27 protein-coding genes are annotated in these 42185 nt (G+C 66.5%); 19 read left to right on the top strand and 8 right to left on the bottom strand.

The features are described 5' to 3' along the window. On the top strand, nt 1–86 hold an 86-nt coding region (locus WT24_RS35735), incomplete at its 5' end, for a DUF3400 domain-containing protein (RefSeq protein WP_124557562.1). Nucleotides 87–136: 50 nt separating this feature from the next. Here the strand turns inward: WT24_RS35735 and WT24_RS07830 are convergent. Beyond that, entirely contained in the window at nt 137–1096 is a 960-nt protein-coding gene (locus WT24_RS07830) for a thioesterase II family protein (RefSeq protein ID WP_156441770.1), read from the bottom strand. A 96-nt stretch (nt 1097–1192) separates the two neighbouring features. On the opposite strand from WT24_RS07830, the gene WT24_RS07825 reads away from it, so the two are divergent. The 7 genes from WT24_RS07825 to WT24_RS07795 all read left to right on the top strand — a co-directional run bounded on the left by WT24_RS07825 (nt 1193) and on the right by WT24_RS07795 (nt 7611). Then, nucleotides 1193–1903 (top strand): ABC transporter ATP-binding protein, encoded by a 711-nt coding sequence (locus WT24_RS07825; RefSeq protein WP_060032408.1) that lies wholly within the window; start codon nt 1193–1195, stop codon nt 1901–1903. After that, complete coding sequence (locus WT24_RS07820) at nt 1900–3291, top strand: ABC transporter permease (protein WP_060032405.1); 1392 nt, start codon at nt 1900–1902, stop codon at nt 3289–3291. The genes WT24_RS07825 and WT24_RS07820 overlap by 4 nt, the downstream gene beginning before the upstream one ends. A gap of 91 nt (nt 3292–3382) precedes the next feature. Continuing rightward, complete coding sequence (locus WT24_RS07815) at nt 3383–3787, top strand: FixH family protein (protein WP_257127445.1); 405 nt, start codon at nt 3383–3385, stop codon at nt 3785–3787. 59 nt (nt 3788–3846) lie between these two features. Next, nucleotides 3847–4989 carry a DJ-1/PfpI family protein gene (locus tag WT24_RS07810; protein ID WP_060032400.1) on the top strand — a complete coding sequence of 381 codons (1143 nt, stop codon included), beginning with the start codon at nt 3847–3849 and terminating at the stop codon, nt 4987–4989. 111 nt (nt 4990–5100) lie between these two features. Next, on the top strand, nt 5101–5883 hold the full coding sequence (locus WT24_RS07805; protein ID WP_034208804.1) for an outer membrane lipoprotein-sorting protein: 783 nt from the start codon (nt 5101–5103) through the stop codon (nt 5881–5883). Beyond that, nucleotides 5880–7151 carry a hypothetical protein gene (locus WT24_RS07800; RefSeq protein WP_060032397.1) on the top strand — a complete coding sequence of 424 codons (1272 nt, stop codon included), beginning with the start codon at nt 5880–5882 and terminating at the stop codon, nt 7149–7151. The genes WT24_RS07805 and WT24_RS07800 overlap by 4 nt, the downstream gene beginning before the upstream one ends. 67 nt (nt 7152–7218) lie before the next feature. After that, nucleotides 7219–7611, top strand: a complete 393-nt coding sequence (locus WT24_RS07795) for a RidA family protein (RefSeq protein WP_034209439.1) — start codon at nt 7219–7221, stop codon at nt 7609–7611. Between the two features lie 19 nt (nt 7612–7630). Here WT24_RS07795 and WT24_RS07790 read toward each other — a convergent pair whose 3' ends face one another. The 6 genes from WT24_RS07790 to WT24_RS07765 form a co-directional block, all read right to left on the bottom strand. Continuing rightward, nucleotides 7631–8854 carry a cytochrome-c peroxidase gene (locus WT24_RS07790; protein ID WP_257127444.1) on the bottom strand — a complete coding sequence of 408 codons (1224 nt, stop codon included), beginning with the start codon at nt 8852–8854 and terminating at the stop codon, nt 7631–7633. A gap of 58 nt (nt 8855–8912) precedes the next feature. Beyond that, nucleotides 8913–9875 carry an amidohydrolase family protein gene (locus tag WT24_RS07785; RefSeq protein WP_060032391.1) on the bottom strand — a complete coding sequence of 321 codons (963 nt, stop codon included), beginning with the start codon at nt 9873–9875 and terminating at the stop codon, nt 8913–8915. Continuing rightward, nucleotides 9872–10537, bottom strand: coding sequence for a GNAT family N-acetyltransferase (locus WT24_RS07780; RefSeq protein WP_060032388.1), 666 nt, complete (start codon nt 10535–10537; stop codon nt 9872–9874). Before WT24_RS07780 ends, WT24_RS07785 begins: the two co-directional genes overlap by 4 nt. Nucleotides 10538–10550: 13 nt before the next feature. Continuing rightward, entirely contained in the window at nt 10551–11576 is a 1026-nt protein-coding gene (locus WT24_RS07775) for a PLP-dependent cysteine synthase family protein (protein ID WP_060032385.1), read from the bottom strand. 159 nt (nt 11577–11735) lie between these two features. Beyond that, nucleotides 11736–13262, bottom strand: coding sequence for an alpha/beta hydrolase (locus WT24_RS07770; RefSeq protein WP_156441769.1), 1527 nt, complete (start codon nt 13260–13262; stop codon nt 11736–11738). Nucleotides 13263–13602: 340 nt separating this feature from the next. Beyond that, nucleotides 13603–13869, bottom strand: a complete 267-nt coding sequence (locus tag WT24_RS07765) for an acyl carrier protein (RefSeq protein WP_059793166.1) — start codon at nt 13867–13869, stop codon at nt 13603–13605. A gap of 173 nt (nt 13870–14042) precedes the next feature. Here WT24_RS07765 and WT24_RS07760 point away from each other — a divergent pair, with 173 nt between their 5' ends. The 11 genes from WT24_RS07760 (at nt 14043) to WT24_RS07705 (ending at nt 41183) form a co-directional block, all read left to right on the top strand. Next, nucleotides 14043–14789 (top strand): TenA family transcriptional regulator, encoded by a 747-nt coding sequence (locus WT24_RS07760; RefSeq protein ID WP_034208799.1) that lies wholly within the window; start codon nt 14043–14045, stop codon nt 14787–14789. 13 nt (nt 14790–14802) lie between these two features. Then, nucleotides 14803–16311: an AMP-binding protein gene (locus WT24_RS07755; protein ID WP_060032379.1), complete on the top strand. Its 1509-nt coding sequence runs from the start codon at nt 14803–14805 to the stop codon at nt 16309–16311. Between the two features lie 67 nt (nt 16312–16378). After that, nucleotides 16379–18640: an AMP-binding protein gene (locus tag WT24_RS07750; protein ID WP_060032376.1), complete on the top strand. Its 2262-nt coding sequence runs from the start codon at nt 16379–16381 to the stop codon at nt 18638–18640. Nucleotides 18641–18686: 46 nt separating this feature from the next. Beyond that, on the top strand, nt 18687–24296 hold the full coding sequence (locus tag WT24_RS07745) for a type I polyketide synthase (RefSeq protein ID WP_082742123.1): 5610 nt from the start codon (nt 18687–18689) through the stop codon (nt 24294–24296). Next, nucleotides 24293–28960 carry a condensation domain-containing protein gene (locus WT24_RS07740; RefSeq protein WP_060032370.1) on the top strand — a complete coding sequence of 1556 codons (4668 nt, stop codon included), beginning with the start codon at nt 24293–24295 and terminating at the stop codon, nt 28958–28960. Before WT24_RS07745 ends, WT24_RS07740 begins: the two co-directional genes overlap by 4 nt. Before the next feature lie 57 nt (nt 28961–29017). After that, nucleotides 29018–33379, top strand: coding sequence for a thioester reductase domain-containing protein (locus tag WT24_RS07735; protein ID WP_082742122.1), 4362 nt, complete (start codon nt 29018–29020; stop codon nt 33377–33379). A gap of 532 nt (nt 33380–33911) precedes the next feature. Further along, on the top strand, nt 33912–34682 hold the full coding sequence (locus WT24_RS07730) for a hypothetical protein (protein WP_060032364.1): 771 nt from the start codon (nt 33912–33914) through the stop codon (nt 34680–34682). Between the two features lie 429 nt (nt 34683–35111). Further along, entirely contained in the window at nt 35112–36362 is a 1251-nt protein-coding gene (locus tag WT24_RS07720; RefSeq protein WP_059793180.1) for a DNA repair exonuclease, read from the top strand. Nucleotides 36363–36365: 3 nt separating this feature from the next. Then, on the top strand, nt 36366–39836 hold the full coding sequence (locus WT24_RS07715) for a YhaN family protein (RefSeq protein WP_060032358.1): 3471 nt from the start codon (nt 36366–36368) through the stop codon (nt 39834–39836). A 135-nt stretch (nt 39837–39971) separates the two neighbouring features. Further along, nucleotides 39972–40496 carry an HD domain-containing protein gene (locus WT24_RS07710; protein WP_060032355.1) on the top strand — a complete coding sequence of 175 codons (525 nt, stop codon included), beginning with the start codon at nt 39972–39974 and terminating at the stop codon, nt 40494–40496. Nucleotides 40497–40505: 9 nt separating this feature from the next. Continuing rightward, on the top strand, nt 40506–41183 hold the full coding sequence (locus WT24_RS07705; protein WP_059503468.1) for a DUF429 domain-containing protein: 678 nt from the start codon (nt 40506–40508) through the stop codon (nt 41181–41183). A 152-nt stretch (nt 41184–41335) separates the two neighbouring features. Here the strand turns inward: WT24_RS07705 and WT24_RS07700 are convergent, their stop codons facing one another. Continuing rightward, complete coding sequence (locus WT24_RS07700; protein ID WP_257127443.1) at nt 41336–41773, bottom strand: ATPase; 438 nt, start codon at nt 41771–41773, stop codon at nt 41336–41338. Nucleotides 41774–42185: the final 412 nt, after the last annotated feature.

Here is a 42185-nt window from a genome sequence, read left to right as displayed (position 1 = left end):
TCGCGCGCCAGGTGCTCGGCGAGAACTGGATGGCCGATTATGTCGCACGGGCGAACCATGGCGGGATCGAGCGCGTGATGCTGTGAGGAAACGGCCTCGCAAGCCATGCGGGCGCGACGGGGCCCCTGTATCGGAACTATGCGCGTGCGGCCAGCGTCGCGACAACGTGATCCTGGAGTTCGCGCTCCCTGGCATGGATAAAGAAATGATCGCCGTCGAAACGATGAAGCGAGAACGGCCCGTCGCTGTAGCGGCGCCATTCGCGCAACGCGTCGATATCGACATGCGGATCGTGCAAGCCGCCAAATACGGTCAGCCCGCAGCGCAACGCGAAAGGCGTATCGGCGCAATATCCTTCGGCCAGCGCCAGATCGGCTCGCAGCGCGCGCAGGAAATGCCGAAGCCAGTCCGGCTCCGACAGCAGCGCATCCGGTGTGCCGCCCATCGTCTTCAGCCAGTCGATGAGCTCCGGTTCCGACAACCGATGAATCGATAACGGACGAGGGGCAACATGCGGCGCGCGGTGCGCTGCGCAGAATGCGTGAATGGGCCCGCGAAGCCGTCGTCGATCGAGTTCCCTCAGCCATTCGATACCGACGACACTGCCGAAGCTGTATCCGAAGATGCCGAACGGCTTGTCGAGGAGCCCGTTCGTGGCGGTGGCCAACGCATCCGTCATCGCATCCAGCGATGTGGGCGGCGCTTCCGAGAAGCGCGTCTGGCGTCCCGGCAGTTCGACCGCAACGACTTCGATCCAGTCGGGCAGATCGAGCGCCCAGCGCCGATAGAGCAGCGAGCCGGCGCCGGCGTACGGGAAGCAGAACAGCCGGTGCGTGGCCGCGGGTCGCGGGCGATGCAGGATGAACCAGGGCGTTATTTTGACGGGCATGCCGATTGAGAGCGGAAGTCGTGACGCGTCGCGGCCGCGATCCGGTCCGGGGCGGCGCGCCGATGACGGTGCAGCGTAATGGCAAGGGCCGGCGACGGGTGCCGTCCGACGGTACAGGTTGACGATCCGTCCCGGCCGTGATTGTTCGCGAATGCGGGGCGCGACATGCCATCCCGGTAGCGGATGCGCGCCCGGATGCTGCCCCAACGAACAGGTTTTTCCCTACACGCAAGTTGGTATTCTGCGCTGCGCGATCGTCCTGCACCGTGCCGTCGCGGCCTGCCAACTTCGTATATCGAAACCATGAACGCCGTAATACTCGAAGCCGTTGAAAAGTCGTATCTGATGGGTTCCGTCAACGTGACCGCGTTGCGCGACGTCACGCTCGACATTCGCGACGGAAAACTGACCGTCGTTGCCGGTGCTTCCGGCAGCGGGAAGTCGACGTTGCTGAATCTCGTCGGATGCGTGGACCGGCCCGACCGCGGCCGCATCGTCGTGGCGGGCGAAGAGGTCGGTCGTTTGTCGGACGACGCGCTGTCCGATTTTCGTGCTCGACGGCTCGGTTTCGTTTTCCAGAACTTCAATCTGCTACCGGTGCTCACGGCGCACGAAAACGTCGAGTATCCGCTGCTTCTCGCGGGCACGAGATTGACGGAGTCCGAACGCGCGCTGAGGGTGCGGGACATGCTCGATGCAGTCGGCCTCGCGGACAAAGCGCATCATCGTCCGGGACAGATGTCGGGCGGGCAGCGGCAACGCGTCGCGATCGCGCGCGCACTCGTCGCGTCGCCTAACCTCGTGCTGGCGGACGAGCCGACCGCCAATCTGGACAGCAAGACCGGCCAGCAGATCATCGCGCTGATGCGGCGGTTGCAACGGGAGCGGCGCGTGTCGTTCGTGATTTCGTCGCACGATCCGCAGGTCATCGCGGCAGGCGACGATGTCGTGCACATTGCCGACGGGATCGTGTCCGGCGTGACGCGCACCGACGACCAGGAGGCGTTCGCATGAAGACCTTTTTGCTCGCGCTCCGAAATCTGCTGCGCAACCGTCGCCGCTCGATCACGACCTTGCTCGCGATGATCGTCGGCGCGCACGCGGTGCTGCTGTTCGGCGGCTATACGCGCAACATCACGTATGGCCTGCAAACCGATTACGTGAAGTACGGCGGCCATCTGCAGATCGAACGCAAGGGGTTCTACGAGTTCGGCAGCGGTAATCCTTCCGAGTACGGGATCGACAACTACGAGGCGATCATCGATGCGGTGAAGGCCGATCCGGAACTGGCGAAGATGGTGCTCGTCGCGACGCCCACGCTGCAGTTGCAGGGTATCGCGGGCAACTTCGACGCGGGGTTGTCGCGTACCGCGCTCGCGCTCGGCGTGCGCGTCGACGACCAGAACCGGATGCGCGCCTGGAACGACTACCACTTCCCCGTGACGATCCCGCCGATGGCGCTGACCGGCACGACCGGCGACGCAGCCGTGATCGGGACGGGCCTCGCGCGCGTGCTCGAACTGTGCGGGCCGCTCAAGGTACCCGACTGCAACCCGCCCAGGAAGTCCGCGGACACCACGCCCGCTTCGCCGCTTCCGGACGATATCGCGGCCCTTGCCGAGGGTACGCGCGTGGCGCCGGCTGCCGGGACGGGCGGCCGGCGGATCGAACTGCTTGCGGCGACCGCGCGCGGTGCGCCGAACGTGGTGGAACTGCAGGTCGTGAAGGCGGAGCGACAAGGCATCAAGGAATACGACGACATGTACGTCGGCCTGCATCTCGCGCAAGCGCAACGACTCGTCTACGGCACCGAGCGGCCGAAGGCGACGGCGATCGTCGTCCAGTTGTGCCATACGTCCGATTTGCCGGCCGCGAAGGCCAGGATCGAGACGCTGCTGAAAACGAAATTCGCGGGTACCGATACGGAAGTCGTCGATTACACGGTGCTGAACCCGTTCTATGGCCAAGCGCTTGCAATGTTCGCGACGCTGTTCGGTTTCGTTGCGCTACTGATCGCAGCGATCGTGTTGTTCACTGTCGGCAACACAATGAGTACGGCGGTGTTCGAACGCACGGTCGAAATCGGTACGCTGCGCGCAATGGGATTGCGCCGGGCGGGCGTACGTCGCCTGTTCCTGTGCGAAGGGTTGCTGCTCGGCGTGATCGGCGCGGTGCTCGGCGTTGCCAGCGCGGCGTTGCTCGCCGGCATCATCAACGTCAGCGGCCTGACGTGGACGCCGCCGGGCCGCTCGCCGGTGCCGCTGATCATTCGTGTGTGGGGCGAGAACGACCTGATCGTCGGTACCGCGATCGGCCTGCTCGTCGTGGCGATGCTTTCCGCGTTGCTGCCCGCGCGCCGCGCGTCGCGAATGGAGATCGTCGATGCGCTTCGCTATGCGTGATCGAACGATCGGATCGGGTGTCGATGAAATGTCGATGAAATGCATTCGTCGGCTGATTGTCATGTTAGCCTTCGCCGGGAGTTGCATCGTCATGCTCGGCGCATGTGGCGCACCGGCCGAGCAGCCGGCGCCCGCGGGTCTGGATCTGTCGCTGACGCAAACGACGGCGTCGGGCGCTTACGTCGTGACGCTCGAACCGCCGACGACACCGCCGCCGCTGAACCGGATCCACACGTGGACCGTTACCGTGAAGCGTGCTTCGGGGGAGCCGGTGCGCGGTGCGCGCATCGATGTCGGCGGCGGGATGCCTCAGCACGGGCACGGTCTGCCGACGCGCCCTCGCGTGGTCGACGGCAACGGAAACGGGACGTATCGGCTGCAAGGGATGAAGTTCAGCATGCCGGGCTGGTGGACGATCACGCTGAAGGTCCGGGACGCGCAGCGCGACGACGACGTGACGTTCAACGTCGTGCTGCCGCCGGCGGTGGCGTCATGACGGTCGACACGGGCGCCATGCCTGATTACTGGATGAGTTCCATACACGGAGAGGCTTCAATGCAAAAAGTCATGCTGTACTGGATGCTGTTGCTGCTCGCGCCGTTCGCATCGGGTATCGCGAACCTTGCCCATGCGGGGCCGGCGAGCGAGGCGTCGGCGCCGGCCGCCGCAGCGCCCGCGGCGGCACGCGCGGACCGGCTGCCCGCCTATCAGCCACGCTTCGGGCGCACGCGCCCGATCGTCGCCGTCGTTGGCGAAAACTACTACACCGAGCTGACCGATTACGTCGTTCCCTACGGCATCGTGGCCGAATCGGGCGCGGCGGATCTCGTCGCGCTTGCGACGAAACCGGGCCCCATCCGGATGTTTCCGGCGCCGATGAACGTCATTCCGGACGAAACCACCGCCCAGTTCGATCAGCGCGTGCCCGAAGGCGCCGACTACGTGATCGTGCCGGCGGTGCATCGCGATAGCGATCCGGCGCTGCTGGCATGGGTGACCGAGCAGGCGAAGAAGGGTGCGACGATCATCGGCGTGTGCGATGGCGTATGGGTGGTCGCCCGTGCGGGGTTGCTGGAAGGCCGCCGTGCAACGGGGCACTGGTATTCGATGAACGATCTCCGCAAGAAGTTTGCCGATACGCGCTGGGTCGACGGCAAGCGTTACGTTGCCGATGGCAAGGTCGTCACGACGACCGGCGTCACGGCGACGATTCCGGTATCGCTTGCGCTCGTCGAGGCGCTCGCCGGGCGCGAACGTGCGCTGCAGGTCGGCGAGCGGCTCGGACGCCCTGCATGGTCGTCCGAGATCGCGAGCGACCGCTTCAGCCTCGGTTTGCCGGCGATGGCGACGATTGCAACCAACTATGTGTCGTTCTGGTCGCACGAGGATTTCGGTATCCCGATCGCGCCGGGTGTCGACGAAATCGCGCTCGTGCTCGAGGCCGACGCCTACTCCACGACGTTCCGCTCGACCGCCTACACGGTGGCCGCGAACCGCGAACCCGTGCGCACCCGCCGCGGGTTGACGATCGTTCCCGACCGCGTGGCCGGCGTCGACGCGCCGGCGCGGATGTTGTCCCCGCCGATCATGCGCTATCCGTTGCATGCGCTCGACGCATCGCTGAATGCGATTTCGTCCGAGTTCGGCAAGCGCACGGCCGCATGGGTCGCACTGCAGATGCAGTATCCGGGCTACTGAGCTGCACCCGCAGCGTCGCCCCGTTTCTCCCCAAACTTGCCGGTTCTCCACCCGTTTTCGGGTGGGAGCCGAACTCGTCCCTGTCATTCCGTATTTGCCCCGGAGATTCCGATGCAGACGCATTCGATGGCGCGCCTGTGCGCCGCCGCGATCCTCGCACTCGCCTGCTGTACCGCACACGCCGCGCCAGATCCGCAACGCATCCTCGCCGCGAGCGACGCCGTTCGCAACCCGAGCGAGCCGTTTACGCTGAACGTCACGCTGACCCAATACACCGATGGCAAGCAAACGGATTCGAACGCACTGACCGCTTATTCGCGGATCAACCCGACGAGCGGTCAGTTTCGCAGCCTGATTCGATTCGCCGCGCCGGCTCGCGATGCGAACAAGCTGATGCTCAAGAGCGGCAACGATCTGTGGTTCTTCGATCCGGCGAGCAAGGCGACGATCCGCATTTCGCCGCAGCAACGGCTGCTCGGGCAGGCGTCGAACGGCGATGTGGTCACCGTCAATTTCGCCCAGGGGTATCGTGCCCAGGTCGAGGCGGAAGAGGACGTGCAGGACGGCGAGCGCCAGATGCGCCGTGCCTACCGGTTGAAGCTGGTCCAGAGCGTATCCGACATGACGTATCACTCGATCGAAATGTGGATCGACACGACGGACTCGCGCCCCGTGAAGGCACGTTTCTTCAGCGAGAGCGGCAAGCTTCTCAAGACGGCATTCTATCGACGCTTTCAACAGCAGCTCGGTGCGTTGCGGCCCACCGAGATCGTGATCATCGACGGGCTCAATCCGAATCTCGTGACCGTGATGCGATATGCGGACTACGTGGCGCGGGAGATTCCGGATGCCTGGTTCCAGTCCGATTTCATGGCGCGTTTTCAGCCCGAATGACGGCGCGCATCGGCATCGCCTGTATCGCGTTGGCCAGCATGGCGGGCGTATGCCATGCCAACGACGCGGAAGAGGCCGGGCTGGCGCTGGCCGACGCGACGCCGGCGCAGAAGGTCGACGACGGCAAGTACCAGTTCAGTCTGGAACCGGGTCTGCGTTTCGCCACCTTGCGCCCGGGCGGGACGCGAACGGCCACGCGCCTGTCGCTCGACCTCACTGCGCGTCATGCATTCTCGAACGGCTGGGGCATCAGTCTTGCAGACCGGCTCGACCTGAACGGTCCGTGGCGCTTCGATGGCGACTCGGGCGCGATCAACACGCTGAAGGAACTGTATGTGGACGGCCGCGTAGGCGGCGGCAGCACGCTGCTGCAGGCCGGCCGCGTCAATGTGCGGCTCGGCGTCGCGACCGGCTACAACCCCACCGACTTTTTCCGCGACAACGCGGTCCGTTCCGTGACCTCGGTGGATCCCGCGAGCCTGCGCGAGAACCGGCTCGGTACGGTGATGCTGCGCGGCCAGCAATTGTGGGCCGACGGTTCCGTCAGCGTGCTCATCGCCCCACGGATTGCGGATCGCGCGACCGACGCATCGTTCTCGCCGGACTTCGGCGCAACGAATCAGCGCACGCGCTGGATGCTTCAGTTCAGCCAGCGCGTCATCTCGGATCTGTCGCCGCAGATCGTGATCTACGATGACGGGAAGCCCGGCAGTTCGCCGCAATTCGGCGTCAACCTGGTCCATCTCGTCAACAACGCGTGCGTCGGATACGTCGAGTGGTCGGGTGGCCGAGGGCCGTCGACGCTCGCGCGTGCGCTTGGGCAGCCGTACAGCGATGTCGCGTTCCGTTGGAAACTCGCAACCGGCGCGACTTGCACGACGTCGCGCAATCTTTCCTTCACGCTGGAGTATGACCGGGACGGCGCCGCGCTCGATCGTGCGGGATGGCAGGCGCTGCGCAATGGGCCGCCGGCCGGTTATGCCGCGTATCGAACGCTGTCGGCCGCCCAGCAGGATCCCACGACCCGCGACGGGATCTTCGCGATGGTCAGGTGGCAGGACGCCTGGATCCAGCGACTGGATCTCTCCGGTTTCGTCAGGTTGAACCTCGCCGATCGCAGCCGGCTCACCTGGCTCGAGGCGCGTTATCGCTTCGCCAGAACCGATGTCGCGCTGCAATGGCAGATCAATGCGGGCGCGTCTGGGACCGAATACGGCGCGCTGCCACAGTCGAATCTCTTTCAGTTGCTCGTCAAGCACTATTTGTAACGCGGGAACGGATGCCGATCCGTTACGCGTGACGGGCTGCGTCACCTGCGTCAAGGAGAAGAACCGCATGAAACACTTTGTGACCTCGGGCAACGAATTGCCGCAGTGGCCGTCGCCGATCAGCCACGCAGTGGTCGCGAACGACACCTGCTATCTCAGCGGCCAGCTTTCGCTGGATGCCGACGGCCGCTATGTGCCCGGTACGCCGGCCGAAGAAGCGCGGCGCGCATTCGCGAACCTGTTCCGTGCGATCGAAGCCGCGGGATTCACCCCACGGGATCTCGTGTTCGTCGACATCGCGTTTTCCGACATCGGTGCGCTCGCGGAGGTGAACGGTGTTTATGCCGACCTGTTTCCCGCGGATCGCCGGCCTGCGCGAACCGTCTATCAGGCGGCTGCGTTGCCGTTCGGCGGCCAGGTCAAGGTGATGGGCGTCGCCGTTCGCGACGCGTCGCGTTGACGAACGACGGCGCGGACGCTCAGCGCTCGACGACGGGGCCGGAAAACGCACCGAGCAGCGCGGCGAGCTGCCGTTGCTCCTCGTCCGACAACGCGATCCGCTTCAGTTCGCTATGCCCGATCGCGGCCGCGGGCGCGTCCGCGTAGTGGCGCATCACGGCGTCCAGCGACGCGAATTGCCCCGCGTGCATGTACGGCGGCCGCAGCGCTACGTTGCGCAGGCTCGGCGTCTTGAACGCACCGAGCATTTGCGGGTCGTCGGTCGAGATGAATTGCAACTCCTCGCACTGTTCGGGCTTCGCGTCGCTGAACGGTCCCATGCAGTTGAATTCGTCGTGCAACACCTTGGCGACCGCCGCCGCGCGGCCGGGATCGGCAGCCGTCCCGCTGCGCGGCGGTACGCCGATGTTGTGGAACTGCCGGTCGCTCAGCATGGGCCCGGTGTGGCACGTCACGCATTGCCCTTTGCTCACGAACAGGTGAAGCCCCGCTTTTTCGGTCGGCGTCAGCGCGGCGAGCTTGACCGGGTCGCCGGTCCGGACGCCGTCGACATAGGTATCGAAGCGCGACGGCCCGTACTGCAGCGTCGCTTCGTACGCCGCGATCGCCTTGCCGAGATTCGCGAACACGCGCGACACATCGGCGCGGGTGCGTTCGTCGAGCCTCTGCCAGACAGTCCTCTCCGCGTCCGTGCCGAGCGGACCCCCGTCACGGGGCAGCGCGCTCAGGTCGGGCAGCGGCCCGAACAGCGGCTCGTAAGCATCGCGGTAGTGCTCGGCAAGCACATGGGCGACGCGCAGCCGGGTGCCGCCGTGTTCGTTGTGATCCTCGATCGGCCCGATCGCCTGCGACCATACACTGTCCTTGCGGCCGTCCCAGAACAGCCACGGCGCATCGGTCGTGGCGACGACGGGCATCGTGCGACGCACGCCGATGCCCAGGCCGATCGCCAGCGGTCGTCCGTCTTCGAACTGGCGATCGGGCGTGTGGCAGCTCGCACAGGCGATCGCGCCGTTTCGGCTGAACCGCGGATCGGAGAACAGACGCTTGCCGAGCTGAGCCGCCGCTGCGGACGCGGCCACGCGATTCGACGGATCGACTTTGACGACGTTCGCGGGCAGGCGCATCGATTCGAGCTGCGCCCATTCGTCGGCGCGCCAGTGGTCCGCTGCGTCGGCGGTTTCCGCCATCGCGTCGGCCCGATGCCCCGGCCATGCGGTCCAGACGAGCAGGGCGCCGATCATCGACGCAGCCGCGAGCCCGCAGTGCGTGCGTGACGGCCGTCGCACGCGACGGCCGGCATCACGCGATCGCATCGATCTTGCGCGATGCCGGCAGCAGCGCGCGCGTATTGCCCGACATCAACCATTTTCGTTGCAGCGGCGCGACCGCGGCGAGCGGGCCATCGGCGGCGAGGAACTGCTCCATGACCTTGCGGTGGCCGCCCGAGTTGCGAAAGACCGGCCAGTCGGTGCCGAACAGTATCTTGTGATTGATGTTCATGCGGAACAGCTCCGCGAGCGCGACCGACCACCCCTGCGGATGCTGGGAGCCGAGAAACGCGCTGACGTCGAGATACAAGTTGGGCCGATACGCGCACTGTCTCGCGCAAGCGTCGACGTGATGCACGGCGCCGTGCGCGAGGATGAAGTTGACGTCGGGAAAATCGAATGCCGCGCGGTCGAGCAGATCGGGGTGCGAGTACGCGAACTCGAGCGCCGGGCTGGTCGGTCCCACGTGCAGCAGAACCGGTAACCGGTGGGCGCGACAGATTTCGTACAGCGGGTACAGGCGCTTGTCGCTCGGGCTGTAACCGCACGGCGGATAGAGTTTCAATCCGGAGAAGCCGTACTCGACGACGCCTTTCTCGAACAACGCGACACCATCGGCGCCCCAGCGCGGATCCATGCCGCCGAAGACGTGAAAGCGCTCGCCGTGACGCTGCAGAATCGCGTGATGCTCGGCATACATCTCGGCGATCGTGAGATCGCTTTTCATCACATACGTGAAATCGGGCAGCAATACCACGGCCTGTTCGATGCCGGCCGACGTCATGTCGGCCACCAGTGCATCGCCGAAGTGGTCCTGGCTTTGCGCGAGGTAGGTATCGAGCAGTTCCGATCGCGATTTCCGTACGCCATTGGCGACGAGGCGGACATGAACGTTGGCGCAGAATCCCTCGAGGAACGCAGTGGGGATGAAGCGCGTCGACGCGATGTGGCAGTGCGAGTCGATGATCGGCCCGTCGTAGATGGCGTGGCTCATACCGATGCTTCGACGGGGGCGGTGCGGCCGGCGTCGCGACCCATCAGCATGGCGAGCGCACGTTCCTTGAGATCCGCCACGCGCTGCATCATGAAGTGGCCGGCATGTATCTTCCCGTTCGCGCGGGCGTAGTCCGGCAACGTGCCCCACGTCTGAAAGCCGTAGTGTTCCCATACGCGGTGAGCGGGCGTGCCGTCTCGCACATCGAGCGTCAACAGTTCGACGTTGTCCCGATCGCATTGCAGCGCGATCTCGACGAACGCGGCAGGCAGCACGCCGCCGCCGCGACAGGCGTCGTGGATCATGCCTTTCGCGAGATCGGTGATATGGCGATTGTTGGGGTTCAGGTTGCGGCGCAACGTGCACAGGCCGATCAATTGCCCGGTGTTCGCGAAGATCGTCAGCAGGCGAACCTTTTCCCCGGCGAGATTCGAGCGCAGTTCCTCGAGATAGCGGCTCGCTTCCGCGTCCGTGATCGTTTCGGCGAAGCCGATGATCGGCGCGCTTTCGCTCGTGCGCCGCATCAGTTCGACGATCTGCGCGCCCAACGCGTCGTCGACGCCGTTCGTCCAGCGATAGGTGACGTGCGTGACGTTGGCTTTCGGCAACGCGATCGGATACTGCGCGCCGTCGGCAAGCAAGGTACGGATGGAGTCGTTCATGGGTGTCCCTGGATCACGTGGTTTCGAGGGCCACGGCGCTTTCGGCGCGTGGCGGGGTCGGGGAGGAGCACAGGTCGTCGAGCACGGCCTGGAGGCCATGATCGACCAGCCACTGATCGTCGTAGATCGTGTCGAGATACTTGGTGCCGCTGTCGGGCAGCACGAGCACGATGTTGGCCGGGCCTTGCAAGGTGGCGACGTAGCGGCGTGCGGCTTGCGCGATGGCACCGGACGAACCGCCGAGCAGCAACCCTTCGTCGAGCGCGAGACGACGGCAGCCGGCGAATGCGTCGCGATCGACGATGCGCATCGTTTCGTCGACGAGATGAATCAGGATGTTTCCGGGCTGAAAACTGAGCCCCGCGCCATTCTGCAGATGCGGCCGGTACGTGCCGCCGAACACGACCGAGCCGTCGGGCTCGACACCGATCACGCGGGTGGCCGGATCGCGCTCCTTCACATAGCGTGCGATTCCGCTCAGATGGCTGCCCGTGCTGGCGGACACGATCACGGCGTCGAGCCGATCGGCGAGCTGGGAGACGATTTCGGGCCCGGTGGAGTAATAGTGGGCGTCGATCGCGGCCGGATTGTTGTATTGATCGAGGTTCACGCAATTCGGCACGCTCGCGGCGATCGCTTTCGCGACCGCAATGCGCTTGCGCTGATAGCTGCCCGTCTCGTCGGGGTGTTCGACCATCTCGACTTCGCCGCCGAATGCCCGCACGAGATTGGCATTCGTCTTCGGTGTCTTCGGATCGAGCACGCAAATGAAGCGATAGCCGCGCGTGGCGCACAGCATCGCGAGCGCGTGCCCCATGTTGCCGGACGTCGATTCGACGATCGACCAGCCCGGCTTGAGGCCATGGTCGCGCTCGGCCTGGCGGAGCAACTGAAGCGCGCTCCGGTCCTTGACGCTGTTGCCGGGGTTGTAGCACTCGAGCTTTCCATACACGCGGATTCGCCTGTGTTCGTTCGACAGGCTTTTCAGATACAGCAGCGGCGTATCGCCGATCAGTTCGACAAGGCTGTTTGCGTACATTCGAAATCTCCGACCAGCGGGTTGGCGTTGGCTTGTGCGTCGTTCGCGCGTGGCGCGACGCGATCGGCCGCGTGTGATCCGGCTTGCTTCACAGTGCGACTTTAGTGATCGATGCCCCGAGGCTGTAACTGTCCGAACGGGCATCGGAAGGCTCGTGCGTCATAGTTCGCCCGACTCCATCTCCATCTCGCTACGGTCGGCCGCCGGGAGGACTCGCAGTCTCGGATGCGGCAGTGCGTCGGGCGTCAGCGCCCGATCGCGGACGAACGTGCCGACGAGTTGCGCCAGCAGCACCGCATTCTGGTGAACCATGTGATGACTGCCGGCTTGGAGCTCGACCCGGATCGGACGAAGCTGGGCCGACGTAATGGCTCGCGCACGTATCGCGCATGTCATTTCGTCGTATTCCCCGGTCACGAGCAGCGCAGGGATGCCGGCGATCGATCCGTCGCGTTCGGCTTCGATCCGATGGGCGCGAAAATTCAGCAATTGCTGGCTGTATTCGATCATGTTCGCCGCCGACACGAACGGCGCGTGCAGCCAGTGACGGGTTGCCGAATCGGGTAGCGCGAACATCGATGCGTGGCCGCCTTCGCGTACGTCGCTTCGCGCCCGCTTGTCCAGAAGTCCGATCATCGATTTGGCCATGCTGTCCGCGGCCTTCGGCATGCGCGCGACGAGCGAGCACATCGTATTGAGATTGTTCTCGTAGGCGCTGTCGGCGCCGTCGTAGTCCTGCGCGCCGGCAAACGACGGGGCGATCAGGCTCATCGACGCGATGCGGCCGGGCAGTGCGCGGGCCAGCGCCAGCGCGTATCGGGCGCCTCCGCACCAGCTCGCGACGTGAATCGCGTCGATTCCCTCGACGTCGAGCAATTCAGCCACGCTTCGCGCGTAGCGGTTCGGCGCGTCGGGGCTCGAATAGTAGGCGCGCGTCAGCCCTGCATCGCCTGGCGCATCGTTTGCATCGTCCGCCACATAGAGCGAAAAATCCGGCGCCAATCCGGCCGCGAAGTCGTGCCACACGTCATGCGGAATGCCGAATGCGTTGATGAGCAACATGGCCCGCGGGCCGCGCCCGGCAGCGAGATATCCATGCCCGCTGCCGGTCGTGATCCGGCGCGCCGACGGCAGGTCGACCAATCGGGGAGCGTCGCGCCGCTCGTGCCGGGCCGCGTGAGCGGCGACGCGTGAAGCGATCCGGGCTCGCCAGTCGAAGCCGTCGCAGTGCAGTCGGTGAGAAGAGATGTCGGTCAGGGGCACGTGCGAGCCATCCGCGTATCCGAGCATGTGCTCGGCATGCTTCAGGTTCGTTTCGAGTAGCGCGAGAACGGCGTCGGAGCCGGCCCGGTCAGCATCGCTTCGCGTCGGAATGAGCGCCCATCGCGCGACGCATTCAGCGAGTTCACGCCACGCAATGCGCCGATCGCCACGCACCACGTGAAGCCCGGGCGACGCTTTCGTCGCAAGCCAGGCCAGCACCGCTTCAGCCGTCAGCAGGCAGGCCGTGCCGGCAGTTTCGGCAGGCAACGCCAGCGGCTCTTGCTCGAAGTACGTGTCGGCGCGGCGGCGTACCTCGAACACGGTTTCGGCGACCGCATCGGCGAGCGTGTCGAGCGACGCCGGCGAGAGCGTATTGCCTTCGCCAATGGACTTCGTGCCGTCCGCGAGCGGGTCGCCGAGCACGACGATGCATGCGTTCGCAACGGATGCGAAAGCAACGTCGAGCGCGGCCGACAGGATGCGAGGCAAGGACGCGAATGCGCGCGTGCGACGCATCTCGGGATCGTCGACGACGACGGCGAGCCGCCCGGAACCGGGCGCGTTCAATGCGTCACGGAGTCGAGCGATGCGCGTATGCGCGTCGAGCGCCGCATTCGCTACGCCGGCCGATGCTGCATCGCCGGCATCGGCCGCTGCGCGCAGCGCGTCGAGATCGCCTGCATCCAGCAGACAGACACGGTCGTAGCCGCCGGCTGCCGACACCCTGCATGTGTCGAGCGGATGATCGTTCGTCGTCATCTCGTTACGCTTTCACGGACAACAGCATTTCCACCAGATCGACCGCATCGCCGATGGTTTCGAGGTTCGCGACCTGTTCGGTGTGCGATGCAAAGCTGATGCCGAGCCGATCCTCGGTCAGCGCCATCAGCGACAGCAGCGAGATCGAATCGAGCATCAGATCCGACGTCAGCGACGTTTTCCGCGTCAGCATGTCCGGCGCGATATCGAGCGCAGCAATCTGCGGAATCAGTTCGGTAAGCGTAGCGAACACGTTCGCGTGGTCGTCCATCGGATTCTCCAAGTGCCGTAGGGGTTCCGCTTTATAGCGTCCAGCCACCGCACTGCCTACCTGCACTGACGTACAGGGTTGGCGCGGCGGTGGAAACAGTCGCCCGAACGGACAGGTTTCAGTCTTGAAAGCCGCCATTACATTGCCGGTTACCTCACCGACAGGGAACGATCATGACCCTCACCAAAGAAGCCGTGCTGATGGACAAAGCGACGTTTTCCCGCGCGCTGCGCGAAACGCTGGACGAGCAGCTCACACTCGATCACCCGATCTTCGCGGAGTTGTTCACGCCTCAGAAAAACTGGCGCTTGCTGAAGATCATCACGCTCGAGGGATACCAGATCACCCGGTACTTTCTCGAGTACATCGAGAATCTGTATTTCCGCTGCCCGTTTCCCGACCACAAGCGCCGGCTGCTGTACAACCTGTTCGAAGAGGAAACCGGGCGCTTCTCGAAAACGAAGAACCATGTCGAGCTCATGGAGGACTTCATTCGTGCGCAAAACATCGGCGACGAGGAGCGCGATGCATGGACGCCGTCCGAGGCCACGCGCGAACTGATCGACTATCGCCTCGAGAACTGCAAGGGCGAGGGTACCTACCATATCGGCGCCGCCGCGGTGATGATCGCGAGCGAAGGGCAGAGCCTGGAAACCCGTGCGGGAGACGCGCGCCACTCGATTCTGGCGAAGTGCTACGGGCTCACCGAGGAGGACACGCGATTCTTCTCCGTTCACCAGAAAGAGGACGTCGCGCACGTCGCCGAAGGCATCTCGCTCGTGACCGATCTGTGCACGACCGTGGAGATGCAACAGGAAGCGCTGTTCGCGGTGCGCCACACGTGCAAGCTGTTCTGGAACATGTATGAAAGTGCCGCGCAAAAGTACTACGCGTCCGCGGAGGGCGTCGCGCACGCGTGACGGGACAACGCCGATGATGACCTTCGACGATCTCGTCGCGCGTTTGCGCGACAGCAGCCATACCCTGACCTTTGTCGACGACAAGGGCGCCGAAACCGTCCGGGCCTTCCACGATCTGTTCGAAGACGTGCTCGCCACGGTCGAGCGCGGCAAGGCAGTCGGCCTCGTACCCGGAGCGCGCGTCGGCATCGCCGCGCCGAACGGTTATCCGTGGATGGTGTGGGATCTGGCGTGCATCGAGCTCGGCTGCGTATCGGTCGCTTTTCCGAACGATGGCCTGCTCGACACGTGCGACGCGTTGATCGAGCGCTACCAGCTGAGCGTGCTGGCCGTGGACGCACGATGGCTCGATACCGCCGGCGCGATTGCCGGGCGCGTCGTGGATATCGATCCCGCCAGCCGCGGCGATTCGCACGCGCGTATCGAGCCGGTGCGGGTGGAGCATGTACCCGATACCCATTCCCTGGTGTTCAGTTCGGGCACGACAGGCCGGACCAAAGGGCTCGTGATGAGCCGCAGCGGCACCGCGCACTTGCTCGATCTGTATGGCGACGCATTCGGCGTCGCGCCGGGCGAGCGGTTCCTGACGTTCTTGCCGTTCGCGAGCTACCAGCAACGGATGACGTACTACTTCTGTCTGTATCACGGGATCGACCTCGTGTCGGTACCGTTCCACGGACTCTTTCCGGGTCTCAAGCGACACCGTCCGACGTTCGTGATCGCGCCGCCGGTGCTGTACGAGACACTGCATACGCTGGCGCGAGCGGCTGCCGGACCGGGCGGCGACCCGTCGACGCTCGCCGAGCGACTGAGCGCGCTGACCGGCGGCAACATCCGCTACATGGTTACCGGGATGGCGCCGATCAAGCGCGCGGCGCTCGATTTCTTCTGGGATTGCGGGATCGAGCTGTACGAGGCGTTCGGGATCACCGAGGCAGGCATGGTTGCGTGGAACAAGCCCGGACGGGTACGCGTCGGTACGGTCGGCCAGCCGGCGGAGCCGGGCAGCGTCTCGTTGCTGGAGGACGGTGAAGTCGTCGTCACACGGAACGCACTGCTGTCGCTCGGCTACTTCGATGCGCCGGAAGAGGATAGTCGCGCGACATTCATCGCGCCGAATGCGGTAGCGACGGGCGACATTGCCGAATTCGACCGAGACGGCTTTCTGCACGTCGTCGGGCGCAAGAAGGACGCGATCATCACGAGCAACGGCGAGAAATTCCATCCGGAGCCGATCGAGGCGCTGCTGTATCGCGATCCGCGTGTCGACGTGGCCGTCGTGATGGCGGGCCCGCAAGCGGGGCTCGGCGTGGTCATCGCGACGCGCCGGCCGCACGATCCCGAAGTCACCGACGCGCTGCGCGAACTCGTCCGTGCGGTCAACGGCACGCTGCCTGCACAACGGCAACTGGTGAAGGTGATTTTCACCGACCGCGCATTCGACGTCGAAAGCGGACTGCGCACGCGCAACCTCAAGCTCAATCGCCGCGCGATCGCGGACGCGTTCCTGCGACACGCATGAGATCCCTCCCGTGCGCAAGCCGCCGCCTTTGCGCGACGGCTCGCACCGACCTCATTCTGGATAGACCATGACGACGCATTCGAATCCGAACGTGTTTCAGATGGAAGCCGAACCGACCTCCATCATCGAGACGCTCGCCCATCACACCGAGCGGGACCCCGACCGTATCGCGCTGACCATCCTGCGCGACGGCGAAGCGATCGAAAGCGAAAGCACGTTCGGCGATCTGCATGCCGGCATGACGCGCGTGGCGCACGGACTCGCGCAACTGACCGAGCCGGGCGCTCGCGTGCTGCTGCTGTTGCCGACGAGCGCCGAGTTCGTCTGCACGTTCTATGGATGTCTGGCATCGGGGCGCGTCGCCGTGCCGGCCTATCATCCGCAACAGGTACGCAAGGTCGCGCAATGGGCGAAGCTGCAGGCGATTGCCGACAATTGCGGCGCCGCGCTGATCGTGGCGCCGGCGACCTCGATCGATACCATCGAGACCCTGCGCGCGACGCAGCAGCTGTTCACCGGCTGCAAGCTCGTCACGTACGAAGCGCTCGTCGACGCTGGTGCGAACGACACGTCGGCGTTGCCGCGCATGCCGGCGCCGGATGATCTGGCGTTTCTTCAATACACGTCCGGATCGACGGGCACGCCGAAGGGCGTGATGATCACGCACGGCAACATCATCGACAACCAACGGTCGATCGCGCTGCTGATGCGACACGATCGCGACACCCGCATGCTGTCGTGGCTGCCGCTGTATCACGACATGGGACTGTCGATGCCGTTGCAACTGGCGTCGATCGGGCTGTCGGTGGTGTTGATGTCGCCCGTTGCGTTCGTCCAGCGGCCGGGCCGATGGTTGCGCGCGATTTCCGCACACCGTGCGACGACGTCCGGCGGGCCGAATTTCGCCTATGCGCTTGCCGCCGCCGCGCTCGACGGAAGCGACGACGAGAGCCGGCTCGATCTGTCCAGCTGGCGTGTCGCGTTCTGCGGCGCGGAGCCGATTCATCGTCAGACCGTCACCGATTTCATCGACGCGGCAAGCCCGCACGGCTTCGCTCCGGGATCGTTCTATCCGTGCTACGGGATGGCCGAGGCGACCCTGATCGTGTCGGGTGTCCCCTACGGCGATGGCGCCCATTACCTGGACGTCGATAACGTGAAGCTCGCCGCTGGCCTCGTCGAACCGGTTCAGCCCGGCGCTGCGAACGCGAAGAGTCTCGTGTCGTGCGGCGGCACGGCGCCCGGCACCGAGATCCGGATCGCAGGCCCCGACGGTCGCCCGGTTGCCGACCCGAATGGTGTCGGCGAGATCTGGGTGCGCGGCGGGGCGATCGGCGTGGGCTACTACGGCAACCCGGAAGCGACACGGTCGACGTTCGACGCGCATTTCGACGGCGAACCTGGCGCACGTCCGTTCCTGCGCACCGGCGATCTGGGCGCGATCGTCGACGGCCGCCTGTACGTGACCGGCCGCGTGAAGGACATGCTGATCGTTCGCGGGCGCAACCTGTATCCGCAGGATATCGAGGCATGCGTGCAGGACGCCGTGCCGGCGTTGCGCCGCGGATGCGGCGCCGCCGTATCGGTGCAAGCGGACGGTGAAGAGAAGCTCGTGATCATCCAGGAAGTCGGCCGCACCGCGCGCCGGACGCTGGACCTCGACGCCACGCTGCGCGCGATGGTGGTCGCGATCGGCGAGGACTTCGGGGTCACGCCGCACGCGATCGTGCTGGTCGAGCCGGCGACCATCGAAAAGACTTCCAGCGGCAAGATCGCGCGCGCGCTGTGTCGTCGTGCGTATCTGCAAGGCGAACTGCGCGCCGTCGCCAGCTGGACCGACGGCGCCTATGCGACGGGTGCGGTCGCTGCGCGGGACGGTGCGGTGGCGCCGGCTGTCGCCGAGGCCGCGACCCAGTCCGAACCGATGCTGATCGAGCGCGAGATCGCGGACCGGATCGTACGGATCGTCGCCGAGCGGCTCGAGATCGCCGAGACGCAGGTGTCGCGCACGGCCGCGTGGGTCGAGATGGGTTTCGATTCGATGAGCGCGCTCCAGTTTTCGTTGAAGGTGCAGCACACGATCGGGCTGACGTTCGATGCTGCCGTGCTGTGGGACTGTTCGAACGTCGAGCAGCTTGCGGCGCATCTGGCGCGGATGCAGGGCGCGGCCGATGCGTTGCGATCGAGCGGCGCACCCGCATCGGCCGCCGCGCACGCGCGTTCCGCGCCGATCGTCGGCGGCGCCGAGGCGCCGCCTACCCGGGAGCAGCTTGCGACGCTCTCCGACGCGCAGGCCGAAGCGCTGCTGCTGAAAGCGCTGCAGCGCTGAGCCGATCCCCGGCAGTCTCGTTCCGCGAACGTCTGGAGTGGTACACATGACCGAGTCCAATCGCGCGCCCGCCGCGCCCCTTACCCCCGTGAAGCAAGCGTTGCTGAAGATAGACGCGCTGCAACGCGAACTGGCCGAAGCCCGCAGCGCGATGAACGAACCGATCGCCATCGTCGGCATGGGCTGCCGTCTGCCCGGTGGAGCGGATTCCGCCGACGCGCTCTGGTCGATGCTCGCGGACGGGACCGACGCCGTCGGCCCCGTGCCGGCCGATCGATGGACCGACGCGATCTACGATCCGCGGCCGGGCCGTCGCGATACGAGCTACAGCAGGCATGGCGGCTTCATCGACGACGTCGATCGGTTCGATGCGGGATTCTTCGGCGTGTCGGAGCGCGAGGCGCCGCACATCGATCCGCAGCAGCGGCTGCTGCTCGAATGCACCTGGCGTGCGCTCGAAGACGCCGGCTTTTCGCGAGAAGCGATCGCGTCGTACCGAACCGGCGTGTTCGTCGGTTCGTCGGTCGACGACTACGCGCGTGTCAGCGAAGGCGTAGCGGGCGACACGCTCAGCTATGCGCAGACGTCGCTCGGGACCGCGCGGCCCTTCGCGGCCGGTCGCATTTCCTACCTGTTCGGATTCCATGGCCCGGCGTTGCATCTCGACACCGCGTGCTCGTCGTCGCTCGTCGCGGTCCATTTGGCTTGCCATAGCCTGCGCACCCGCGAGTCGGATGTCGCATTCGCGGGCGGTGTCAACCTGATGCTGTCGCCGGAGATGACGATCGCGCTGAGCGAGCTTCAGGCGCTGTCGCCGAGCGGCCGCTGCCGGACGTTCGACGCGGCAGCCGACGGTTACGTGCGCGGCGAGGGCTGCGGCGTCGTCGCGCTGATGCGGCTGTCCGATGCGCGGGCGCAGGGCAGACCGATCCGGGCGGTGATCCGCGGCTCCGCGGTCAATCACGACGGGCGCAGCAATGGCATGACGGCGCCGAATGGCCGCGCGCAACGCGACGTGATCCGCGAGGCGCTCGAGCACGCCGGCGTGTCGCCGGCCGACGTCGACTACGTCGAGGCGCACGGCACCGGTACGCCGCTCGGCGACCCGATCGAACTGCGTGCCCTCGAGGACGTGTACTGCCGCGACGCGAACCGCACCGGCGACCTGTACGTCGGCAGCATCAAGACGAATATCGGGCACCTCGAATCGGCCGCCGCGGTCGCCGGGCTGATGAAGGTCGTTTGCGCGCTGCAGAAGGGGGAACTGCCGCGGCACCTGCATTTCGATACGCCGACCACGCACGTCGACTGGCATGCGAACGGCATTCGTGTCGCGACCGAGCATGCGGCGTGGCCGTCGTCCCGCCCGGGCCGGCGAGTGGCGGCGATCAGCTCGTTCGGCATGAGCGGCACGAACGCACACCTGATCGTCGAGGCGTGGCAAGAAGCGAGCGCGGCGGAACCCGATGCGGGCGTCGCGCTGGCCGGTCACGCGCGCCACGACATCTGGCCGTTGTCCGCCCACACGGCGCCGATGTTGCAGCAGGTGATCGAAGACTGCGCGGTGCACGTGCGGGCAGACGCGTCGGTGGCGCCCGCCGCGCTCGCCAGCGCGCTGCGTCTCGCGCGCGACAGCCATCGGCATCGCGTGGCGATCGTCGCGGATTCCCGCGACACGCTGCTCGATGCGCTGTCGGACGCCGCACGGGCCATGACGATCCGGAGCGGGCAGCCCGGCGGCGTTCGCGACCGGCTTGCGTTCCTGTTTACCGGACAGGGCGCGCAGCGCGCCGGGATGGCTCGGCAGCTCTATCGGGATTTCGCGCCGTTTCGCGACGTATTCGACGCATGCGACGGCCATATCGAGGCGCAAGGCGAACTGTCGCTCGTGGACGTGCTGTGGGGCGACCATCAGGACCGGATAAACGAAACGCGTTACACGCAACCTGCGATGTTCGCGCTCGAGGTCGCGCTCGCGCGCTTGTGGATGCACTGGGGCGTCGTGCCCGATGTCGTGATGGGCCACAGCATCGGCGAGTACGCGGCTGCGTGCATCGCCGGCGTGTTCTCGATCGAGGACGGCTGCCGTCTCGTGACGGCGCGCGGGCGTTTGATGGATACGCTCACCGCGCCGGGCCGTGCGCTCGCGGTGTTCGCGAGCGTACGTCTCGTGGCCGACGCCGTGCGCGATTACCCCGGACGGGTCGCCATCGCCGCGGACAACGCACCGGAGAGCGTGCTGGTGTCGGGTGATCCCGACGCAATCGAGTCGATCGCGCGGCTGTTCGCGTCGCGCGGCATCGCAACGAAGGCGCTGGCGGCATCGCGCGCATTCCATTCGCCGCTGATGGAGCCGATGCTTGCGGAATTCGGCGCCGTCGCCGCGACCGTGCGGTATCGCGCGCCTGCGATTCCGATCGTCTCGAATGTGACGGGCCGATTCGAGGTCGAACGCCTGTGCGATCCCGCGTATTGGGTCGAGCATGTCCGGGCCACGGTGGCCTTCCGTGCGGGTGTCGACACCCTGCTCGACGACAAGGTGACGACGGTCGTCGAGATCGGGCCCGGCAAGACGCTTGCAGGCCTCGTCACAGCCTGCATGGCGGAGCGGGCAGATCATGGCAACGTGATTGCGCTGCCGTCGATGAACAATGACGGGCGCGAGACCGAACAGTTGTTGCGTGCATTGGCGCATATCTATATGTGCGGCCGTCGTGTCGACTGGCATGCATACGAGCGGTCCCGGACCGGTGCGCCGATGCGGCAAGCTGCGCGCCGCGGCGTGCTGCCGCCGTATCCGCTCGAAGCGCACCGCTACTGGGTGAATGCGCGGGAGCCGGCGCAGCGGGCGAACGTGCTGACGAGCGCAGCCGCCACGCGTCGGACCGCCGGTCGCGGCGTGCTGGGCCGGCGTCTCGCGATTCCGGCGTCGGACCGCCGTCGCTACGAGAGCGAGGTATCCGATCGGCATCTGCCGTTTCTGGGCGGACACCGCGTGCACGGGCAACTCGTTTTCCCGGCCGCAGGGTTCGTCGAGGCGCTGCTCGACGCCGCGTCGCGGCGTGATGGTGCGGAGTCGGAATCCGGGAGCGGTCCGTGGCTGTTCGCGCGTGAGGTGTCGTTCGATAACGCGCTCACGCTCGAGTCCGGCAACGCGGTGACGTTCGGCACGGTCGTGCACGCAGGCGATACCTCCCATCCCGGCGAAGAAGGCGTGCGGATCGACGTTCACGCCTGTCACGACACGGCAGCTTGCAAACCCGAATGGACGTTGCAGTGCGCCGCGCGGATCGGGACGACGCACGGCGTTCCCGACGCGCCGGCACTTGACGAATGGCGCACGCAATGCGGCGACGCGTTGCCTGTCGACGGTTTCTACGAGCGCTTGCAAGCGACCGGGCTCGAATACGGCCGCGCATTTCGCTCGATTCGCGCGCTGTCGCGGGGCGGCGACGTGGCGCTGGCCCGAATCGAAATGGAACCGGACGGCACGGACGACCTCGTCCGCATCGTTCATCCGGCGTTGCTCGACAATGCGTTTCAGACCGTCGCGGGCGCGCTATGGGATGCGGAGCTGAACACTGCCTTCGTGCCGATCGGCATCGAGCGGATCGCCTGCGTCCCGATGCCCGACGTGCGGGCGGTGTGGTGCGCGGTGCGGGCCCGGGTGAAGCGCAGCCTTGCAACCGCGGATCTCTCGTTATACGACGACGCGGGTACCTGCGTCGCCGTCGTCTCCGGACTGCGGCTGATGGCCGTCGATCCGCGCCGATTTCGGCGGACCGCGGAGCCAGTCGCGCTGAACACGCTCGTCTGGCGGCCGTTTGCGGCTACACGTGAAGCGGCCGACGCACGTGCGAACTTCGTGCTGATCGGCAACGGTTCCGCGCTGGATGCGATGGTGGCGCACGCATGCGAAGACGCTGGCAACGCGTGTGCAATCGCGGCGCTGACGATGGACGACATGTTCGACGACGATGCAGGCGCCCGGCGCATTCGTGCTGCGCTCGACGACGCACTCGCCGGCCCGAATGCACGACCTGCCGTGCTGCTCTACGTGTGGCCGTCGATAGGCGATGCGGGGTCCGAAGACGAACTCGCTGCAGTCGGTACGGCTTACCGGCGCTTCGCGAACTTTTGGCGCGAAGTGCAGTCGGCCCGCTGGCCGCAGGGCATGCCGACCGTCTGCATCATGACCCGGGCGGCACAGCACGTGCCCGGCATCGACGTGCGCGTGTCGCCGTTTCAGGCGGCGGCTTGGGGCGTCGCCCGCAGCCTGATGCACGAGAGCGGCGACATTCCGGTGTGCGTGGTCGATCTGCCGGCGCCGGATGCGACGTCTTGCGCGAGCGCGCTGACCGCACTGGCGGGCGCCGCGGCGACCGGCGAGACGCAGTTCGTGTCATGTGGCGACACCGTATATGTCCCGCGGCTCGTCGCACGCGACGCCGGTCGGGCGCAACCGCTTGCGCGCGGCGCCTATCTGGTGACGGGCGGACGCGGCGCAATCGGCACGCGGGTGATCGAGCAACTGATCCGGAACGGCGTGCCGAAGATCGTGTCCGCCAGCCGCCAGGTGCCGACTAACGGCGAACGCGCTCGCCTGGCCTCGATCGCCGGTGCGCACGGCACGATCGTCGAATTCGTGGCGGCCGACGTCGCGTCGGCCGCCGATACCGACGCGCTCGTCCATGCGCTCGAAGCGGATTCCGCGCATCCGCTCGTGGGTGTCCTGCATGCGGCGGGCACGCTTGACGACGGCCTGCTCGCGACCCAGCCGATGACCGACGTATTGAAGGTGCTCGCGCCGAAAGTCGCGGGGACGTCGAATCTGCATCGTGCGACCGCGCATCTGCCGCTGCGGCACTTTGTATCGTTTTCGTCGATCGTGGCCTGCATCGGCTCCCCTGGGCAATGCGCATACGCCGCCGCGAACGCCTACGTGGACGCGCTGACGGCCCTGCGCAATCAGGACGGCCTGCCCGGGCAAACGATGAACTGGGGCCTGTGGGGCGGCAACGGGATGGTCGACCAGCTCGACGCGCGGCAACTGCGCCGCATCGCATCGTTCGGTCTCGAGCCGATCGAGCCGGACGCCGCATTGCGCCTGTTCGACACGCTGGTAGCCGAACCGGACGGGCAGACGCAGATCTGGAACGTGGAAGTCGATACGCTGATCAAGCGCAGCCCGAGCCGCGCGATGGCGACGTTGTTGTCGGAGCTCGTGCCGCCCGCGCCGCCGGCGAATCGCCCGACCGGTACCGGCCACGGCTTGCGCGAGCGCATCGCGGGGTTGCCGGACGACGAGCGCATGCAATTGCTGCGCGGACACCTGACCGACGCAATCGCCGCGACCCTGCATACGTCGAGCGAGCGGATCGCGCCGGATATCCCGCTGATCGAGCTCGGGCTCGATTCGCTGATGGCCGCGGAATTCCGCAATGCATTGCGTAGCGAGCTGGGCGTCGATGTTCCGTTCGGGCGATTGCTCGAGGGCGCGACCGTCGACGACGTCGTGCGCACGATCGTGGCCACGCTCGATCGTAGCGAGTCGCGGGCGCTCGACGGAACACCGCCGTCGCGCGTCGCGGACCGGATCGACGTGGTGTCAGGAGAAGCGACGTTCGGCGTGGAAATGGAAGGAGGGGAGCTGTGAGCTCGATCGAATTCATCAACGAACTGGCGGGGCGCGGAATCGAGCTCTGGACCCAGGACGGCAAGTTGCAATACAAGGCGCCGAAGGGTGCGATGACACCTGCGCTCGTCGACGAGCTGAAGACCCACAAGGCGACGCTCGTCGCGCTGCTCGAGCAATTTGCGGGAACGGCGGGCACCTACCCGCTCTCGTTCGCGCAAAAATCGCTCTGGTCGCTGCATCAGCTCAATCCCGACAGTGCGGCATACAACGTGACGTACGCGACGCGCATCGACGACGGTGTCGACATATCCGTGCTGCGTCGCTGCGTCGACTATCTGATCGCACGCCACCCGATCCTGCGCACCGCGTATCGCGTGATCGATGGCGAGCCGCGTCAGCAGGTCGGGTCGCAAGCGCGCGCGCGGTTCTCGGTCGATCGCGTGTTTGGGGCTGACGAAGCCGCCATCCGCCGATGGATCGACGAAGAGTCGAATCGCCCGTTCGACCTGACGCAATCGCCGATCCGGCTCAAGCTGCTGCTGAACGAGCGGGACGGCGCGGACGCGATTCGCACGGTGCTGCTGTTGAACGTCCACCATATCGCCGCCGACTTCTGGTCGCTCGAGATCCTGCTCAACGAGCTTCGCACGCTCTACCGGCTCGCCTGCGCGGGTGAGCCGCTGAAGTTGCCGCCTCTACCGGTGCAATACAAGGATTGCGTCGAACACGAGCGCGCCCGGCTCGACGGCGCGGACGGCGAGCATCTCGCGGCGTTCTGGCGGCGCGAGCTGGCACACGGATTTCCAGTGTTGAGCCTGGCGACCGACCGGTTGCGTCCGCCGCGCAAAACCGAGCATGGCCGCGTATACGACCGGTCGCTCGGCGCGACACTGTCGCACCAGGTGCGCGACACGGCCAGGCTGCTGCGCGTGACCCCGTACATGCTGCTGCTCGCGGTCTACCAGTTGCATCTTCACCTTCATACCGGACAGGGGCGGTTGATGATCGGCGCACCGACTTCCGGGCGCAATGCGCCGGGCAGCGAGAGCGTGGTCGGTCATTTCGTGAACACCGTCGTGCTCGCGTGCGAAGTCCGACCGGACGATTCGTTCGACGATTTGCTGCGGCGCACGCGCGAGATGATGCTGCGCGTGCTCGATCATCAGGATTATCCGTTTCCGCTGCTGGTCGATGCACTGCGTCCGGCACGCGATCCGAGCCGGTCGCCGATCTACCAGGTGATGTACAACTGGAATCAGGCCCGCGGCGATTTCGCCGCCGAACGCGGGAGCGGTGTGCCGTTCTATCGCGAGCGTCTCGCCGCATCGAGCACCGGTACGCGCGGTGCGACACACGACCTGACGCTCAACGTACAGGATCTCGGTGACGAATATCTGACCGCCTGGACGTTCAATACGGATCTGTTCGACGACGGAACGATCGAGCGATTCGCGAGCCAGTACGCGCATCTCGTGGAGCAGGTGGTGGCTGACACCAGCCGTTCTCTACACCATTACACACTCGCGACCGCACCGATCGACGATGCGCGAAACCGCATTGCCGCGGCCGACGCATTCGTGCGCCGCGCGGCCCATGCCGAATCCGATGCGCAGCACGATGCCTCGCGCGTCGTCTGGCAATTCGACCGTCGCGCGATCAGCGACGGCGAGGTCCGCGATGCGGTTCGCGCCGTCCGTGCGCAACTGGATGCTCTCGGGATCGGTGTCGGAAAACGTGTCGAACTCCGGCTGCAAAGTGTCGCCGAGCGCGCGGTCGCGTTGCTCGCGATCCGCGCCGTCGGCGCGTGCTATACGGTGTCGGCCGACACGGCCGACGCAGTGTGCCGCGGTCGTAGCGACGAGTGGTCCGGCTGGGAGATCGATGCGATCGAAGTGGCGCATGCGCGCGACGTCGCCGCGCGCGCCGACGGCGTTGCCGCAGGCAACGCGTCGGCGGTCGAACCGCTGCTCGACTATGTCGGTCAATTGCTCCGTCTCGACGCCAACGCAACGGTGCTCGTTCCGCACGGAGCGCATGACCGGCTGTCGGCAGCGGCGCTCGCCCAGACCGTGCTTGTCGGCGGCACGGCTCGGCTGTCCGAGCAGGCCGCCATTGGCGCGCTCGCTTCCGGCGACTCGGCGATCGCGAACATCGCGTACGCGGAACTCGGCCGGTTGCTCGCGGGCGGCCCGTCGCTACTCCTGCCGTCGCTTCTGTTGCAACGTGCCGATGTCGCCGGCATGGAGCGGGCACGCACGCTGGTCGCGTACGGCGAGCATCCGCATACGTTGAAGTCGTTCGCCGCGGCCAACCGGATACCCGCAGCGGCGTACTTCGTCCCCGTGCGGCGCGCGGACACCGGTTCGGCGCTGTGTGCGTTCACGGCCGGGCCAGACGGCTGGCGATTGCTGGCGCCGTCGTATCCGGGACGCGTCGCGTTCGCGCTGGGATCGTCCGGCAGCTTCGCCGACGATCGTCAGGCCGGAACACTGCATTTCTTCGACGGCGCGTCGATCCGCGCGTCGGGTGCGGGAGCGCCGCTCGAAACCGCGCCCCCGGACAGGACGCTGATACCCACCGGCGTGTCGGTCGTCCGACGTGGCGCCGACTTGCTGTGCGCCGATCCTTCTGCACGGGTCGTGCGTCACCAGCCCGTGCCGATCGAGATCGGCACGGTCGAGCAGGCCATCTCCGAGATCCCCGGTGTGGCCGCCGTCGCCTGTGCGTGCGTCGTTCGGGACACGCAGGAAATGCTGGTCGCCTATCTCGTCGCGGATGACGGCCAGATGGATGCGCATGCACTCGAAAGCGCGGTTCGTTCGGCATTGAAGCGTGCGTTGCCGGACGCGATGCACCCCGACGCGATCATGGTGCTCGACCGGCTGCCGCTCGACGCGGACGGCGCACTCGACGCAGGCGGACTCCCGTTGCCTTGCGCGAGCGAGCGGGCCGACCGTAGCGCGTCGACCGACATCGAACGAAAACTCGCCGCGATCTGGGCCGACGTCCTCGGCCAGCCGTCGGTCGGCGTCGATCAGGATTTCTTCGAATTGGGCGGCGATTCGATTCTCGCCGCGGTCATCGTATCGCGGGCCGCGCTGGACGGCATGTATTTGAAGCCGCAGGACATCTTCCTGCATCCGACCGTGGCGAGCCTGTCGACGGTGGTGCGCGAAACGCCGGGTCTCGATGTCGATCAGGGACCGGTGCATGGCGAGACGGTGCTCGGCCCGGCGGCGCAATGGTTCGTCGAGCGCGTCGACGTCGATCGTTCGCACTTCAACCAGGCGCTGCTCGTTCCGCTCGACGAGACGCCCGACGCGAACATCATGGCCGAGGCGATTCGCGTCGTCATGCGCCATCACGACGTGCTGCGCTCCCGGTTCGTCGCGCACGGCGACGAAATGCGGCACGTGTTCGCCGGCGATGGCGGCTCCGATGCCGTCGATTTTGCGATCGTCCGGTGTATCGACCCGGCTGGCCGGCATTGCGAACGCATGTGGCGCGGCGCGATCGACGCGGCACAGAGCAGCCTCGACCTCGAAGGGGGCCGGCTCATGGCGGTCAGGTGGCTCGAGAGCACCAGCGTGTCGAGCAGCCGGCTGTTGATCGTCGTTCATCACATGGCGATCGACGGCGTGTCGTGGAGCATCCTGCTGCAGGACCTGGCCGATTGCTATCTGCGGTTGCGCGCCCGCGCGGCTGCGGCGTTGCCGCTGAAGACGAGTTCCGTGAAGGCCTGGGTCGACCAGTGGCTGGCGCTGGCGCAGGGCGACGCGCTCGACGACGATCGCCTCTACTGGCGCAAGGTGAACGCACAGGTGCGCGACGTGCTGGGCGGGCCGAAGCGGGTGGCGCTGATGCGTCACGGGTTGACCTCGATCGTTCAGCATGCTTATCAGGAATCGTCGCTCAGTTGCGCGATCACGCTCGATGCGGATCTGACGCACGCGTTTCGAACCACGGCGCCGCGTGCCTATGGCACCGACGCGAACGATCTGCTGATCGCAGCGCTGCACGCGGGTTTCCATGCATGGAGCGGCAGCGATGCGTTGCTGGTCGATGTCGAGGGGCACGGCCGGGACGCGCTCGGCGATGCGATCGACCTGAGCCGCACGATCGGCTGGTTCACGTCGATCTATCCGGTGTTGATCGACACGCCGGCCAACGCCGCGGAACCGTCGGCGCTCGTCAGGTCGGTCAAGGCCCGGCTGCGCGAGGTGCCGCGAAAGGGTGCGAGCTATGGCGTTCTGCGCTATCTCGACACGAAATCGCAGGCCGGCGCCGATGCGCTGACGTCGTTTCCGCGTGCGCCGATCCTGTTTACCTACCTTGGTCAACTGGAGCAATTGTCGGGGCCGTCGTCGCCGTTGTACGGCGGGCCGCCCGAACCGGCGCCGGGCATCCGCAGCCCGCGCCAGCGGCGCACGCACCTGCTGGACGTCGTCGCGTATGTGTCGCGCGGCAGGCTGACCGTGGAGTGCAGCTTCTTCGGGGTGCCGGGCGTCGACGAAAGCATCGGCTGCCTCATGTGCCGCGTCGAAGAGGCGCTGACGATGCTGATTCGCCATTGCAGCGCCGACGGGGTGGGCGGTCTGACACCCGACGACGTTCCTCAACTCGATGTCGACCAGGACGCGCTTGACGCGCTGCTGGAAGAAATCGACGCACTCGAGCGCTGAACGCGGCGGCGCGCGATAGCGCGCGTTCGTCGAGCATGACCGCACCAGGAATCCAGGATGACCCGAAACGTCGACACCATTTACCCGCTTACGCCTCTGCAGCGAGGTATGCTTCACCATTCGCGACTCGACCCGGCCTCCGGCATCTACGTCGAGCAATTTTCCTGCGTGTTGCACGGCCCGCTGGACCTCGAGCGATTCCGCGGCGCGTGGGAAGCGGTCGTGCATCGCCACGACACACTCAAGACGCTGTTCATTCGCCTGCATGAAGAGAATCCGTTGCAGGTCGTCCGGCATACGGTCGGATTGCCGTTCGAGGTGATCGACTGGCGCGATCGAGCGGCCGACGAGCAAGCCGATCGATTCGAACACCTGCTGGCGAGCGACCGTGCACGTGGCTTCGATTTCAGCGTCGCGCCGCTGATGCGCGTCACGCTGATCCAGCTCGGTCACGAACGGCATCGGTTCCTCTGGACCTATCACCACGCGATCCTCGACGGCTGGTCGATGCCGTTGCTGCTCGGCGAGGTTTTCCAGCGCTATTCCCGTCCGGATGCGCCGCTTCCTGCCCTCGCGCGGGACTATCGCGACTACGTTGCGTGGCTGCGCACACACAATGGCGACAGTTCGCTCGACTATTGGCGCGATCTGTTGCGCGGCTATCGCAGGCCGGCAGGATTCGCGCCGTCGGTATTCCCTTCGCCGGCAAACGGTGCCGTAGGCGGCGCCGAGCCGCGTCGCACGTTGTCGGTTCGGGCCGACACGATGCCGGCCGGATGGATGGAGGCGGCCGGCCGCGCATGCCGCGCCGCCCGGGTGACGCTCAATACGCTTTGTCAGGGCGCGTGGGCGATGCTGCTTGCGCGCTACGCCGGTTGCAACGACGTCGTCGGCGGCATCGTCGTATCGGGGCGTGGCGCGGAGGTGGACGGTATCGAACGCATGGCCGGTCTGTTCATCAACACGTTGCCGTGGCGTGCGACGCTCGACGGCGAGCTCGATACGGCTGACTGGTTGCGACGCTTGCAAGCCGATACGCAACGGCTGGAACAGCATGCGCACAGTGCACTCGCGGACGTATTGAAATGCAGCGAAGTGCCGCGCCAGCAATCGCTCTTCGATACGCTTTACGTATTCGAGAACTATCCGGGCCGGGATGCGTTCGACCGGCTCACGGCGAGTTGCGGGTGGCGGATCGACGACCCGCGCGCCGTCGAGGAAACGAGTTATGCGTTGGCGCTGATCGTATTGCCGACGGATACGTTGACGATTCAGTTGACCTACGACACGGCCCGATTCGACACGGCGTTTATCGAGCGCATGGCGTTGCAATACCGCAGACTCCTGGAAGTCCTGGTCGACGCGACCCCGCGAAAGGTGTGCGACCTGGTGCTCGACGCGCGATCGTCGACGAGTACCGGCGCGAGGCCCGACGCATCCGCATCCGCGTCGATTGGCGACGCGACGTTGTCGGCGCATATCGCCGCGCATGCCGCTCGCACGCCGGATCGAATTGCTTTTTCCCGACTGGACGGGCGCGAGTCGCCGGACAGCGCGCACGGCGTCACCTATGGAACGATTGCCGATCGCGTGCAGCGTGCTGTTCGCCAATGGCGGCGTTTCGGCTATCGGCCGGGCGAGCGTGTGCTGATTGCATGCGATGACCCCGTCTCGGGGCTGGTATTGCTGCTGTCCGGGCTGACGTATGGCATCGATTGTGTGATGACCGACCCGAATCTGCCATCGTCCGCGTTCGATGCGATCGTCGATGGCGGTTGGTCGCCGGAACCGCTGCGAAGCTGCGTGACGACTGCGCAGCATACGCCGTTGACCGGCGTCATGTGTTACGTATTCGACGAGCGGGATCCGATGTACGGGCAAATCGGCGGTGCGCTCGACGATCGTTCGGACCCGGTGCAGGGTGCCTGTTCGTTGCTGCGGCGCGATGTCGACGGCGATTGGCGCGTCATGCGCTATACGCACGCCCAGCTCGTCGAAGCCGCGCGTGCGTTCGCAGCGACGGTACCGGCCGGCGCATCACGGGATGTTGCGCTGGGCGACGGGCCGCTGTCGCATACGGCGTTGTGGACGGTACTGGGCGCACTGAGTGCCGGACTGTCGCTGCACCAGATCGCGAGCGCCGGCGATCCTGCGTTTCTGCGGCGAGCGGCGGCTCCGAATGCGCACTGGAACGGTATCGTCCTGAGTCCAGAAGCGACGCGTCATATCGTCCGCGCCTCCTCGATGCTGTCGGCCGGCGCGCTTCGCACCGACTGGGTCATGGCCGATGCACGCTCGTTGACGCGTGAGGACGCCGCGAGACTCGCCGAGCTCGCACCCGGCGCGAAACGCTTTCGGCGATTGTGCTGGCCTGCATGGTCGCTCCCGCATGCGGTTTCGTCGGCCGATGGATTCGATCGCGTCGAATCGGGCGTGGTATCGGCAAACGAATCCGTGTTCGTCGCCGACACCCATCTGAACCCGGCGGGTGGGGATGCACTCGGTACGCTCGTCGTGTCGGGGCATTCGGTGCCCGATCTGATGTTGCGCAACGGCAAGCCGGACCGGGACAGCCTGACCGTCACGCGCAACGGCACGTGGTTGCGCACGACGCTGGACGCGTGGCACACGGAGCATGGCTGTCATACGTGGCTGCCCGACCGACGCGCGTGTTCCGAAGAGACGACGGCGGACTGGCTCGATGTCGAGGCCGACGTTGCACGGCAGGCGGGTGTCGATGAAGTCGCGCTCGTCGAGCGGATCGCGGAAAACGGACAATGGGACCATGCGCTGTTCCATCAGGACGCGACGGCCGACGCCGCGGACATCGTGCGCCGACTGGCCGGGCAGCGCGGCATGCCGGCACTGTCCGCCGGCGCAATTGTCGCGCTCGCCGCTCTGCCGCGTTCCGCGAAAGGAACGATTGATCGCGTCCGGCTGCTTTCCGGTGACGTGGAGGTTCGCCAGCATGATCGCCATGCGGCGCCTCGCGACATCGTGGAAACGGCGATCCACGACATCTGGTGCGTGTTGCTCAAGCAGCCACGCATCGGCATTCACGACAATTACTTCGATCTCGGCGGCGATTCGCTGCAAGCGACCGTGATGCTGTATCAGATCGGCGAGCGGCTTCAGCACCCGATCGACATGGAAACGCTGCTGGCCGCGCCGACGATCGCCGGCCTGGCTGCCAGTGTCGCGAATGGCGATGTGCGTCGCGATACGCCGGCCGTCGATTTGTCGGGTGAAGCGCGGCTCGACCCGGCAATCGAGACCCGGCAACCGTATGTGTTGCGCCCGTATCGCACGGTATTGCTCACGGGCGCGACGGGCTTCCTCGGCGTGCACCTGCTTCATACGTTGCTCGCGACGACCGACGCGCGCGTGATGTGCGTGGTCCGCGCCGACGATCCGGCCGCCGGCGTACGACGTATCGAGGCCGCGATGCGGTCGCATGGCTTGTGGGACGCGCAGTACCGCGAACGGATCGTGGCCGTGCCGGGCGACCTTGGCGAACCGAACCTGGGTTTGTCGGCGGCTGCTTTCGACGCGCTCGCGCGTGAAATCGATGCGATCTACCACAACGGCGCGCTGGTCAACTTCGTTTACCCGTACGCGACGCTGAAGCAGGTCAACGTGCTTGCGACTCAGGACATCGTCAGACTGGCGAGCCTGCATCGAGTGACGCCGATTCACTACGTGTCCACGGTCGGCACGCTCGACCGTTATTCGGATGCGTTGCCGGAAACGCTCGCGGTGCCGTTCCACGAACACCTGACGAGCGGCTATGAACAAAGCAAATGGGTCGCCGAGCAGTTGCTCGCGCAGGCGCACGCGCGCGGCGTTCCCGTCACCGTCTATCGTCCGGCGCGGATCGTCGGGCATGCCGCGAGCGGGCGGATGAACCTGGACGATCTGTTCTGTCGGTTGATCAAGGGCATCATCCTGTTCGGAAAGGCGCCGCGCGACGTCGGGTTCGACAACATCCTGCCCGTCGACGTCGTCAGCCGGATCATCGTACGCGCGTCGCTCGACCCGACTGCCGCGGGGCATGGCGTGCATGTGATCAACCCGCGCTGGAACTCGCTGGACGCGCTCGTCGATTTCATCGAAGACGAAGGCTTCGCGATCGAACGGATGAGCTACGACGCGTGGCTCGCGGCATTGGCGGAACATGTCCGGCAGGATCCGGCGCATCCGCTTTCGATGCTGATTCCGGTACTCAAAAAATTGAATCCCGTTGCGGATCCGACGGTCGGGCGCATTCTTCCGATCGACGTCACCCAGTTGAAGCGGCTCGCGGGTGACGTGCTCGCATCGAGTCTGCGTCCAGCCAACGACTGGTTGCGCACGTTCTTCGATTACTTCTACGAAGACGGTTTTCTCGAGCAACCGCATGAAAGGCTGGCCACCGCATGAGCCGCGGTTCGCCCGTGCGACCGAGCGCGAAACGATGATCTGAAGTCGGCGGCGTCGGGGCGCGACGACCGGCCCCGTCGAATAGTCGATGCCCGGGAAGGCGGGGCCGCCGTCGTCCCGGTTCCCGCATTGCCCGAAAGCGATGCGTTGCCGTCTTGCATGTCGGGCGGGTCGAGCCGGCATCGAAACGGTGTCTGCCGACCGTGTTCTCGGATCGCGAGCGGTCGAAGCGCCTTCGACGGTGCGTGTGCGCAGGGTCGCCCGACAGCAACGCTTGCATCGGTGAAAAAATATCTCCAACGAACATCACCGAGGGGTCTCCGCTCGATCATTCCCGGATCGAGGGGCGCCCCCGTGCCCAATGCCCGCGCGTCATGCTTAAATAGCGGGGCTCCCGACAGCCGACCGCCGCGATGGCAGCGCCGGCCGGCATGGGCCGGCATGTCCGATCGATACCCGTGACGACAGACGATACAAAAGTGCCGATCCGGCCTGCCCGGCGCGGTCCGATAACATTCCGAGGCATCACGTCATGTCCCTTGTGTTCCGTCTTCTCGCGCTCGCCTGCGCGCTCTGGCTGGCCGCCTGTGTGGCGCCGCCCCCGCCGCCGCCCGGTACCGCCGCGTCCGCCCCCGCACCGGACGCCAGCGAGCGCCGCGGGCTCGGCACCGCGTGGGGCGAGTCGGTGCGATCCGAAACCCGGCAGGTCGAATTCGAACGTGCTGATCCGACGTCGCCGACGGATCTCGCGTCGGTTTACTACGACGACGTGCTGCCCGGCCATCTTCCCGCGTCGCAGGTGCGTCGGCTGCCGACTCGCGTCGTACTTGCGAACGGCGACATCGCACTGTCGTTTACCGACGAGAAGGGCGCGCCGCTGCGTCTCGCGCGCCGCGACGGCCGCTGGCACATGGCGGGCGTCGAGGGTTCGCGCTACATGATCGTGTTGCGCAACCAGGGGCGGCGCGCGTTCGAAGTCGTGTCGACGGTCGACGGGCTCGACGTGCGGTCGGGGCGGCCGGGCAGCTATGCGAACGGCGGCTACGTGCTGTATCCGGGCCGCACGCTGACGATCGAGGGATTCCGCAAGAGCCGCGACGAAGTCGCCGCGTTCCGTTTCGCGGCCGTGCCGGACAGCTATGTCGCGAATTCGAAGTACGGCGATGCCGCGAACGTCGGCGTGATCGGCGTCGCGCTGTTCGCGCAGAAGGAGAGCGACGAGGACGCGTTGCGCCGCAACGCGAATCCGTTTCCCGGCAACGACAGCGGCTATGCGCCGCCGCCGGTCCCGCGCGGCGACTGAGCGCCCCGCGTGCATCGCGACGCACGCGGGGCAATCCAGTGTGCTTTCCTGCTGCCCGTTCGACGCCGTTCCCGTTTCGTTTCGCTCGAAACACGGTCCGGAGCGCAACCTCGCGACCGGACGATCGCGTGGCCGTCTTTTCGTGCGCTGCCCGTTCTTCAGCGGCGCGGTATCGCCGTCGCCCGCTCGTGCTGCGGCACAATGTCGGTTCGCATCGGTATCGCGTGCTTCCCCGCCATCCGGACCGACGGAGAACGCATGTCGTTACCCGCTTTCAGGTACCATCCCGACCCGCTTGCAGCGGGCAGCGCGACCCTGTCCGACGCGTGTCGCATGCGCAGCGGCAAGCCAGCGGCTCCCGGGACGACGCATGACGGCATGGCGTGCGCGAGCGGCATCGCCCCTTCGTCATGAAACAGAGGAACCTTCGTGAAGTTCATCCACGCGGCAGACATTCACCTTGACAGCCCGTTGCACGGCCTGAGCGCCTATCCCGACGCGCCGGCCGCGCAGTTGCGCAACGCGTCGCGCGAGGCGCTGCGGCAACTCGTGGATCGTGCGATCGAAGAGGAAGTCGCGTTCCTCGTGATCGCAGGCGACCTGTACGACGGCGACTGGAAGGATCACAACACAGGCATCTTCTTCGGCCAGCAGATGGGCCGCCTGCGCAAGGCCGGCATCCGCGCGTTCGTGCTCGGCGGCAATCACGATGCCGAAAGCGAGATGACGAAGAAGCTGACGCTGCCCGACAACGTCACCGTGTTCGGCCACCGCAAGCCGGAAACCTTCAGGCTGCCGGAATTCGACGTCGCGCTGCACGGGCAGAGCTTCAAGGACAAGGCCGTCGTCGACAATCTCGCGATCGGCTATCCGGATCCGGTGCCCGGCTATTACAACATCGGTGTGCTGCACACGGCGCTCGAAGGGTATGCGGCGCATGCGAACTACGCACCGTGCACGCTGGCCGAACTGCACGCGAAAGGCTACGACTACTGGGCCCTCGGCCACGTGCACGAATTCCAGCAATGGACGGGCGCGTCCACCGTCGTGTTTCCCGGCAACCTGCAGGGGCGCCATATCCGCGAGACGGGCCGGCGCGGCGCGGTACTCGTGACGGTCGAGCAAGGCAAGACACAGGTCGAGCGCCTGTATCTCGACGTGCTGCGCTGGGAAGCCGTATCGGTCGATGCATCCGATTGCGAGTCGGTTGCGGATCTGTCGAGAAAGATCGGTCAGTCGCTGGAGGCGCTGTTGACCGTCGACGGCCACGTGCCGCGCGCGGTGCGCGTCACCGTCACCGGGCGCACGCCCGCGCACGGTCTCTTTTTCGGCCGCGCGCCGCAGTTGCGTGCGGAGGTGCTGAACCAGATCGGCATCATCGGCAACGAGCGGCTGTGGCTCGAGAAGGTCCGGCTCGCGACGTCCGCCGCCGATCGGCAGCCGGGCGAAAGCGAACCGCTCGAGGCGCTGGAGGATCTGAAGCAGATTCTGGCCGACGCCGCGCGCGATCCGGATTTCCTCGCGCTGCTCGAACGCGACCTGAAGCCGTTCGTCGGCAAGGTTCGCAGCGACGTGAAGGAGGACGTGCCGTTGCTGACGATGGCGCGTGCGGGCGAGCTGACGGCGCTGGTCGAGCAGGTCGGGCCCGCGTTGCTGGCACGGCTGGCGAGGGGGGAGTAAGCGATGCGCATCGGCCAGCTCGATCTGATCAAGTACGGCAAGTTCACCGACGAGACGCTGCGTTTCCCGTCGGCCCGCGAGGATTTCCATGTGATCGTCGGGCCGAACGAGGCCGGCAAGTCGACGATCCGCACGGCCGTGTCCGAGTTGCTGTTCGGCATGAAGCTGCAGACGCCGCTCGATTTCCTGCACAGCACGCCCGAGTTGCGGATCGGCGGCGTGCTGGAGAGCGGCACGGGCGAGCTCGCGTTCCACCGTGCGCGCGGGCGCAGTTCGTTGCGCACGCCGGCCGACGACAAGCTGCCCGACGACTATCTGACGGCGATCCTCGACGGCGCGACGCGCGAATTCTTCGAGCAGATGTTCGGGCTCGATCACGGGCGGCTGGTCGATGGCGGTCGCAGCATTCTCGACGCATCGGACAAGCTCGGCCAGGTGCTGTTCGAATCGGCTGCCGGCGTCGGCAGCCTCGGGCGAGTGCGCGAGGAACTCGACGCGCGTGCGCTCGAATTGTGGGCGCCGCGTCGTAGCGGCAGCGCATTTACGCTGGCCGAAACGGCGTTCAACGAAGCCGTGGCCGAGCTGAAGACGGTCCAGGTGCGCACGCGCGACTGGGTCGATCGCAAGGATGCGCGCGAAGCGGTCGAGCAGCAGATCGAGCAGGCGCGTGCGGAGCAACGCCGGCTCGAAGCGCTGCGCTCGAAGCTCGAACGCGTGCGACGGCTCGCGCCGTACCTGAAGGAACTGACGGTCAAGGACGCCGCGCTGGCCGAACTGGGCGCGGTCGTCGAGTTGCCGCCGACCGCGTATGCGGATCTGCTGAAAGCGCAGGGCGATCTCGCGGCCGAGCAGAAGGTGCTCGAGGAGCGACGCGCCGACCTGCTCGCGAAGCGGCAGGCGCGCGACGCGATCGTCGCGGATGCCGACACGCTGGCGCTCGAAGCCGATATCGAGGCGCTCGATCGACTGCGCGGCGCATGCATGAATCACGCGCAGGATCTGCTGCTGCTCGGCGCGGACGTCGAGCGGCATCTGTCCGCCGCGTCGTCGGCGGCCGCGCAGCTCGGCTGGCCGACGGACGAAGCGTCGCTGCGCGCCGCGTTGCCGACGGCGCTGTCGCTGAAGACCGTCGCGAACCTGCTGCGCGAACATGGCGCGCTGCACCAGGCGCTTGCCGGTGCGCGCGAATCGCTCGACGAACGCACGCGCGAACTGACGCAGGTCCGGGAACAACAGGCGCGCCTGTCGACCGTCGACGTGCCGGAAGCATTGCGCGCGGCGCTGGCCGATGCGCAGGGCTTTCGCAACAGCGGCCCGCGCGAGCAGGCGCTGGCGCACGAAATCGCGGCCGCCGAACGCACGCTGTCCAGCGCGCTCGACGCGCTCGGCCAGTGGCGCATGCCGGTCGATGCGCTGCGTGCGCTCGACGTGCCGTCGGCGGCGCGGCTCGGCGCGTTGCTCAAGGAAGACAGCGAGCGTGCCAGTGCGGCCGCCGCCGCGCGCGAGGCGCGCGACGGTGCGCTCGAAGAGTTCGAACGCCTCGAACTGCAAGAAAAGCATTTCGCGGAGAACCACAAGGTCGTCACGACCGCCGACGTGCTGGCGGCGCGTGCGCGTCGCGATGGCGCGTGGGGCGATATCCGCAACGGCGCCGTCGATCTCGCCACGGGCGCATCGGCGCTCGACGACGCGATTCGCCTCGCCGACGAGCTCGTCGATGCGCAACTCGGCGCGACCCAGGCCGCCGCGACGCTGCAATCCTTGCGTCAGCAGGTCGAATCCGCGCGTGCGGGCGTGACGCGCCGGCAGGCCGCGCTGGACGAACGTGAGCGCGAGCTCGCCGCACATCGCGACGCCTGGGCCGCGCTCGCGACGGCGGCCGCGGTGCCCGGCATGCCGCTGGCGGCGATGGGCGACTGGCTCGCGAAGCGCGACACGGTGTTCGCCGCCCAAGTCGATCTCGATCGTCAGCGTCGCGAATTCGACGCGATGCGTGCTGCCCGCGCCGGCGCCGAAGCCGCGCTGCGTGCGGCGCTGCTGACGGTATCGCGGGGCGGCGAATCGGACGGGTTGGCCGCGCTCGTCGCCGTTGCAGAGACGTTCGTGCAGTCGGCCGAGAAGGCGGCCGCACAGAAGGACAGCCTCGACGATCGCGCGCGGGAAGCCGAACGCGGATGCGCGATCGCACAGTCGCGGGTCGGCCATGCGCAAGCGGCTTACGACGCGTGGCAAGCGCAATGGCGCGACGCGCTGGCCGACGCGAAACTGTCCGCGAGCGCGACGACGCTGGCCGCGGCGGAAGGTGCGCTCGGTCTCGCGAATACGGTGACGGCCGAACTGGCCGATGCCGACGCGCCGCGCAACCGGATCGCCGCGATCCGCGCGGAGCTGGCCGCGCTCGAGGCCGGCGCGAGGCGGCTCGCCGAAGCGCTCGCGCCGGAGTGGCTGGCGAGCGGCGACTGGCCGGACGTGGCGCGCCGGCTGACGATGCGCCTCGCGGCCGCCCGGGAAATCGCGCGTGCGATCGAGCGGGCCGACGAGGCCGTGCGGCAGGCCGACGGCAAGGTTGCGGACGCGGCTGCCGCGGTGGCCGGCGCCGACGCGCGCATCCAGCCGCTGTTGCAACTGGCCGGCGTCGCATCGATCGACGCGGCGCTGCCGCTGGCCGAGCGCTCGGATCGTCAGCGCCAGCTTCGACAGGCGGTCGATGCCGCGCACGAGGCGCTGGTGCGAGACGGAGACGGGCTTTCCCGGTCCGCCGTCGAGGCCGAGGTGGTGGAACAGGACATTGCCGACGTGCCGGCGCATCTCGAAGCGGTAAAGCAGTCGCTGGGCGATATCGGCAAGCGGTTGAACGAGCTGGCGCAGCAGCAGGTCGTGGCCGATCAGGCATTCGGCGCGATCGACGGCCAGGCGAACGCGGCCGTCGCCGAGTCGAAACGGCAAGAGGCGCTTGCGGCGATGGGCGATGCGGCCGAACAGTATCTGGAAGCGGCCACGGCGAGCCGCTTGCTGAAGTGGGCGACGGATCGCTACCGCGACCAGAAGCAGGGGCCGATGCTGCGGCGCGCGGGCGAGATTTTCGCCGGACTCACGCTGGGCGAATTCGCGAAGCTGACCGTCGATACCGAACGGACGCCGCCCGCGCTGTATGCACGGCGTACCAGGGGAACGTCGGTCGAGGTCGCCGGGCTGAGCGAAGGGACGCGCGATCAGTTGTTCCTCGCGCTGCGGATCGCGGCGCTGGAGTTGCAGCTCGGCAGCCGCACGGCGCTGCCGTTCGTCGCCGACGACCTGTTCATCAATTTCGACGACGCGCGCGCGAAGGCGGGGCTCGATGCGCTGCGCGATCTGTCGACGCGCACCCAGGTGCTGTTTCTGACGCACCACGACCACCTGCTGCCGCTCGTGAAGGACGTCTTCGGCGCGCGGGTCAACGTGGTCGAGTTGCAGCGCGCGCCGGCCGGCGCGTGATGCGGCGCGTGACGCGGCGGAGTACGCCGGGGTGCCGGCGCACGGGAAGGGTCATCGCGTACAGGTAGTATGAGCGGTTCCGAAACGCACGCGGCCGGTTCGGCGGTCGCGGGTCTGGCCACACGAGGGGTGAATATGAAGAAGCTGGTAGCCGCGATTGCGTTCGCGGCGGACAAGCATCGCAATCAACGGCGCAAGGACGAAGAGGCGTCGCCGTACATCAATCATCCGATCGCGCTCGCCGACGTGCTGGCCAACGAGGCCGGCGTCGAGGACGAACGCGTGATCGTCGCGGCCGTGTTGCACGATACGGTCGAGGATACGGAGACGACCGAGCAGGAGTTGCTGCGGCTGTTCGGCAAGGACGTGGCGGACATCGTGATGGAAGTTACCGACGACAAGTCGCTGCCGAAGGACGAGCGCAAGCGTCTGCAAGTCGAGCACGCGCCCACCATCAGCCGGCGCGCGAAGCTCGTGAAGCTGGCCGACAAGATCTGCAACCTGCGCGACATCGCCCGGCATCCGCCTGCGGACTGGCCGCTCGAACGCAAGCAGGCGTATTTCGACTGGGCGAAGTCGGTCGTCGACCCGATGCGCGGTATCCATCCCGGTCTCGAGGCGATCTTCGACACCGCGTACGCCGCACGGCCGGCTGACTGAGGCACGCACATGCGATCGGCCCGATCCGCCGCGCAAGAACCGGCCGCCGTGGCGGGTGTCGATGTCGGCGGCGACAGGAAGCTGTGCGATCTCGTGATCCTGCGTGGCTCGACGGTCGTCTGCCGGGAAGCGCGGATCGCGCCCGAATCGCTGCCTTCACTATGTCTCGCCCATGACGTCGTGGCCATTGGCGTCGACGCACCGAGCCTGTGGTGGGCGGGGAGCGGCCGCCGCGCGGCCGAACAGGCGCTCGCGCGTGAACGGATCTCGTGCTTCCCGACACCGTCGCGCGAGCAGGCCATCGCGAGCACGTCGGGCTTCTTCGACTGGATGTTCATGGGAGAGCGCGTCTACCGCGCGCTCGCGGACGCTTATCCGTTGCTGACCGACGCGCGTTATGCGGGCGGACGTGCGAGCTTCGAGACCTATCCATATGCGATTACCTGCGCGATGCTGGGCAAGGCCGTGGCGTCGGCGAAGCAGAAGCGCAATCAGCGCCGGCAATTGCTGGAGCGGTTGGGAATCGACGTATCGATGCTGCGCTCCGTCGATGCGCGAGACGCGACCCTGTGCGCGTTGACGGCGCAGTACGTGATCGACGGGAACGCGCATGCGTATGGCGATGCGGCGGGCGGATACATCCGTGTGCCGATGATGAGCGAGACGATCGTGCTGGATTCACCGTAGGAGCGATGTCCGGCTCTGCGCGTGGTGGCGGTTGCAGGGTGGCCGCTTCGGGTGGGGAGGAGGCGGCCGGCGCGGGGACGAAGATTGTCAGCTAGCGGTTGTCGTCGGATACGACGCGAGGCCGGTGCACCGCGCGATTCGAGGAAGCCTGTTCAATCCTCGAGGATGGATTTCGGCACGCTGGGCAGGTCACATGCCTGTGCATGCTCGAAGTAGCTGTCCGCATCGTCGATCATCACGACCGCGACGTCGATCAGCTCGTCCAGACGTTGCAGCAGCGATTCCCGCCACTCGATGTCTTCATCGCGCTCGGGCGTCTTGTCCAACTGCTCGATGATCGAGTCGGCCGTCTGCAGGAATGGAATCGCCTGCTGATAATTTTCGATCGAGACCAGCGCCGCATTGCGCGCGCCGACGAGCCGCTCGCGATGCGCGTCCGCCAGTTCGGATTCGCCGCTGATGCGCGGCAGCATATCCGAGATTCGTTGCAGAAGCGGCGGGACCTGTTCTTCCAGCCGGATCGCGCGTTCGCGCAGGGTGGCATATTCGTCGCGAAGGTCGGTGTCGCCGGGTTGAGTCATGCTGTCCATCGTCGATATGAATGCGTGGTTCGGTCGCGGCATGATACTCGACCGCGCCAGGTTCCTTGCGCGTTCCGCGTCCGCTTATATATAGGAGCAAAGACGTGTTCGTCATATCTTTGGAGGGTGGCGCGTGTTGTAAATTACGGCTCGTCGCGCCCAAAGCCTCCGTGCGCGGCAGCGCACGGAGGCTTTTTCGAACTTTCTTCACAAAGAGCTTGCACGGAAGGGGGCGGCTGCATAGAATCACGCCTCTTTCGCGCTAACGGAAACGCGGCGCGGGAGGAAGGGAAGCGGTGCTGTTGAGGTTCGGGAGTAGCGAGCCCGGCGGCGCAGGAAGATGGCCCCGCAGTCGCAACGATGTCGTGCAGAAAGTTGTTGACGCGCTGCGAAACACGGTTCATAATCTCGCTTCTCTGCT

The sequence above is a fragment of the Burkholderia sp. MSMB1078WGS genome, from assembly GCF_001528895.1.
Taxonomy (GTDB): Bacteria; Pseudomonadota; Gammaproteobacteria; order Burkholderiales; family Burkholderiaceae; genus Burkholderia.
Note: the sequence above shows the minus strand (reverse complement) of the source record. Positions and strands in the feature narration are given on the sequence as shown.

Bases quoted from the DNA above. Each gene is read 5' to 3' on its own strand.
- WT24_RS07825 (WP_060032408.1), top strand. From the start codon at position 1,193: ATGAACGCCGTAATACTCGAAGCCGTTGAAAAGTCGTATCTGATGGGT.
- WT24_RS07820 (WP_060032405.1), top strand. From the start codon at position 1,900: ATGAAGACCTTTTTGCTCGCGCTCCGAAATCTGCTGCGCAACCGTCGC.
- WT24_RS07815 (WP_257127445.1), top strand. From the start codon at position 3,383: ATGCTCGGCGCATGTGGCGCACCGGCCGAGCAGCCGGCGCCCGCGGGT.
- WT24_RS07810 (WP_060032400.1), top strand. From the start codon at position 3,847: ATGCAAAAAGTCATGCTGTACTGGATGCTGTTGCTGCTCGCGCCGTTC.
- WT24_RS07805 (WP_034208804.1), top strand. From the start codon at position 5,101: ATGCAGACGCATTCGATGGCGCGCCTGTGCGCCGCCGCGATCCTCGCA.
- WT24_RS07800 (WP_060032397.1), top strand. From the start codon at position 5,880: ATGACGGCGCGCATCGGCATCGCCTGTATCGCGTTGGCCAGCATGGCG.
- WT24_RS07795 (WP_034209439.1), top strand. From the start codon at position 7,219: ATGAAACACTTTGTGACCTCGGGCAACGAATTGCCGCAGTGGCCGTCG.
- WT24_RS07790 (WP_257127444.1), bottom strand. From the start codon at position 8,854: ATGATCGGCGCCCTGCTCGTCTGGACCGCATGGCCGGGGCATCGGGCC.
- WT24_RS07785 (WP_060032391.1), bottom strand. From the start codon at position 9,875: ATGAGCCACGCCATCTACGACGGGCCGATCATCGACTCGCACTGCCAC.
- WT24_RS07780 (WP_060032388.1), bottom strand. From the start codon at position 10,537: ATGAACGACTCCATCCGTACCTTGCTTGCCGACGGCGCGCAGTATCCG.
- WT24_RS07775 (WP_060032385.1), bottom strand. From the start codon at position 11,576: ATGTACGCAAACAGCCTTGTCGAACTGATCGGCGATACGCCGCTGCTG.
- WT24_RS07765 (WP_059793166.1), bottom strand. From the start codon at position 13,869: ATGGACGACCACGCGAACGTGTTCGCTACGCTTACCGAACTGATTCCG.
- WT24_RS07760 (WP_034208799.1), top strand. From the start codon at position 14,043: ATGACCCTCACCAAAGAAGCCGTGCTGATGGACAAAGCGACGTTTTCC.
- WT24_RS07755 (WP_060032379.1), top strand. From the start codon at position 14,803: ATGATGACCTTCGACGATCTCGTCGCGCGTTTGCGCGACAGCAGCCAT.
- WT24_RS07750 (WP_060032376.1), top strand. From the start codon at position 16,379: ATGACGACGCATTCGAATCCGAACGTGTTTCAGATGGAAGCCGAACCG.
- WT24_RS07745 (WP_082742123.1), top strand. From the start codon at position 18,687: ATGACCGAGTCCAATCGCGCGCCCGCCGCGCCCCTTACCCCCGTGAAG.
- WT24_RS07735 (WP_082742122.1), top strand. From the start codon at position 29,018: ATGACCCGAAACGTCGACACCATTTACCCGCTTACGCCTCTGCAGCGA.
- WT24_RS07730 (WP_060032364.1), top strand. From the start codon at position 33,912: ATGTCCCTTGTGTTCCGTCTTCTCGCGCTCGCCTGCGCGCTCTGGCTG.
- WT24_RS07715 (WP_060032358.1), top strand. From the start codon at position 36,366: ATGCGCATCGGCCAGCTCGATCTGATCAAGTACGGCAAGTTCACCGAC.
- WT24_RS07710 (WP_060032355.1), top strand. From the start codon at position 39,972: ATGAAGAAGCTGGTAGCCGCGATTGCGTTCGCGGCGGACAAGCATCGC.
- WT24_RS07705 (WP_059503468.1), top strand. From the start codon at position 40,506: ATGCGATCGGCCCGATCCGCCGCGCAAGAACCGGCCGCCGTGGCGGGT.
- WT24_RS07700 (WP_257127443.1), bottom strand. From the start codon at position 41,773: ATGGACAGCATGACTCAACCCGGCGACACCGACCTTCGCGACGAATAT.